Below are 57,671 nucleotides of genomic sequence, written 5' to 3' on the forward strand. Positions count from 1 at the left end.
GTGACCAAAAGGCAAACACCATATGTGGAAACCTTTAAATTTGCAGCATAAAAATTTGCACAAACCTTAGAATACAGACAGGCTTGCCACGAAATTGCACATTTGTTTCCAAACAATAACTCAAGAGCTTGCCCTGAGGTGGCTTACTTTAAACTTCTGTTCATCTAGGGTACATTCTGAAATGTTGAACGATTAAAATGAATATCCTAGTCTTAGAAAAATATCGGGTAGAAAATAATAGGGATCTGCACTTAGATAAGGCTCTTCAAGATTGGCCGCTACTCCTGCTCCCAATCCCAACTCAAAACTGAAATGTTGTCCATAAACACGCCGCATTCCGGCATTGAAAGTAACACCTGCTGAAGAAACAACGTCTATAGTATCTTCGCTTGAAATGGAAAATAAATCGGGAAGCAATGCAAACTTCAGACTTAAAAAATCTGCAGAATTCCCGGCTATCGACTTTCCTTTGCGCACTCTTCTATTTAAATTGCGGTACCAACGCGGCTCGATGCGCAGCACCGGAAGGAGTGCGTAATCAAAAGTATCGCCTGCTCCCCAAAAACCACCGTCAAAGCCAAGTTCAGAACGCAAAGCAACTGACGAAGTTAATCGCGATTCATTGTGAGCCCATATTCCGAGTAAACCCGTTTGAACTCCCCAAACCGATTTTTCTACAGCGATCTGAGTAGGTTCTTGAGCCTGAAGATTTGCAGTAAACACTACAAACAGAAAAAATACTACTTTATACATATTTATTATTTTCAGCAATATATACAATTATTCTAAAGAATTTCTTCCATAAAAAAAGCCCATTGAAAAATGGGCTTTTTGATAACGTATTAGACCGTCTCTATTTTGCGAAATAGATGTAAATACCTACCACAATTAAACAGATCACAAGCCCTACTTGATTTACATATTTGTACGGTTCTATCGAAACTTTTTTGGTGTACTCCAGTACGAAAGGCTCTTTTCTTGGAGCAATTTTTCCTATGATCAACATAATAATGATATTGGTCACAAATAGAATGGCCATCACGTGTAAATAATGTGGATAATTCTCTTCTCCAAAATAAGGCTTCATCACAAACTGACTGATGATGTATAGAATAGAACCTGACACGATTCCTATTTTTGCGGCAATCGCCGGTACGCGTTTTGTAAAATACCCTACCACGATAATGGTAAAAATCGGAATACTATAAATACCATTGATCTCTTGCAAATAACTGAATAAACTTCCTGCATTTGCAATCAAAGGAGCGATGAACATCGCTGCAAGTGCCAGGCAAACCCCAAAGATCTTCCCATATTTTACAACCACGCTTTCTGATGCTTCTTTATTGATATGTTGCTTGTAAATATCAATACCGAACAAGGTTACAGAACTATTCAACACACTGTTAAACGAACTCAAAATTGCTCCAAACAATACCGCTGCAAAGAAGCCCATTAAAGGTTTTGGCAACACTGCACGCACCAATTCTGGATACGCTAGATCACTGCTGTCAAGTCCGCCTTCAAAATAATAATACGCGATCATTCCCGGCAATACGAGAATAATAGGACCTAAAATCTTCAAGAACGCAGCAAGCAAAAGTCCTTTTTGACCTTCAGCTAAACTTTTTGCTCCCAATCCTCTTTGAATAATTTGCTGATTAGTTCCCCAATAGAAAAGTTGCACAAGCATCATTCCTGTAAAAATAGTTGCAAAAGGCACTTCTTGGCCAGGCTCTCCGGTAGAATCAAAACGCTCAGGATTTGCATCTACTAATGTACTTAAACCCTCTAGAACGCTTCCGTCACCAATAGCCATCAAACCAAAAACAGGAATCATGACACCTCCAATAATCAAACCTACGGCATTAATACTGTCTGAAACTGCAACTGCTTTCAATCCGCCAAAAACCGCATAAATAGAACCGATGATCCCGATTCCCCAAATACAAATAACCAGCGCTGTGGTATCAGAAACGCCCAGCAAAGTAGGTACGTCAAACATTCCGCTTATGGCAACAGATCCTGAATATAAAATCACCGGAAGCAACACCACCACATAGCCGGTTAAAAACAAGCCGGAGGTTATGGTCTTGGTTGTGGTATCAAAACGTTCTGCCAAAAATTGAGGTACGGTAGTAATTCCTCCTTTTAAATATCGCGGCAATAAGAAAATCGCAGTCACTACAATAGATAAAGCTGCAAGCGTCTCCCACGCCATAACTGAAAGTCCATCTTTATAAGCACTACCGTTAAGTCCCACGATTTGCTCGGTAGAAAGGTTGGTGAGTAATAGTGAACCTGCAATTACACCTGCGGTTAAACTTCGCCCTCCTAAAAAATACCCATCTGAAGTTGACTCATCAGACTTTCGCACAGCCAACCATGAGATGACTGCTACTAAAATTGTAAATGCTAAAAAGGAAATTAATGCCATAAAATAATCTTTAGATTAGCTACACCGTTGTAGTTGCTGTAGCTACAACGTTTTTCAAAAAAGGCAAAGGTAGCTTTTTCAAATTGCCCGCTTTTATTTTTATGTTTTAAAAATGTCAAAATCCTACAAAAATGCGTCAATTTTCATTCACAACAAGAATTTATGACGTGAATTTTAGATTTAGATTTTCAGCCCAGAGAATGCTCCCCAGAAAATGCGGTAAGGAGAAGCTTCAGCTATAAAATATTATCGCTTCAAAATGAATCAATTAATTCATTCTTCAAGTCCATCGCATAACAATTCTGAAAAATACTTATAATATTTATTAAACGTAAAATTTACATTTAATATTATTTGTATCTTTGACATTCAATAACAGCAACAAGCTAAATCACCTACGGTATTTTGGAAAATCTAATAGCTACACAGTCGCCCGAGCACACCGCACAATTAGGAGCTTTTCGTGCAGAAGTAATCATCAACTCTCCGGGGAGGGTAAACTTGATTGGTGAACACACCGATTATAATAATGGTTTTGTGATGCCCACCGCGATCGACAAAACGATCCAGTTTCATTTAAAAAAGAATGGAACCACATCTCAATGTCGTATAAACAGTCTTAATTACAACACCAGCTATACCTACGACCTCCACAAGGCAACCACAGATGATGCCGAGTGGACGCACTATATCATTGGTGTGACCGAAGAGATTAAAAAGTTGGGCAAAACACTCGCCGGCTTTGACTGCATGATGTACAGCAATCTGCCTATGGGAGCCGGGATTAGTTCTTCGGCTGCTTTAGAATGCGGTCTGGCAAAAGGTCTTAATGAATTGTTTGATCTTGGTCTAACCGATTTGGAGATCATCAAATTATCGCAAATGGCAGAGCATAATTATGTAGGAACCAAGTGCGGTATTATGGACCAGTTTGCTTCGGTGATGAGTAAAGAAAATCACGTGATTCAATTAGACTGCGAGAGCTTAGATTACAAATTGCTTCCGTTTGCGATAGAGCCTTATAAATTATTATTGCTTAATACTAATGTTTCTCACAGTTTATCTACAAGCGAATACAATGTACGCAGAGCGGAATGTGAAGCGGGCGTTAGCTTACTACAAAAATGGTATCCTGAGATTTCTTCGCTGCGTGATGTAACTTTAGAGCAATTGCAAAAACATCAGGACGCATTTGAACCTGTCGTTTTTAAGCGTTGTGAGTATGTCCTAGAAGAAAATCAGCGTGTTGAAGCAGCTGCCAAAGCTTTAAAGGAAGAAAATCTGGAAGAATTTGGTAAGCTTATGTACGGTTCGCACGAAGGACTTCAGCATAAATATGAAGTAAGCTGTAAAGAGTTAGATTTTCTTACCGATTTTTCTAAAAACCACGATGCCGTTTTAGGCTGTCGTATGATGGGTGGCGGTTTTGGTGGCTGTACGATAAACCTAATTCACGAAGACGAAATTCTAACGTATATTGAAGCAGCCGAAAAAGCTTATCGCAAAGAATTTAATATTAAGCTTACCGCATTTACTGCAATGCCGGCAAATGGCGGAAAACGTATTCAATAAATAAACAAGCCTCACTATGGTAGATTTTAATGATAATTCACACAGACGTTATAATATTTTAACCGGAGAATGGATTTTGGTCTCTCCACACAGAACCAAACGTCCTTGGCAAGGAAAAGAAGAAGATGTCACTGTTGAAGAGCGCCCCTCATATGATCCTAAATGTTATTTATGCCCGGGTAACGAGCGCGCCGGAGGTCATCAAAATGAGGATTATAAAGAGCCTTGGTCATTTGTTAATGATTTTGCAGCCCTAAAAAATGATGTCCCTCAGGCAAAATTTAAGTCGGGTTTATTGAAAGCAGAATCGGAAAGTGGAATTTGCAAAGTGGTTTGTTTCTCGCCAGATCATTCCCTCACCTTACCGGTAATGGAAACCGAAAATATTGACAAAGTGATTGCACTTTGGCAAAAAGAATATCGTGAATTGGGCAAAAAAACCGATATCAACCACGTGCAGATTTTTGAAAATAAAGGAGCCGTGATGGGGTGTAGTAATCCGCATCCACACGGGCAGATCTGGGCACAACGCACCATCCCGCAAGAAGTAGCAAAGAAAAACAAACAACTTCGAGAATATTGGGGCAATAACGGCGTTAGTCTTCTAGCTGAATATTTAAAGGAAGAATTACAACTTAAAGAACGTATCGTTGTAGAAACAGAACATTTTGTAGCTTTAGTTCCGTACTGGGCGGTATGGCCTTATGAAGTGATGATTGTTCCTAAAAAACAGCATAAAACGATTTTAAGCCTTTCTGAAGAAGAGCGTAAAGATTATGCAAAGATCATTAAAGCGGTGACTATTAAATACGACAATCTGTTTAAGACTTCATTCCCGTATAGTTCAGGAATTCACCAGGCGCCTACAGATGGGCAAGATTGGGACTGCTGGCATTTTCATATGTCCTTCTACCCTCCATTACTGCGCTCGGCAACGGTTAAAAAGTTTATGGTAGGTTATGAAATGTTTGCAACTCCACAAAGAGACATTACTGCAGAGATGGCTGCCGAAACTTTACGTAATTTAGCAGACACACATTACACTAAAGAGTAACATGCCAACTAAAACTACATTAAAAGGAATTGCTGAACATTTGAAATTGTCGATTTCGACCGTTTCAAAAGCACTTGCTGATAGCCCTGAGATTAGTGAATCAACAAAACTCTTGGTCAAAACAGCTGCAAGACAACTTAAATACCGTCCTAATGCAATGGCACGCGGTCTTAAAAGCAGCCGAACCAACACGCTAGGCGTTGTGATTCCGAATATCATGCATAACTTTTTTGCAAAAGTTATTGTGGGTATGGAAGAAGAAGCCACCAAAAACGGCTATAGTTTGGTCACCTGTATTTCTAACGAATCTCTAGAAAAGGAAAAGCAAAGTCTCAATATGCTTAGCGATGTTTCGGTAGATGCGATTATCATAAGTCTCACTTCAGAAACACAAGAAACCAACGAAATAGAACATCTTAATGATATTTTGCATTATGATATTCCGATGGTAATGTTTGATCGCGCCAATACAGATGTTGCCTGCGATAGTGTAGTGATCAATGATTTTTCTGGAGCGTTTGAAGCTGCCAGCTATCTGTTTAATACCGGCTGTAAAAACGTAGGCTTTCTTTCTACTTTAAGCAACACTTCGGTGGGAAATAAAAGACTCGCGGGATATCAAGCCGCCGTTTCTAAAGAAGAAGGTGCGGTTCCTAAAGTTTTATATACCAAACTAGCAACGCTGGAACAAGATTTAGGAACTTTTCTTGACAAGAATGAAATAGATGCTTTGATCACGACAGATGAATCGAGCGCGATCTATGCAATGAATACGATTCGTACCAAAGGGCTGGAAGTTCCTAATGATGTAAGTGTGATAGGATTTACTGATGGAACGCTGGCGCGCAATTATTTCCCTTCGGTTACCACTGTAAAACAACAAGCGGAAATCATGGGAAAAAAAGCGATTGAAATCGCGATACGAAACATCAATGCTAAAGAAAAGCAAGCTCCCCAACAAGAAGTTATAGAAACCGAATTGGTCATCAGAAACAGTACGCGCAAGCTGTAAATTTTCAGTTTTCACAAATAAAAAAAGCCCAAAATCAGATTGATTTGGGCTTTTTCAGTTTTTCAAACCGGTCATTCAATTATTTAATGCCGCGTACTTTTTTCTCCCATTTCCAGGCAGAATCCAGTGCATCAGCAAGTGTTAATTCTGATTTCCAACCAAGTTCGTTATTGGCATGTTCTGTGTCTGCATAAGCTGCAACCACATCGCCTTCTCTTCGATCTACGATTTTATAAGGTAATTTGACTCCTGAAACTCTTTCAAAAGTCTCAATAACTTCAAGAACAGAACTTCCTGTTCCGGTTCCTAAATTAAAGACTTCGTAATTGGTTTTATTCTCATGTTCTACCAAGCGGGTCAATGCTTTTACGTGAGCTTTAGCCAAGTCAACCACGTGAATGTAATCGCGTACACACGTACCGTCTTCGGTAGGATAATCATTTCCAAACACACTAAGCTCGTCACGCAATCCTGCAGCAGTTTGCGTTATAAATGGCACTAAATTCTGCGGAACGCCTAGCGGCAACTCGCCTATCTCTACACTTTCATGTGCGCCTATAGGATTAAAATAGCGCAATGCAATGGCATTGAAATTCTCGTAAACCTTGGCCGTATCTCTAATGATCTCTTCACCGATTTGCTTGGTGTTTCCGTAAGGTGATTCTGCTGGTTTTACGGGTGCATTTTCAGTAATAGGAAGTTCATCGGCTTGGCCATAAACCGTACATGACGAACTAAAAATAAAGTTAGCTGAAGCTTTTTCTGTGAGTTCTTTCAACAAATAAACTAACGAGCTTAGATTGTTTTCATAATACAGCAACGGCTTATGAACACTCTCTCCAACTGCTTTAGAAGCAGCAAAATGAATCGCTCCGCTTACGTCTGCATATTTTTTAAAAAAAGCTGAAACGGCATTGCGATCTCTTAGATCCAGTTTTTCAAATTCTGGCTTCTTGCCGGTGATGGCTTCAATACCATCTAAAACCTCTACAGAAGCATTAGACAGATCATCAATTACAACGACCTCATATCCTGCATTCTGTAATTCAACAACGGTGTGCGAACCTATAAATCCGAGTCCGCCGGTTACTAGTATTTTCAAAATTCTGCTACTTTATTTTCAACAGAAAGCTTTTCTAAAGCCTCGTCGATGTTAAAATCCTTAAGTGAGTCAATGATCATATCGGGCCCAAAAGCATAGGTACCTATATCTTTCTGCTTAGATACTCCAGAAAGGGTTAAGATCGTTTTATATCCCATTTGGATAGAGCCTAAAATATCGGTATCCATCGTATCTCCAATAACGATGGTTTGATCTGTAGTCAAACCTAACTTTTTACGTGCAGCACGCATCATCACCGGGCTCGGTTTTCCTACCGAAAAAGCTTTACGACCGGTGGCTTCCTCGATCATTTTCACGATCGCTTTGATTCCTAGGTTAGACCAACCGATTTTCTTTGGCGATGGATCTAAATTGGTAGCGATCAATTTAGCGCCACCAAGAATCATGTCTACCGCATTATTAGCCATTTCTAAAGTGAAATTTCGGCCTTCTCCTACAACCACATAATCAGGATCTTGGGTCACCAAGCTGTATCCATTTTCATGTAAACTACTTAAAAGTCCTCCTTCACCCAGAACATAAGCTGTTCCATTAGGCTTTGTAAAGCCTAAAAACCAAGCCGTTGCCATCGCGCTGGTGTACACATTATCTTCTTTAATGTGAATTCCCATGGGGCGTAATTTATTTACGACATCAATAGGACTACGCTGGCTGTTATTGGTCATAAACAAGAACGGAATTTCCCGATCCTGTAATGTTTTTATAAATGTATCTGCTCCCGGAATCAAGTCATTACCGCTGTAAATGACTCCGTCCATATCTATTAAAAATCCTTTATCCATTGGGCTATTTATTTAAGCGTAAAAATAACGTTTAATTATTAAGAGGTAGAAAGCTTAAGCAGAAAATTAGCTAAGAATCTCAGATTCATAAAAATGCGTCGCATCGTAAATCAATTCGTCAAGCTTCTTGTTTTCAAAAGCCACTCGTGCTTCATCCCAATCTAAGTAATTGACAAAATCCTGAACTGCAATATGACGGTATTGAGCTACGGTCTCGATGTTAAAATACAGTCGGCCGGTACGACGCACAAAGAAATCTGCAAGACTGTTAGTCATTTCATAATTTACACTGTACCACAATTCGGCGCGCAATAGCCGATCATTTACATCTGCATCTCTAAAGTAATTGATCTTGTTTTTAATGATATCGGTTTGCTTTCCGTAAGTTGAAACGAGATACCAAGCTTTAAACGCTGCATTCTCAATTTGAAGAAAATCTAATTCCTGCTCCAGATACTTTTGGTAATCTTCAACCTCTTGAGTATTACGCATCGCGTGGGAAGTCAATGCGATGTGTTGCGTTCGCGACTCATCGTAGGTTTTGCCAAACTTCTCTTTAAGTCGCTTACTTACGGTTTCATTAACGCGTTGCGCCATTTTACGGTATCCGGTAAGCTTTCCTCCGGCAATAGAGATCAGACCACTTTTACTGATGAAGGTCTCATCCTTTCGCGATAATTCTGAAGGATCTTTCTCATCCTCGTGAATCAATGGACGCAGCCCTGCCCAGCTCGACTCGATGTCTTCTTCGGTCAAATTTATATCTGGAAAAGTCCCGTTTACGGCATTGAGCAAGTACTTAGTATCGGCTTTAGTTGCCACTACGCGATCTAAGCTCCCGGAGTAATTGGTATCTGTGGTTCCCACATAAGTCACTCTTCCCCGCGGAATTGCAAAGATCATTCGGCCGTCTGGTACGTCAAAATAGAGCGATTGATGTACGGGTAATTTTTCTTTCGGAAAGACCAAATGCACACCTTTTGTCAAATGCAAATGCTTGTTATTCATCGACTGGTCTTTCTTCCGTAGCTTATCAACCCAGGGTCCTGTCGCAGAAACAAAAGTTCTTCCTTCTACTTCAAAGGTTTTTCCTGTGTTGTGATCCTTGCAGTTTACTGCGGTGATCTTGCCTTTGTAGTTGTAGACAAAATCTTCCATCTCACAATAATTGAGACAAATTGCACCAAAGCCGGCTGCTTTTTTCATCAGCTCTACCGTAAGTCGCGCATCATCTGTACGGTATTCTGCGTAAAAACCTCCTCCCAATAACGTGCTTTCATCAAGTATGGGTTCGCGCTCAAGAGTTTCTTCTTTGGTCAACATACGTCGCTTATCATCATCGTCTACATTAGCTAGCAAGTCATAAACTTTAAGTCCGATAGAAGTCAAGAACTTACCATATTGCCCACCTTCAATAAGCGGCAGTAGCATTTTCTCCGGTACGACAAGATGCGGCGCCAACTTGTGTACGATGGCGCGCTCAGTCCCTGATTCTTTAACCAGACCGATTTCCATCTGTTTTAAATAACGCAGACCGCCATGTACCAATTTGGTACTTTTATTACTGGTTCCTGAGGCAAAATCATTTTTCTCGATCAGGCAAACGCTCATACCACGGGTCGCTGCGTCAAGCGCGATCCCGGCTCCGGTAACTCCGCCACCAATAATGACCAGGTCAAATTTTTTCTTCTTCGCCTTTTTGATATAGCGTTTACGGTCTATGATACTGAAACGCAATTGTTTCTTTTCTTTCTCTACCGCCTCTGCATACCCCGAACGTGTACGCATCACCGCAAGCTCCCAACCTTGTTGTTTATGATTGCGCTCACGCACGCCCATCTTTGGTTCAAAAACCTGATCTGCAGTGCGTAAACCGGCAATATCCTTTTGGGTCCAAATACCCACTTTGATACCCGCTAATAAGGCTGCACCCCAGGCGGTAACTTCTAACATTTCTGGGCGGTCAACCTGCGCATCTAAAAGATCTGCCTGAAACTGCATCAGGTAATCATTAGCACAAGCACCACCGTCAACCTTCAAGGTTTTTATTTGCTTGCCGCTGTCTTCTTCCATCGCTTTGATCAAGTCGGTTACTTGATATGCAAGCGCTTCCACAGTAGCTTTCACGAGTTCTTTACGACCCGTAGAAAAGGTTAAACCTTGAATACTTCCTTTGGCGTTTCCGTCCCAATAAGGCGCTCCAAGACCGTTGAATGCAGGAACAAAAAACAGGTCTTCAAGCGGCGGAATACTTTGACAAATTGCATTGGTTTCTTCGGCATTCTCAATAATTCCTACCTGATCCCGCAACCATTGAATAGAAGCTCCTCCTACAAAAACACTTCCTTCTAAAGCATATTTTGGCGTTTTGTCTTCAAGCGTACAGCACAGGGTTGTAATGAGTCCGTTTTTAGAAAAGGAAGGTTTCTTTCCGGTATTGAGCAGCATAAAACAACCTGTTCCATATGTGTTTTTTGCCATTCCTGATTTATAGCCGCCTTGACCAAAAAGCGCCGCCTGTTGATCTCCCGCAACTCCATAAATTGGAAATTTTGAATCTTGATAGGTTATCGTTCCAAAATCTGAAGATGATGGCTGCACCTGAGGTAACATGGTTTTTGGGATCGCTAATTCTTCAAGCAACTCTTCATCCCAAGTCAAATCTTTAATGTTATACAACATCGTTCGGCAAGCGTTGGTGTGGTCGGTGACGTGTTTGCCTGTGAACTTGTAGATCAACCAACTGTCTACCGTTCCAAAGAGCAAATCGCCGGCTTCGGCCTTCTCACGTGCACCTTCAACATTATCGAGAATCCACTTTATTTTGGTTGCCGAAAAATAACTGTCGATTACAAGTCCGGTATTTTTCAGAATATATCTTGAAAGTCCGCGCTCCCGTAACCCTTCACAAATGGCTTCGGTACGCTTATCTAACCAGCAAATCGCATTGTATACCGGTTCTCCCGTTTTTTTATCCCAAACAATTGTGGTCTCACGTTGATTGGTAATCCCAATTCCTTTTATAGCTTCTAACGGAACGTTTGCCTTTGTGATTACCGCTTCAAAAACTTCTTTCTGATCTTGAAAGATCATCTCAGGATCGTGCTCTACCCAACCTGATTTCGGGTAATATTGTTTCAATTCCTTTTGCGAAATAGCAACAACCTTACCGTGCTCATCAAATAAAATGGCCCGAGTACTGGTTGTGCCCTGATCAAAAGCGATGATGTGTGAAGTATCCATTTATAAAAATTTATACGTGATGGTATGCTTATACTGTTCTCCAGGTTTTAAAACCGTTGACGGAAAATTGGGATGATTGGGCGTATCCGGGAAAAACTGCGGTTCTAAACACAAAGCCGGCGAAGGACCTTGAATCGTTCCTGTCTTATTTTCAATTTTTTCAATTCCGTTGGCGCTGTAAAACTGTATTCCCGGTTGGGTGCAATACAATTCTAATTTAGGTGTGCCCGAAGGCGCCGCGAGTACGGCAGCCGGCACTTCTTTACTGTATTTTTCTAAAACATAATTGTGATCGAAACCGCCTTCAAGTTGTTCAAGTGGCTGTTCTAAAATACTGAGTTCGCGCAAGTCAAACGGCGTATTCTCAACCGGTTTTACACTTCCGTCAGGAACGTTTTGCTCTGTTTTTGGTAAAATTCCTTCTCCATTGATCAACAGTTGATGCTTTGCAATTCCTTCTCCGCTTGACGGATTCAGATTGAAATATTCATGACGGGTTAGATTCACAACAGTTTCTTTGTCAGTTGTGGCTTCTAAGCGCATTTCAAGCGCATTTTCTCCAGTCAGTTTAACAAACATTTTAGTCTCCAAATTCCCGGGATAACCTTCTTCACCATCTTTACTCAAATAGGAAAAAACCACCTCATCTTCTAGTTCAGCAACCTCCCAAAGCTTTTTCCCAAAACCTTCAAAACCGCCGTGAAGATGATTTGTTCCTTCGTTGGCACTCAAAGCGACTTTTTTCCCGTCGAGGCTCACGGTAGCATTAGCGATTCGGTTTGCGCTTCGACCTACTAATTGTCCCATAAAAATCTGATCTTCTTCATAGGAATGCAAATCGTTATACCCCAAAACCACATCAGTAAAACCGTCGCCATCAGGAACAATTAATCGTTGTAAAATCGCGCCATAGGTGATAAAATGCGCTTCCATTCCAGACGTATTTTTCAGTTTTACGCTTAAAACCGGGCGTCCATCTTCTGTTGTATCAAAGGGTTCTATTGTAATCAAAGGAAAGTTGTTTTTAAAGCTAAATATATAAAATACTAAAGGGAAACTGCGCTTATTTAAACAGGTCTTTTTGAAGCAGACTATAATTCACGAGCTTCACATTTTTATAAAAATCAAACCAAAAAAAGGCTTTCTTCGTAAGTTTTACCAGAAATAAGGATCAGCCTTTTTAAAACTATTTCATGAAATTCAAATTGCTCGTTGTGCTTTTAATTCCGTTTATAGGTTTTTGTCAGAAAAAATCTATCGACAAGTTGCTGGACACCTATAATACCCGCAGCATACCATACATTTCTGTACAGCAGCTCAAAATGAACACTGAAGCTTTTGCTATTTTAGACACGCGAAAAAAGGAAGAATTTGACGTAAGCCATCTTCCCGGAGCCGTTTGGGTGGGAGAAAAAACTGAAGATGCATTCTTAGACTCTTTAATGAATTCAAAAAAACCGGTAGTGGTCTATTGCTCGGTGGGAATTCGCAGCGAAGATTTTGGCGAAAAACTTGCGCGTAAAACCGGCAAAACCGTGAATAACCTCTACGGCGGAATTTTTGCCTGGAAAGATGCAGGCTTTAAAATCGTGGATGCTAAAGGCAAAACCACTCAAAAAGTACATACCTTTTCAAAAAATTGGGAAGATTATTTAAGGACGGGAATCCCGGTTCATTAAATTTGACTTTTATCAATTAACAACATTCAATGGGTCTATTAAGCAAAAAAGACACCGATTCTGAAAAAGATTTCGAGACAGAATTTCATTTCCCTACCTCAGATAAAGCCCTTTTGATCTTTACCCGTAATCCCGAATTAGGTAAAGTAAAAACCCGACTTGCCGGCGGTGTAGGCGATGCTGCTGCGCTTGAGATCTATAAATTTTTGCTTCAGCATACGGTTAGCATCACCCAAAATTTAAGCCTAGATAAACAGGTTTTTTATTCTGAAAAAATACGTGCTTCAGATTATTGGGATGAAAACACGTTTAGCAAAAAACTCCAGCACGGTGATGATCTGGGAGCTCGAATGCAAAAAGCATTTTCAACTGCTTTTGCCAGCGGTTATAAAAAAGCGATCATCATTGGCAGCGATATGTATGACCTTTCTCAAAAAGATCTAGAAGAAGCATTTTCAGCGCTTGATGATCACGATTTTGTGGTTGGTCCGGCTGAAGACGGCGGGTATTATTTACTCGGAATGACCTTCCTAAAGCCAGAACTTTTCAGCAATAAAACTTGGGGGACCGAAACCGTTCTTAAAGACACGCTTGCCGATTTAAGTTCAGAATCTGTTAAATTGCTAGAAACCCGTAATGATGTAGACTATTACGAAGACATAAAAGGTATCGAGGCCTTCAAGCCTTTTTTACCAGAACATTTGAAATAAAAAATCCATGAAAAAATTTATTGAAGAATCTGCGCAGTTTTTAAAAGAGCGCGGTTTTGAAGCTCCCGAAATCGGTATCATTTTAGGCACCGGTCTTGGCCAATTTGTAGACAAAGTTGAGATCATCAGCTCGGTGAGTTACAACCACATTCCCAACTTCCCAACCGCCACGGTTGAATTCCATACCGGGAAATTGATCTACGGAACCTTAGGCGGAAAAAAAGTGATCGTGATGCAAGGACGTTTTCATATTTATGAAGGCTACACCCTGCGCGATGTGAGCTACCCGGTGCGTGTTATGAACGAACTCGGCATAAAAAAACTACTCATCAGCAATGCAGCCGGAGCGATCAACCTCAACTTTAAAAAAGGCGAGATTATGCTTATTGAAGACCATATCAACCTTCAAGGAAGTTCTCCTCTAGCTTTTAAAGGGGTTGAGCAATTAGGTTCGCGTTTTACTGATATGAGCGCGCCATACGATGCTGAAATGCGTGGTATTTTAAAAGATATCGCAAAGACAGAAGGAATTACGCTGCACGAAGGTGTTTATGCATCTGTAGTTGGCCCACAACTAGAAACCCGTGCTGAATATAGATTTCTTAAAATCATTGGCTCTGACACGGTTGGGATGAGTACCGTTCCTGAAGTGATTGTCGCCAATCACCTCGATTTACCGGTTGCTGCCGTTTCGGTAATTACCGATGAGTGCGACCCAGAAAATCTAGCGCCTGTAGACATTCAGGATATTATGGCTGCCGCCGGAAAAGCAGAACCTGATATGGTTACACTTTTTACGCAGCTTATTGAAAAACTTTAGGGTTTTTCCGCATTAAAAAAACCACAACACTATTATCTCCGTAACTACTCATGTAGTTATGCTTTTTATAACTCAAAACAAAAAACAAATGGCTAATAACAATTATTACGACCCGGCAGACCTGAGAAAATTTGGTAAGATCACCGAATGGAGCGAGGAACTGGGCACAAAATTCTTTGATTACTACGGAAAAGTTTTTGAAGAAGGTGCGCTTACCGCACGAGAAAAAGCCCTTATTGCGCTTGCCGTTGCGCACACCGAGCAGTGCCCGTATTGCATCGATGCATATACCAAAGACACCCTGCAACGCGGCGTGACCAAAGAACAAATGATGGAAGCCATTCACGTAGGTGCTGCAATCAAGAGTGGTGCTACCCTCGTACACGGTACAATGATGATGAATAAAGTGAATAAGCTAGAAATGTAGCACTTAGACCGTATTTGTTTAAACTTAATCCTATCTTAGACGCTATTGAAAAAGAAAAATAAACGCTTTTATGCCTGTTACTGAAACAAAAAAATCCCTACATAAACGTCACGACGATCTTGCTCAAGCCAATAAACAGCTTGAGATTTTATCCGGTGGAATTTTTGCCGATGGCGAACTTCCTACGTTTGCCGAGAAGATCAAAGAGACCAATCAATTTCCTTTACGACCTAAAAAACTGGAGATCCTTCAGATCAATGTGGGATATATGTGTAATCAGGTGTGTGAGCATTGTCACGTAGATGCCGGTCCAGATCGAAAAGAAATAATGACTTGGGAAACGATGGAGCAGTGTCTCGAAGTGATCAAAAACACCGGCGCACATACGCTTGATCTTACCGGTGGCGCTCCTGAGATGAACCCTAATTTCAGACGTTTTGTAGAAGAAGCGAGTAAAGCAGGGATTAAAGATTTTATCGTGCGCAGTAACTTGACGATCATTCGCGCCAATAAGAAATACCACGATCTGCCGGAGTTTTTCAAAAAACACAATGTGCACGTAGTGAGCTCGATGCCGCACTGGACGCGTGGTAAAACCGATAAGCAACGTGGTGAAGGTGTTTTTGACAAGTCGATCAAAGCCTTACAGGAATTAAATGCGGTTGGCTACGGAATGCCGGACAGTGACTTGCGCTTGGACCTCGTGTACAATCCTAACGGTGCTTACCTTCCTTCTGATCAAGCAGGAATGGAAAAGGATTTCAAAAAAGCCCTGATGGAAGATTTCGGTATTCAGTTTCATAATCTGTTTGCGATCACCAATCTTCCTATCGCACGTTTTTTGGACTACTTGATAGCTTCAGAAAACTACGAGGATTATATGTACCAACTTGTTGAGGCTTATAACCCGGCTGCGGTGGCGAATGTGATGTGTACTAATACGATCTCGATTAGTTGGGACGGCTGGTTGTACGATTGTGATTTCAATCAAATGCTGGATTTAAAAGTAAATTCAAAAGTGAAGCATATTTCAGAATATAATGAGGATGTGCTTAACGATCGTAACATTATCATTTCTCAGCATTGCTACGGCTGTACTGCCGGCGCAGGAAGTAGCTGTCAGGGAACTGTAGCTTAATTCAACATAAAATAACCAAAAGCACGCGTTGCATTTACCGCTTTATTGAATACTAAAACCGCCATATTAATTTTTGCCCGCTCTGCGGAAGAAGACGCGCGACACAAGTCGATGCATAATGGCGTGCAACTCTTTAAAGCGCTTAATCGGCAGACTTTAAAAACGGTAAAACAAAGCGGACTCCCCTTCTTTACTTATTCTGAAAAGAATCAAAAAGGCTCCACGTTTGCTGAACGCTATACACAAGCCTTTACAGAAATTTATGATCTGGGATATGACAATGTCATCAGTATTGGGAATGACAGTCCGCATTTAACTAAGCAGCATTTACTTACCGCCGCAAGCGAATTGCAAAACTGCCCAATGGTCATTGGTCCTTCCGTTGACGGTGGGTTTTATTTAATGGGACTGAACAAAGCGTATTTTAATGCACAAGCGCTTTTGGAACTTCCTTGGCAAACTTCAAAACTCACACAAATCATTCTTAGAAAAGTGCGTGAGCAGAAGATTCAGGCTAGAACCCTTGAGGTGCTGCACGACTTAGATTCAGCTTCAGATATTGCGCCGCTTTTAGATCGCGGGCAACTTCCATATTCAATCAAAAAACTGCTTTTACGCATAAATTTTAGAGGGACTCAACCAATCACCAACCAAAAGTTCTTCTTCGATGCCTTTCAGTATCAAAACTACTTCAACAAGGGTTCTCCGGTTAGTTTAAGTATTTAGGACAACACCATTTGTCTCGCGGTATTCTGTACAATCAAGCCGCTTTCCTTTACTAATCAGAAACAAAAAAAATGAAACACCTTTATTTTGGGCTAATGCTCTTGCTGTGTGCAGTTGCCAATAGCCAAACTACCATTTCGGGTACGGTAACCACTGCAAGCGACGGGACGACCGTGCCGTTTGTAAATGTCATTGCCGTAAATACCGATGCTGCTACGATAACCGATGAAAACGGAATGTTTTCTCTAGATGTTCCTGCTGCAGCCAACGAACTACGCTTTTCAGCAATTGGCTTCATCACCCAAACCTCATCAATCAACGGGCGAACTACCATCAATATCATTTTACAAGAATCTACTACAGACCTCGATGAAGTAGTCATCACGGCGCTCGGTCTCGAGCGTGAGACTAAAGAATTGGGCTATGTAGTGCAAACCATCGAGGCAGAAGAAGTTTCTGCGGTAAAAGCGCCTAACTTCCTCGACAATCTTGCAGGAAAATTAGCCGGTGTCACCGTTTCACAAGGTGCTACCGGCGTGGGTTCTTCTTCAAAGATCACCATTCGCGGTGAGGCTTCCTTTTCAAATAACAATCCGCTTTTTATCGTTGACGGGACGCCCATCAATAACAACACGGTTTTTAATGAAAGTAACGAAGCGGCAGCCGGTTTTCAAGAGATCGATTTTGGTAACGGCGCGATGGAAGTCAACCCAGACGATATTGCTTCGGTAAGTGTACTTAAAGGGCCAAGTGCCGCAGCACTTTACGGCACGCGTGCATCAAATGGTGTTATTATTATCGAAACCAAAAACGGAAGCCAAAGCAAAGGTTTAGGCATCAGCATAAACACTTCGGTTTTTGTAGATACGCCTTTTAAACTTCCTGAATTTCAAAATCAATACGGGCAGGGAAATTCCGGTCAGTTTGAATTTGTTGACGGTTTAGGCGGCGGGGTCAACGACCTTATCTCCTATTCTTGGGGACCTCGTTTAGATCAAGGCACCTTGATCGCACAATTTGATTCACCCGTAACTTTACCTGACGGAACGGTCGTTCGTGGCGGAGACACTTCGCTTTATAACGGGATCGACATCACACCAACCGCCTTCAATTCGCATCCCGATAACCTGAAAGATTTTTACGAGACCGGTGTGACTACGATCAATAATGTGGCGATAGGCAGCGGTTTTGACAAAGGAAACTATCGCATTTCGTTTACCGATTTACGCAGTGAATCGATCATTCCCGGAGTAAATCTGGACCGTCAAACGGTTGCTACCAAACTGAATTTTAAACCGACTGACAAAACCACGTTTAATGCTTCTATCAGTTATGTGAATTCCGGGAGCGACAACCGCCCTTCTAACGGCTACGGAAGTGAGAACGTCAATTATGCGCTTGTGGCGTGGGGACCGCGCTCGCTAGACATTAACAGTTTGCGTCAATATTGGCAACCGGGGTTAGAAGGTGTGCAGCACTACTCCTTCAACTATACGTATTTTGACAATCCGTTTTTTACGATGTATGAAAACCGGAATTCCTTCAACCGGGACCGGGTTTTTGGAAATATTTCTATCAAACAGCAAATCGCCGAAAACCTCAGCCTTTCGTTGCGTTCCGGAATGGATTATTCTTCAGAAACGCGCCAGCTGCGTCGTGCTTTCAGCGCTAACCGTTTTAAAAATGGAGGCTATGCCGAGCACGATGTGTTTTATCGCGAGATCAACACCGATTTCTTACTGAATTACAACAACATCTTTGGCGACTTTTCTCTTGATATTTCGCTGGGCGGAAACCGTCTGGATCAAAAAGCCAGTACCAAACAGTCACAAACGGTGAATCTTGCGCAACCGGGAATTTTCAATCTGAATAACGCCGCTTCGCCAATTGATGTATTTCAATTTGAATCAAATAAGCGCATCAATTCCCTTTACGGAATTGCAAAACTGGGTTACCGCGACTTTTTATTTTTAGACCTTACCGGCCGTAACGACTGGTCAAGTGCCCTTGCCACACCGTTTTCGGTAGATGGGACTTCGTTCTTTTATCCTTCGGCTTCGGCGAGTTTTATTCTTTCTGAAGTGGCCGAATTACCCAAAGCTTTTTCTTATGCGCAACTTCGCGCGAGTGTAGCTCAAGTGGGTAATGATACGCAGCCTTATCAAACCAGCGGTGCGTTTATTTCGCAAACCGCTTACAATGGGCAACCCACCTTCAGCAATCAAAATTTTATACCGAACGCTAATCTGAGACCTGAGCAAACCACGTCTTACGAAGTAGGTGCAGACATCCGATTTCTTAAAGATCGGATTCGATTGGATGCGACGTATTACAATGCGTTGACTAAAGATCAGATCATTTCGCTACCCATCGCGATCTCCTCGGGATACAATCAGCAAGTGGTGAATGGCGGTGAAGTGCGTACGCAAGGAGTTGAACTTATCGCTGATCTCACACCGATTTTAACCGCTAATTTTAAATGGAATACTACGTTCAATTTTAGTAGTAATACGTCGAGAGTAGAGAGTTTACCGCAATCTGACGGAAGGCTAACTTTAGCATACAGCCGAATTTACGACAGTGCCAATCAGACAGTTTGGTTTCAGGTAGAAGAAGGCGGGAAAATTGGCGATATCTACGGAACCGGCTATCAAAAAACCGAAGACGGACAATTTATCCTAACTCCATCCGGAAGCTATATCGCAGATAATAACCTCAAAAAAATAGGAAACTACACCCCTGACTTTATGCTAGGTTGGAACAACAGCTTCAGCTATAAAAACTGGAGTTTGAGTTTCTTGTTTGACTGGCGACAAGGCGGCGAACTAGTTTCACGTACGCGCGCTTTGGGAACTGTGGGTGGACAACTTGCAGAAACAGCCAATCGCCCGGAAGAGGGTATTGTCCCGCAAGGTGTAGTCAATACAGGCACAACAGAAAATCCGCAGTATGTACAAAATACCACAGCGGTTTCTGCAGAAACCTATTACCGCCAATTTTACGATCGCAACCACGAAGAAAACAATATTTATGACGCTTCGTATCTCAAGCTTCGTCAGTTTTCAGTGGGATATACCTTTAATCTAAAGGATGGCTTTTTAGGCTTAAGTAATGGGATGGACATCGACTTGGCACTTGTAGGGCGTAACCTCTTTGCCATTTCAGAAATACCACATTTTGATCCGGAACAACTTGCAGTGCAAGGCAGCGGCTTTGTAAGCGGTGTTGAAGATATGAGCTACGCCACCACACGCAGTATTGGTTTAAAAGCAGGCTTTAATTTCTAAGGCTTGAAGCCTATCAAAACTAGTTAGAAGATGAAAAACACGATATATACAATTCTAATCTTGAGTCTGGGCTTCTTTACGGCCTGTACCACAGATTTTGAAGAAAAAAACACCAACCCGAATGCACCGGTAAGCGTGCAACCGGGATTGCTTTTACGCCAGGTTATTTATGATTTTGGCGAGCAAATGAGCTATGAAGGTTTTGCCGCAGGCGACCTTCTTTCACAGCATCGCACGGCTTTAGACTTTAACCTCTTTGACCGTCACGCATTAAAATCGCCGCAATTGGGTGGAAATCCCTGGCCTATTTTTTACACCAATCTAAGGGACAACGAACTCTTACTGAAACAGGCTCAGGAAGTCGAGACCTTTAAAGTTTATGAAGGTCCGGCATTGATTCTCAAAGCCTATATGGCACAAGGCCTTACCGATTTGTTTGGCGATGTTCCGTATTTTGAAGCATTTAATGGAATTGATGGAACCGTCACCGCACCTTATGATGCTCAAGAAGACATCTATTTAGCAGAAGGCGGAATTCTGGACAACCTAGATCAGGGGATTGCCGCGATAAATGCCTACTCCGGCGCTGTGGCTCTAGAAGGCGATCTGTTTTTTAACGGAGACCTTAGCAAATGGATAAAGTTTGCAAACTCTTTAAAGCTAAAAGCTTTGACGCGTATTTCAAGTCAGGAAGATGTAGCGGCCGCTATCGCTTCGATTTATGCCGAAGGAAATTTTATCACTACTAATGCAGATAATGCCGTTTTCGATTTCACTTCAAGTGCTCCTAATAGTTTCCGCTTTGCGCAATTGCGTGCGGGAGATTTCAACAATTTTATGCTTTCTGAAACTATGGAGGATATTTTGACCGATCTTGATGATGATCGTATTTCGGTATTTTTCCGTCCTTTTGCCAATTCGACTTCCGGTGAATTTAACGGACTCATCAACGGAATTGATGCCTCACAAACTTCGATCGAACCTGCTAATTATTCCTTGGCCGGAACGCTTTTCCGTGAAAACACAGCGCAATTGGACGCTAATTTTATGACCGCTTGGGAAACGCATTTTATCCTTGCGGAAGCTGCAGAAAAAGGTTTTATAAGCGCAGATGCCGAAACCTTATACAATCAAGGCGTTCAGTTGGCTTTTGATTATTGGTTGACCGATCTTCCGGCAGAGTATTTGACTGGCCCGGCTTCCTACACTGCACCCGGCACCACTCCCTTACAACAGATCATCACGCAAAAATGGATCGCTAACCTCATTAACGGCTATGAAGGTTGGATCGAATGGCGCCGCACCGGCTTCCCGCAATTTAGACCGGTAGCAGCAAGTTTGAATGATGGGATCATTCCTGTGCGTATGCCGTACCCGGCAGAAGAGCAAGCTTTGAATGCAGATAATTATCAGGCAGCGGCAGCAGCCACAAACGACAACAGTTTAAACAGTCCCGTTTGGTGGGATAATTAAAATTACCAATTTGGATATAGCATTCTGGCAATGGATCTTGATCATCGCGTCTAGTGTGACGCTCTTTTTCCTTTCGCCTTTGGCAAAAACAACCGATGATTTTTTTAAGGCGACGCATCGCAAGAAGGCGCCCAATGCCTTTATGCTTACCGGCAGCTTGATCATTTCCTGGATCTTTGCCAAGAGTATTACCAATGCGGCCAACCTAGGATTGGAATTTGGTATTGTGGGTGGTGTCGCCTACGCAGCATATTACCTCTCATTTGTAATGGCAGGGATTCTTATTTATTCGCTACGTACGCGCGGTGGTTTTACCAGTTTGCATCAGTTTCTTACCTCGCGCTTCGGTAAAAATGCAATGCGTGTGTTTTCGGTTTTGATCGCAATACGTCTGTTTAATGAGGTATGGAGCAATACGATGGTGATCGGTAGTTATTTTGGCGATATTGGCAGCACTGCATATTACGCTTCGATTATTGTTTTTACGCTGTTGACGCTTGCGTATTCGCTAAAAGGTGGCTTGAGCAGTTCGATCTTTACCGATGTTTTGCAAATGGGACTTTTTGGGATTTTGCTGTTTGTAATTTTAGGAAGTATTTATTCCTCTACAGATTTCACGGTATCAGACACATTACAATCTGGAGTTTGGGATTTTGATACCGGTTTAAATTTACTCTTTGCGGCGCTTATTCAAAGTTTGAGTTACCCGTTTCACGATCCCGTTTTGACAGACCGTGGCTTTTTAAGTTCGCCAAAAGTCACTTTGCGAAGTTTTCTTTGGGCAGGTATTTTAGGAGCGATCTGTATTGTGCTTTTCAGCGTTATTGGGGTTTATGCTAAAGCGATGGGAATGCAAGGCCAGGCGGCTGTTGAAGTAGGAAAAGCATTTGGTAGCGTAATCTTACTGATCATCAATTTTATTATGATCACTTCAGCAGCTTCGACTTTAGACTCTACGTTTTCATCTTTTTCCAAGTTGGCAGCAGTGGATTTAAAACTAGGTGAAAGCATCAGCTTTGGTCGTTTGGCAATGTGCGTACTTGTGGTTCTGGGAACGATTCCTATCTTTTTAGATGCTGAAATTTTATCGGCAACAACCATTTCAGGAACGATGGTTATTGGCCTTACGCCTATATTTTTATTTTGGAAACTTCCCGCTCCCAAACTCAGTTTTTATCTGAGTGTTTTTTGCGGGATCGGTTTTGGGTTTTTACTGGTTTTCAATCTCATTCCCGATTGGTGCGTTCTAACGGAAGGCCGCTATGCCGAGCTTTTATGGGTAAACATTTGGGCGGCGGGATGTTGTTTAATTTTATATATGATACCGGCATGGATAAAACTGTGGTAGATTTGGGCAACCTTAACGGAAAGCTGCTTTTGTTTGGCGGGGTGTACAGCAATCTTCAAGCCTTGGAAGCGCTGAAGCATATTGCCGAAGCGCAACATATTGCACCCGAAAATTGCTTGTGCACAGGGGATATTGTGGGGTATTGCGCACAACCCGAAGAAGTCGTGCAACTCTTTAAAATTTGGAGAGCGCGAAGTATTTTAGGCAATGTGGAGATCCAATTGCGGGATGGTGCAGAAGATTGCGGCTGTGATTTTAGAAAAGGTTCGCGCTGTGATGGGTTTAGTCAAATGTGGTTTCCGTACGCACAAAGTAAACTCAGTAAAAGTTCGTTAGATTTTATTGCCACTCTACCTGACCATATACAATTCCGCTTTGCGGATAAAAAGTTCGTGATGGTTCACGGCGACTATTTTAATGTTTCCGAATTTGTATACAAGTCTACCAACTGGTCGCTTAAACAGAAAAACTTTGATGCAACGGGTGCCGATGCGATCATCGCTGGTCATTGCGGTTTACCCTTTAATCACAGTAAGAATGACAGGCTCTGGCTCAATCCCGGTGTGATCGGAATGCCGGCAAATGATGGCAGTCCGCACGTGTGGTATGCGATTTTAGAAGAGCAGGATGAGCAACTTAAGTTTACGCATCACACGATGGATTACAATTACAAATTGGCCAACCAACATATGCAAACCGACTTTCTACCGCAGGAATATGCCCGAACCCTGATCACCGGAATATGGGACAACACCGAAATTCTGCCGGCATACGAAAGCGGGTTGCAAGGTTTTGGCATTCAACTTTAAAAGGTATTAATCTAAAAGAACGAAATTATGAGCTATTTGGAAACCACCAAAAATGTATATCGTGACGCTGCTCTCACTCCAGATGTTGGACTTTGTTGTACCACAAATCCCATTTGGGAATTACCGGGATTGAAAATTCCTAAGATTATGCAAGAGATGAATTATGGCTGCGGAAGCACTGTAAATGCGCGTGATCTTACTAACGATCCGCGGGTACTTTATGTGGGCGTAGGTGGTGGTATGGAGCTTTTACAGTTCGCTTACTTCTCGCGCCAAAAAAGCGGCGTGGTAGGTGTTGACGTGGTTGATGAGATGCTCGAAGCTTCACGTAAAAACTTTGAGGAAGCTGAAGAGTTGAATCCTTGGTTCAAGAGTGAGTTTGTAGATCTTAAAAAGGGGGACGCGCTTCACTTACCTGTGGAAGACAACAGCATCGATGTAGCAGCTCAAAATTGTCTCTTCAATATTTTTAAAGCCGAAGAATTGAAAAAAGCGATTGAAGAAATGTACCGTGTACTGAAACCTCACGGCAGACTCGTAATGAGCGATCCTACTTGTGAGCAGGAAATGAATGAAACGCTACGCAACGACGAGCGCCTACGTGCATTATGCCTAAGCGGAAGTTTACCAATAAAAGAATATGTAAAAGCCTTGACCGACGCCGGTTTTGGCACTATCGAAATCCGTGCGCGCAAACCGTATCGCATTCTTGATCCTAAAAACTACCCGACAGACGAACTCATCTACATCGAATCGATTGAGGTTGCTGCGATTAAAGATCCTATGCCCGAGGATGGCCCGTGTATCTTCACCGGAAAAGCCGCCATCTACTACGGCGCTGAGGATTATTTTGATGATAAAAAAGGCCACGTTTTATTGAAAAACCAACCGCTTGCGGTTTGTGACAAAACGGCCGGTGCCCTTGCTGCTTTAGGCCGTGAAGATATTTTTATCAGCGAAAGCACCTTTCATTATGACGGTGGTGGATGCTGCTAACCGCCGGCTTGTAGCCGTAGGCAACAATTAAAAAAAGCCCCACGATGCGGGGCTTTGTTATTCTATTTATTTCTAGTTTTTAAATACTGTAATAGCTTTTTATCATCTTGACGGTTATCCCAAAAGGCCAAAATAACAATTTGGTCAGAATAGACTTTATAAAAAATGCTGTACTGATTTAGAGATGCAACCCGAATATCCTTATAATTAGTTGCCTTAAAAAGATTGGGGTTTTTAGCAATTTGTTTTGTCGTTTTTGAAACGAAACTAACCAACTTCTTAGAATACGTATTAGATTTATTTCGGTGAACCCAATATTCAAGTATTCCTACAAATTGCATATCTGCCGTACGCGTCCATACTACATTGCGTCCAGCCATTTTAAATTTCTTTGATTCAATTCCTCTTGAGAAATTAAAGCTCCTGTTGCAACGTCTTGCTCTGCCAGATCAAGCAATTCCTTTTGCGCTTCAGATAATTCAAGTATATCTGATTCGGCTTTGCCTGATGCGATTAAACGATCTAAAGCGACTAAAAATTCTTTATCTTTTATCGCTTGTATTTTCTCAATCAGTCCGTTTCTTAAAGTTTCAACAGTTGCCATCTCTATTCATTTTAGTTCTAATTTCCGAAAAAATATGCTTAAACACTAATCTAGCATTTGAAAAACCCACTTTATAAACCGACTGTGGCGCTGCCACTACTTCCCATTATATCCAAAGCGACGCAACTCGCGCTCGCTGCTGCGCCAGTCTTTATTGACTTTTACATAGAGTTCTAAATGCACTTGTTTGCCAAAGAAAATCTCGAGGTCCTTTCGGGCTTCTACGCCGATGCGTTTAAGCGCCGCACCTTTATGACCGATGATGATTCCCTTTTGGCTATCGCGCTCCACCATAATGATGCTGCGCATTCTAATGATATTTTCTTCTTCAAAAAACTCTTCGGTATCGATCTCTACAGAATATGGAACTTCTTTTTTATAGTGCATCAAGATCTTCTCGCGAATGATCTCGTTTACAAAAAAGCGCTCGGGTTTATCGGTCAACGCATCTTTTGGGTAAAACGGTGGCGACACTGGCAAGGCATCCAAAATACGATCAAATACCTGACTTACCCCAAAATTTTCCAATGCCGAAATAGCAAAAATCTCAGCATTAGGCACTTTTTCTTGCCAATGCGTGCGGCTGGCTTCAAGCAGCTCTTCATTTCCTTTATCGATCTTGTTGATGAGCAGCAACACCGGAATATCGGTATTGCGAATTTTATTGAAGAAGTCTTCGTCTTTTAACTCTTTTTCGCCCATTTCAACCATATAGATCAACACATCGGCATCCTCAAAAGCCGACTTTACAAAATCCATCATCGATGCTTGCAGCTCGTATGCGGGTTTTATAATTCCCGGAGTATCGCTAAAAATCGCCTGAAAATCATCACCATTTACGATACCTAAAATGCGGTGGCGCGTGGTTTGCGCTTTTGAAGTAATGATCGAAAGGCGCTCGCCCACGATCGCGTTCATCAAGGTAGATTTACCCACATTAGGGTTTCCGATGATGTTTACAAAACCAGCTTTATGCGCTTTATTTTCGGCTTCAGATTGCAATGGATTATTATTTTGAGCTTCCAAGATTGAGGTGTTTTTGAGGTTTTAAGCTGCAAAGATACGGTTTAAAATCAGCGTTTGAGATTTTGTGAGGAAGGGAAAATATGAGTATCCCGTAATCAGAGATTCAAGATTTTGAAATGGATGAAATTTGTGAGATTTCCGCCTTCGCGGAAATAACTAAAGCGCTTCGCGCTACTCAAATATTAATCGACCGGTATAAGTCTCCTCAACCTCAACAATAGGCGGACGATTGACTGAAATTAAATCTCCCGTGCTTAAAACACTCCCGCGCAAAGACTGAATGGGATTTACGATCACTTTATTGGTTCCGCGGTGATAGACATTGGCATTTTGAATGGCAAAATTTTCACCTTCAAAACGAATATCGCCTTCAAGAAATTCAATATTGGCTGTTTCGGCTGCGCCGGAAATAAAGAAATTGCTGAGTCCGTTTGCGGTGATGTTGAGCGTATTCACATCAAGTTCCAACCTAAAATCGCCGTCTTTATGGTAAAAATCTTCTTCCTCAACATCTTCGCTGGTCAGGGTTAAGGAATCAAAAGACAACACGCCATCGCTTTGTACTTCATATCCCGAAGCATTACGGATTTCGGTCAACTCTGGAGTCGTTACATAAACTTTGCTGATGTTGTAGTCGCGCACGAGATTGCAGCCGTTGTCGTTAAACAGGGTAAGAACACCATCGGTAACGCTTACTTCGATATCATTGACCAGATTTTCACCGGTGGCAAGTACTACTTTTTGCGTCTCTCCCTGTTTTACAATAAGCTGCAAACGCTCTTCAACAATGATCTTAGAAAATGCTTCTACCGGGATTTCTTGCTCGATGCGTTCCCCTTCTGCCTGAAAACAATTGAGTCCCTTTTCTGAGTTACAGGAGAGAAAAAAGATAAGGCTAAAAGATAGAATAAGGTAATTTTTCACAGCGCTTGATTAAGAATGCTAAAAGTAAGCAACTGCTTTAATTATTGTTATTGTAATTACTATTAATATCACTAGAACTTAAAAGTATCTCGACAGCGCTCAATGTGACAGAACATATTATTCCTCTTCTCCCTCAGCCATAAAGATCTCTTCATTAAGCTTATCTCGACGTTCTTGAGCAAGCCTTAAGACAGGATCATATTTAGCATACTCACCCTTCTCGTATTTTTTAATAAAGTCCTCGTAGAGTTTGAGCACTGCGCGGCGATCTTCATAATAATTGTCTGCGATAATGGCTTTGGTATATTCTGCGTTTTTATTTTCGGGTTTTTCTTCTAAAGACCGGTTGACGTACTTCATGGCGTTTTTCCAGTCTTTCTTCATCTCATACGTACGCGCCAAAGTATAATACTCTTCATCAAGCGGAAGATCTTTGTATAAAACGGCAAACAACCCGTGCGTTTCAGCCGATTTTAGATCGGCAGTATGATTGTACAATTTTGCAAGTGTCGCGTGGAGATACCAGTCTTCTGGAGAAAACTTTAAAGCTCCCAAATACTGCTCAACAGACTTCTCATATTTGCGCTTTTTATAATACAAATTACCCAGTTTTTCTCTAATGAATTGCGTGTCTTGCCCAAGCGCGAGTAATTTCTCAAACCACTCGATGCCTTCTTCATTCCATCCTTTGTAATAATAACTTTGCGCAAGTGTGCTGATGATCTCTACATTGGTAGGATAACTTTCTAGAGCTTTAAACGCCAGTCTTTCAACTACGGGATAATCCTTCCGTTTAAGATACGAGGTAGCAACTTGAGCGAGTGCTTTTTGATGGGTACTGTCTAATGCCACAGCTTTTTCATAGTCTTCTAAAGGTTTATGCATTTTTGCTATTTTCTGCTTCAGAATACTATCAGACTCTTTTCCTGAAATCTCTCTAGGTCGGTTTTCATTAGCGCGGCCGCGCTGGTAATAAAAGTCTGGATTGGTATCATAAACTGAAATTAACGCTGAAAAAACACTATCTGCTTCTTTAAACTGACGCTTGGTGATGAGCAATTTCCCATACTCATTCATCGCGATAACTTCATCTGTACCTGTTGCTGCCAATTTATAATTGGTGAGCGCATCGTCAAGTGTACCTTTAGCTTGATGGGCACGCGCTAACTTTAAATAGACCTGCTCATTTTTATTAGCAATTTGCTCATAGTGCGCAATGGCCTTGCTGTAGTTACCCACGGCATATAAACTATCTCCAATGGCCAAAGCCGAAACCTCTTGTGCTTCGGCCCGGCTGGCTAGTACTAAAAATAAAAGTAAATAAAAACTACGCATGGAGCTGTTTTGGGGTTTTAGAATCTACTTCGTCTGAAAAATAATAGGTAATGAATACAGTACATTTACTGACTCTCCACGCTGTTTACCCGGAGTCATATTGGGCAAAGTACTTACTACACGTATAGCCTCCTCTTCTAATTTAGGATGAGGTCCTCGAGAAGCTACATCGGTAACTCGACCATTTTTATCAATTTTAAAGCGCACATAAATCCTGTTGATGCCCTTAAGTCCTAATTCTTTACCCAATTTGGTATTAAAACTTGTATTTACGTGTCGAGCAACTTGTTCAGACATGCATTTTTTACGTTCCTCATTGGTCTGCAGACTTTCACACCCCGGAAAAGAAGGTACTTCTTCCACAACTGCATAAGGAACATCATTAATTACTTTTTGACTTTGAGTTTCTACTACTTCTATAACCTCTATGCCTTCTCCCACAGGAACCTCATTTAGCGCAACATTATTAGGTTTTGGTGGGGCTGGTGGCGGAGGTGGTAAAGCCTTTTGATTTGCCTTCTTAAAAAGATTACTTACAAGTTCACGTTCTTCTGTACTTATCTCTTCTTTAGCATCTAAAGTTGCTTCCAGATCTGCTACTTGCTCTTCAAGGCTAAGTGCTGCTTTATTTTCGGCAAGGCCGTTGTCATCGGTACATCCTACGTAGGTTAGAATACCGGCGATGACGGGTATCAAGACTAAATATTTGAGTCCGGCTCTTTGTTTACTTTGTTTTTGTAACATAACGATTCGTTTTTTGATTAATGAATGATTGAAAAATGTATTGATGAATGAAATATGTTGCGTACCAAAAGCAGTATTTAATAACTGATTGTAATAGGCTTTCATTTCGGTTTTACGCATTGCCTGAGCATCTGCGATAAATTCGTGTATTTCAGCTAGTTTATTTTGATAGATATACACTAGCGGATTGAACCAAAAGACTACGCGCATCAGCTCAAACAGCATCAGGTCAAGACCGTGCCAGTGTTTGAGATGCACCTCTTCGTGCGCCATAATGTGCGCTTTAGCCTCAGCATTGATATTTTCGCCAATAAAAATGGTTCCCATAAACGTAAAAGCGGCATCGCTATTGGGTATGGTGATCATCTTAGGCGTCGTATCATTTTTACGCTTAAATCTGAAGTAGCGCTGAATCTCCTGATATTTTCTAAACAGCATTCCCGTGCTAAAAAACACTCCGGCTGCGTAAAGTAAAAGATAGATACTCCAGTCTGTTTCTTGTGGCACCGGTGCAGCTGCAACTTCACTTGCTTCGGCAGTTACCACCACTTCTGGTAAAAAGAATATGTTTTCGCGCAGCGGAATTTGATTCTGAAACAATTCAAACTGCATAAAGGGCAATAAAAAGGCCAATAGCGCTGTACTTATCAAATAAATTCTATTGATATTGAAGAAGGTTTCTTTGCGAAACCAAAGCTGGTAAACGGCTAAAAACAATGCCTGAAAAACAATAACTTCGAGTATATATCTTACCATAACTAGTCGTCTTTATTAATTTCTTTTAAAATAGATTCGAGTTCGCTCGCGCTCATTTCTTTCTTTTTCACAAAGAAGGAAACCATGCTTTTGAAGCTTCCGTTGAAATAATCGTTGACCATTTTAGACATTGAGGCGCTACTGTACTCTGACTTTTTCACTAACGGAAAATAAATATGACCTCTACCCTGCTTCTTAAATCCTACAAACTCTTTAGTTTCCAGAATACGTACTATGGTTGAGACTGTATTATACGCCGGTTTTGGCTCGGGCATCACCTCTAGCATTGCTGCTACATTGGCTTCACCAAGATCCCACAGGATCTGCATTACTTCTTCTTCGGCTTTGGTTAACTGTTTCATAATTTATACTGTTTAGGGAATTAGTTTTGTGTGTTGAACATTTCAAATATAACTAATTAATTAGTTAAACTAACAAATTAGTTAATTAATTTTCATAAAAAATCCTGTAGACCAGTATTTACAAGACCTACAGGATGCTATTTTTCTTGACTTACCAAGGCATTACGCCGAAACACCAATACTTACGACATAACCTTCCCAGTTACGCACATTAAATACCGTACCATCTTCAAAAATGAGGTACTGCCCTTTTATTCCTTTTAAAACACCCTGATACTCCGGAGTCTTTTCAAGGTTTAAACTTTTCAGTTTTTTAGGGTATTGCAACACCGGGAATTCAATATTGGTTTCCTGATTGCTGGCGATGTAGTACTCTAGTGCCTCCTCTGGAATGTATTGTTTTAAAGCGTCACGCTGCTCAACAAGATTCTCATCTTCGATCTCATTCTTGAGCATTTTGCGCCAGTTGGTCTTATCCGCAATATGATCTTTAAGAGCGACTTCGGTGATTCCTGCTAAATACCGGTTGGGAACCTCAACGATCTCAATCGCTTCGTGCGCGCCTTGATCTATCCAACGCGTAGGCACTTGGGTTTTGCGCGTTACGCCCACTTTTACATTACTGCTGTTTGCGAGATATACAATATGCGGCTGTAATTGCACTTTTTTTTCATACTCAAGATCGCGATCTTCCTGATCCAGGTGCGCCTTACTCAGCTCAGGTTTCATAATCCAGTCGGCTGCTTGCGGCACTTTATAAAAGTCTTCATAGCAATAACCTTGGCGATATATTTTCTTATTAAGACCACATGCGAGGCACTGATATTTTAAAAATTCGATGCGTATTTCTTTATCCAAAAGCTGGTTTACGTGAATAAAATCATCTTCAAAAACCAAATAATATTGCACCGGATTTTGGAGTTCGGTTTGCATTTTGGTGAGTACGCCTTGGTATTGCATAAAAGTGAAGGATGTTGAATTAATTCGATTTAAAAAAAGTATTTTTAGGCGTGATTTTTTATCAATCCTAATAAACTAGAGCTCAAATATACTAACAAAATGCCGATACCCTTAGTCAATTCTATCGCCAGCTGGTTTCTCAAAAAGCGTATTCACCAGATGGAATTGTTTCTAAAATATCCTCACGAAGTTCAGAATGAATTGTTGCTGAAGTTAGTACATAAAGCAAAAAACACAGAGATCGGTAAAAAATACGGGTTTAAGGATATTCGTTCCTATAACGATTTTGCGCAACAAGTCCCGATCACCAATTATGAAGCTTCGCATGAAATGATCGAGCGCGCTCGTCGTGGTGAAAGCAATATCTTTTGGCCTTCGCCGGTTAAATTGTTTGCGCAGAGCAGCGGTACCACCAATGCAAAAAGCAAGTATATTCCTGTAAGTCCGGAAGCGCTAGAAGATTGTCACTATGCTGCAAGTAAAGACTTGCTTTGCGTGTACCTCAACAACAACCCAGACTCTCAATTATTTACGGGAAAAAGTTTGCGCCTGGGTGGAAGCAAAAAACTGTATGAAAGTAATGGCACCTCGTATGGTGATCTTTCGGCAATATTGATTGACAATATGCCGTTTTGGGCAGAATTCAGCAGTACGCCCGGTAATGAAGTTTCACTTATGAGTGATTGGGAAGTTAAGATGCAAGCCATCGTACAGGAGACCATTCAGGAAAAAGTGACGAGTCTTGCAGGCGTACCCTCATGGATGCTGGTGCTTATCAATAATATTTTAGAATCTACCGGTAAAGAAAGTCTTTTTGAGGTTTGGCCCAATCTGGAGGTTTACTTTCACGGCGGGGTGAGCTTTGAACCTTACAGAGATCAATACCGCAAAGTATTACCGCGTCACGACTTTAAATATTATGAGATTTATAATGCATCTGAAGGCTTTTTTGCGCTTCAGGATAAAAATGAGAGAAGCGACCTTTTATTGATGCTGGATTATGGGATTTTCTACGAATTCATCCCGATGAATTGTTACGGAGAGCCCGACCAGAAGATCATTCCGCTTAGCCAAGTTGAAAAAGGAAAGAACTATGCGATTGTAATTACCACAAACAGTGGTTTGTGGCGTTACCGCGTGGGCGACACGGTACGGTTTACCTCTATCGATCCCTATCGCGTACGCGTAAGTGGTCGCACCAAACATCACATTAATGCTTTTGGCGAAGAATTAATTATCGAAAATGCCGAAGAAGCCCTTAAGAAAGCTACAGCACTTACAAACTCTGAAATTGTAGATTATACGGCGGCTCCCATTTTTATGGACGGAAAAGAAAAAGGCGCTCACGAATGGTTTATTGAGTTTAAAGTGGCTCCTAAGAATCCGGAACAATTCAACCATATATTTGATAAGGCTTTGCAAGAGATCAATAGCGATTATGAAGCTAAACGTAAAAACAACATGACATTAAATCCCCCTACAATTCATTATGCAAGAACCAATCTTTTCTACGATTGGCTAAAATCAAAAAATAAGCTTGGTGGTCAGCACAAAGTGCCTCGACTTAGCAATTCTCGCGAACTTGTTGAAGAGTTACGTGTTTTAAACACAGCTTTTGCTTAAGTCTTCTTCTTTCAAAATTTCACTTTAACGAATTTTCATTCCGCTTTAACTAAAATATTGGCATATGCGCCCAGTCTCCCTTAAATTGGATGCAACAAATCACAACTCAAATTACTCACGCTTTTCGAAGCTTATAGCTTTGACACTGATAGTAACGCTGAAAACAGTGTTACTATCGGGACAAAGCAAACTAAGTCAACAAGACTTAGCATTTTCAAGAGTGCCCTCACCCATTTTATTTGCAAACAGGTATATGTCTAGTGCAGACAATACCTATGCTGTTACAGAATTGAGCTTTAATACAGCAGCTGATGAATATGCTACCTGTATGTATCAAAAAAGCCTTGTGGTAGTCTCTAACCGAAAATTGAACAGACGTACCATTTTAGGGCAAAGTGACTATAAACTTCTGGGCTTTACGCAACAAAAATCGACCTGGAGTGTTCCTTATCTTTTGCCCGGGGTTTTTACCGGTAAGACCAATCACGGCGGAATCACATTTAACAAAAACGGAACTCAAGTATTTTTTACCAAAACACTTTCTACCCCAAATACCTACGCGCTATTTACTGCTCATAAAAGCACCAGTTATAACCATTTATGGCGCGATGAAAAACAAATTATAGTAGCCGCCTCAGGATTTTCTATTGAAAACCCTTGGCTAAGTACCGATGGAAAGCTTCTGTACTTCTCCAGTAACATGCCGGGTGGTTTTGGCGGATATGATCTATATGCGGTTCAGGTTTTCAAAAATGGAGTGATTGGGAAACCTTATAATTTAGGCGCACAAATCAACTCGAGCGCTAATGAGAACTTCCCGAGTTTGAATCCTGACAACACCCAACTTTATTTTGCTTCAGACCGCAAAGAATCTATAGGTGGTTATGATATTTTTTATGCGTTTACCGATACCAAATCCTACAGCGCACCTAAAAATATGGGCACGACTATAAATTCTTCTTCTAATGAGATACGATTCATTCCCACAAGCTCGACTTCGGGCTACTTCAGCTCTAATAAAAATTCGTTAAGCAGAACAATGAACGTTTATGCTTACGAAAAAGTAGCAGCAGCTGCAGAATTTTCAACTAGTTCACAGCAAGACTAAAAGGCTTAGTAAAAAATAACTTTTTGATTTTAAGGTTAGTTTTGGATATTGAAATTTTTAGCGACAAAAAAAGGCCCGGAAAATTCCGAGCCTGTCCTTTTCTATTTCGAACCCATTAAGAAACTGCTTTCAGCTTTTTAATGGTTGATTTCTCTAATTTAAACTCTGCGTATTCTTTATCTACCTTAAAACTGTTCAAATCTGAACTTGGCAGATCAAACATCGCATCGGTAAAAATCGCTTCACATAAAGAACGTAATCCACGAGCACCCAGTTTATATTCAATTGCTTTATTTACGATATAATCTAAAGCCGGACCTGTGATCTCAAATTCAATATCATCCATCTCAAAGAGCTTCTCATATTGTTTGATGATCGCATTTTTAGGTTCAGTAAGAATTGCTCTTAAGGTTTTAGCATCTAAAGGATCCATATGCGTAAGTACCGGTAAACGCCCAATGATTTCCGGAATCAATCCAAAATCTTTCAAGTCTTTAGGAATGATGTATTTTAAAAGATTCTCACGATCTATTACATCTTCACTCATACTTGCACTAAAGCCTACCGCTTGCATATTTAAACGCTTGCTGATCACACGTTCAATACCATCAAACGCACCACCGGCTACAAACAAAATATGCTCGGTATTCACCTCGATAAACTTCTGGTCAGGGTGCTTACGACCACCTTTAGGTGGTACATTAACCGTTGTTCCTTCAAGAAGCTTCAATAAAGCCTGCTGAACACCTTCTCCGCTCACATCACGTGTTATGGAAGGATTATCACTTTTGCGTGCGATTTTATCAATCTCATCGATAAATACGATTCCGCGTTGCGCTTTTTCAAGATTATAATCTGCAGCTTGTAATAGCCGCGTTAAAATACTCTCTACATCTTCACCTACATAACCTGCTTCAGTAAGCACTGTTGCGTCTACGATCGCTAATGGCACATTGAGCATACGTGCAATAGTTTTTGCCATCAGGGTTTTACCCGTACCGGTTTGCCCAACCATTACAATGTTACTCTTTTGTATCTCTATATCATCTTCAGTTTCTGGCTGTAATAAACGTTTATAATGGTTATAAACCGCCACGGCCATAACTTTTTTGGTATAGTCCTGACCAATGATATACTCGTCTAAAAAGTCTTTAATCTCTTTAGGTTTTTTTAAAGTGAGATCACCATCTAGTCCATTCTTATCAGACTCTTTTGCCTCTTCAAGCACGATCCCGTGGGCTTGCTCAATGCAGCGGTCACAAATATGTGCGTCCAAACCTGCAATAAGCAAGTTGGTTTCAGGCTTTTTTCTGCCACAAAATGAACATTCTAATTCTTCTTTCGCCATAATTCAATCTTTTGGGTATTCAACAACTTAAAAAAGTTGGTTTACTTAATCTCTCGCGAGGATCTCGTCTATCATTCCATATTCTAAAGCTTTATCAGCTTTCATCCAGTAATCGCGATCACTATCTTCATACACCTTATCATAGGTTTGACCAGAATGCTTCGCAATAATATTGTAAAGCTCTTCTTTTAAGGTAAGAATTTCTTTAGCTGTAATTTCAATATCGCTTGCTTGTCCTTGTGCTCCACCCATAGGCTGATGAATCATCACACGAGAGTGTGTTAATCCACTGCGTTTTCCTTTAGCTCCGGCGCACAATAAAACCGCTCCCATAGAAGCCGCCATACCTGTACAAATCGTCGCAACATCTGGCTTAATAAATTGCATGGTATCATAAATCCCTAAACCGGCATAAACACTACCACCCGGTGAATTGATATAGATCTGAATATCTTTAGAAGCGTCTGCACTTTCTAAAAACAACAGCTGTGCCTGTACAATATTTGCAACCTGGTCGTTAATCCCGGTTCCTAGAAAGATAATGCGATCCATCATCAAACGTGAAAAAACGTCCATAGCAACAGCATTCATTTGACGTTCTTCGATAATATTTGGAGTAAGACCTACAGGATACATGCTGCTTACGATTTTATCATAGTACATGCTATTTATACCCTGATCTTTGATCGCGTATTTTTTAAATTCGTCTGCGTAGTTCATAGTATTTTTTTCAAGTTCTTGAAGTGCTAAGCACTCCAAAATAAAAGTTCATTAAAAAAGGTGTATTAAACACCTTACTAATTTTTAAGTAAAAAGGCGTTTCAACATACCGTTAAAACGCCTTAAAGATACTATATAAATTAGAGAATTACTAGTTGTAAACTTCTTTGACAAACTCGTCAAAAGTCACTTCTTTCTCTTTTAATTTTACATTCTCTTTAAAGAAATCAAGCAATTTTTTATTCATCAACTGCTCAGATAATCTTTTAACTTCGTCTTGATTGCTCAAAATACGTGCTGCAATACCTTCAAGCTCTTCGTCTTTAGGATCGTTTTGGCCAAACTGCGCCATCTGTGCTTTGATCATTTCTTTTGCATAAGCTTTGATCTCTTCAAAAGTGATTTGTAGCTCGTTATCTGCGATGATCTTACCTTCGATCAACTGGTAACGTAAGCCTTTTTCAGAACGCTCGTACTCTTCAACAGCCTCTTCAAAAGTCAGCTCCTTCTCTCCACTTCTCTGAATCCATTTCTTTAAGAATTCAGCAGGAAGATCAAATTCTGTATTCTCGATCAATCTTTCGGTTACATCATTAAGCAACTGCTGATCGCTTTGTTGCTTGAATTGATTTTCACCTTCTTCTTTAATTTTTTCTTTAAGCTCAGTTACCGATGTGATCACACCAGGACCATAAAGTTTATCAAAAAGCTCCTGATCTAGATCTGCAGGCTCTCTGCGGTTTACTTCTTCAATAGTAAAAGAAACTTCAAGATTTTTCTCTTTTGCTTCTTCTTCTGAAAGACCAAGGAATGAACGGTAGTCACCGGCTTCTTCAAAAAGACCTTTTGTTGAAACGGTAACGGTGTCACCCACTTTTGCTCCAACAAATGCTGAAGTATTTGCTTTACCTTTAAGCTTAGCTACTTCAAACATAGTTTTCTTTTCAAACTCAGCCTCTTCATTTACAAAACTACCAGAAACCTCATCATCTTTCTCAACCTCTTGCTTGCTGGTGATTTTTCCGTATTGTTTTTGAATCGTAGTGATTTGATTGTCTACCATTTTATCGTCAACAACAATCGTATAGCTTGTGATCGCTTTTTTAGGCTGAAGATCTACTTCAAACTTAGGCGCAAGACCTAATTCAAATTCAAAGGTATAATCACCTGCATCCCAATTAAGATCTTCTTGGTCTTTAGGTAACGGATTACCTAAAACATCAAGCTTCTCCTCGGTAAGATATTTTTGCAAACTGTCTTGCAAAAGCTTGTTAACCTCATCTACCAAAACGGCCTTACCATACTGCTTTTGCACAAGCCCCATTGGTACGTGACCTTTTCTAAAACCAGGAATGTTTGCAGACTTTCTATAATCTTTAAGTACTTTTTGTACTTTCTCATTATAGTCGTCTTTTGCAATATCTACCTTAAGTACTGCATTTAAATCATCAATATTCTCGCGTGTAATATTCATCTTCTAGTGATATTTTCCTATAAAATTTGGAGTGCAAAAGTACATCTTTTTTATATCTACGCAAAGTTTATAAGCGTTTGGTATTCAGCAAGCTTCTAATCCTCTTTTATTAGCGCAAAAAGCATAGACTGAAACAGCGATAGCAACAAACTAAAAATCAATGCCCACCAGATGCCATCAACTGCAAAACCACCTACAAAATAGTCTGCGATAAGTATGATGATCGCATTGATAAAAAGCAGAAAAATCCCAAATGTTATTATGGTAATAGGTAGCGTGAATATGATCAAGATAGGTTTTACAATAAGCCTTAATAGCGCAAGAACAATAGCCACAATAAAAGCGGTGAAGAACGAAGTCACTGCTACTCCGGGCAGCAAATACCCTAGAATGATCACAGCCAGCGCAGTAAGTAAAAGTTTTATAAGCGTTTTCATAGATTTATATTTAGTATAAAAAGAAGTTGAAAGCTAAAAGCATTGCTGTTCCCTCACGAGTAAAAATAAAAAAATCGCCACCGGAAACCGATGGCGATTTATATAAAGTAAACTTAATGTTTTACCTAGTTACTGATGTTTACCGTACCATAACTACCAATATTCACGGTAGGAATGGTTGAACCGTACATTTCATTAATTGCAGCAATTGCTTGATTTGCTAAATAGGCATATCCTCTTGGCGTAGGATGCACCCCGTCTAAAGAAAAAGCACCACCGGTTGCAAAAGTCGAAGTCAAGGTTCCCGCATCGTAAGAAATTCCACTTGAAGCCAGTTGATTCAAAATCGCACGTGCATCAACAAAAGCCAAACCGTTTGCTTGAGCCACAGCTTGAATGGTCGCGTTGTATGAAGTTTGTGCTGCAACTACTGCAGCCTGCTCTTCAGGAATTAAAACATCTGCATCACCTAAAGGCACTCCAACTCCTATCACAGAACTTGGATTACTAGGATCTGCAAGGGTACCTAAAGTACTAGACGCAGTCAAAACGATTAAATCTTCAGGAGTTGCTTGTCTAATATTTGGTAGCGTTCCACCGGCAGGATTTGGCAATGTGGTTAGGTTTTCATCTTCAATAACCACAGCATTTTGTCCTTCTTGAAAGTTGATTGTACGTGCATCACGCTCTTCCGGAGTAATGACGCCTAAAGCAGCATACTGCGCAAGACCTCCATTGTATTGTGCATAAGCTTGGTTTACTCCTGCAGCTGTTGCAGCATCTAAAGGAATTGCGTTATAAGGTACAGTAGTGAAAAATGGAATTGAAGTCACATCTGGAATATTAAAAACCACTCCACCAGAAGCAGAAGCCGCTAACGCCTGAACTTCCTGACTGTAAACACTTGCAAAAACGTTAGGATCTGTAATATCATTAGGACCATAGCTAGACGGATCTAAATTTCCTGTACGATCTACTCCTGTTCCACCACTTGTCGCATAGCTTAAGATATCATTATTCCCAATCCAAAGTGAGAAAAATGACGGACTTTGTGCCGCTGCGTCACCGATGATGGTTGCGTCTGCAGCTGATGCAAAACGCACAAAATAAGGATTAGAAGCTCCGGTCAAAACTCCGCCGATATTTCCGTAACCCGGTGCTACCAAATGAAAACTCTTTGCTCCGGGAACCCCCATATTATTGAAAGAACCCTCAAGACCATTGGCAATATCTGTAGTCGCTGTACCTTGAAGACGCACAGGTCCAGGGTTTCCATCAGCATCTACAGCTAACACAAAACGGTTGGGCTGAATCTGCGTTCCGTTTGCTAAAAGTCCACCTGTATTATCATCAACAAGCGGCTGTGTAAATTCGCCTCCACCTGCTAAGGCAAACTGCCCTGCAAGAATGTTAGGTAAACTATTTTGCTGCCCTGTGACATAGAGTGCACCATCAGCATAACCCGCAGTCAAGGAATTTCCTACAGCCACATAATTTGAAAGATCTGCAGAACCACTGGAGTAAACTCCGCCATCTTCAATAGGATTGTCTAATTCTGCCTCACAAGCTGTTAAAAGCACGGCTGACAAAGCCATATATTTAATATAATTTTTCATCGTCTAGCTTTTTTAAAGTTTATAAGTGAGTCCTATTCCCGGTACAAATGCACTTGATTTGTATGTTCCACCAAAAGAAGAACCATCATCTACATAATCATAGGATTCATTAACCTCTTTAAATCGAACATATAAGAACGAAGCATCTATCGCGAAACTATTTGAAATAGCATACGAAAGTCCTGCTGAAAAACCGTTACTATCGTTACGCGGAGTTTCTGGCGCAAAATATCCTGATTGTACCGGAGACTCGTCAAAGTAATATCCCGCACGCAGCATAAATTTCTCACTCGCAGCGTAACCAAAACCAAATTTATAAATTGAAGAATCTTGGTAATTACGCGGGTTAATAGACTCTGAACCATCTGCAAATACAATATCAAGATCTTCATAAACACTCCAGAAAGTACGTGTATAATCAAAGTTTACGACCCATTTATCTTTACTATAGGAACCACCCACGGTAAGTTCTGCAGGAAGCGGAAGTGACGCATTAAAGCCTTGAGTACCGTTAGAAGGTATTCCTGTTCCACCTACAACTATTGGCTGCCCACTGTCATTTGGGAAATTGGCAAAAGTTGCCGTACCGTCTTCTGACTCTAAAATGATCTCTGAACGATAGTTTGCACCAAACGTTAGATTGTCGCTTGCTCTAAACATCGCGCTCACCGAATATCCCCAGTTGGTAACACCACTATCATCGATAGTAACATTAGAACGGTTTCCTTCTAGATCTGTAAGGAATCGATTTGCGTTTCGGTTAAAGTTTACATTACCGGTCACAAAGATCGGCCCACCACCTACGCTGAATTTATCACTGATCTTAAACGACACCAACGGCTGAATAAAAACTGCAGCCAGTTCAATGTTATTCACGAGATGCGAACCTGCCCAGTCTGTAGGCCATTCTACCGTACTACCATAAGGCGTATAAACAGCAAGACCCAGGCTCAAATTTTCATTTAATGTGTAAGACCCATATAAGTAAAAGGGCGTTCCCATTGGGCTATCGGTATTGGCAAATTGACCTGTGCTTTCATTTTGCCAAGCGACACTAGAAAAAACGCCAAAACCACCGGCTGAGGCATTTATCTTGTTTTCTAAATACACTAAACCAGCAGGGTTAAAAAACGCTAATTCTGCGCTATTTACATAAGCCACACCGGTATGCCCCATCGCGAGGGCGCGTTGTCCTTGCAGTCCAACTCTATAACCTCCCGCAAACGTTATCGCTGAGGCTAATAAGAATAAAGACGTTACTAAAACTCTCTTCATACTTTAAAAGGGTAAAATTATAATTTAATAATTGAGGTGAATTTTTTTAAGAATACATCAAAAATAAGGCATTTTTATTGTGCATGCATAATAAATTCTACAAACAATGTTATAAAAATTTATTGAGTTGCAATACGATTTACGCCGATTTTATGATTCAAAGCCTACTAATTCGTTTAAGTATAGCGCTTCGTTATCATAATCGAAGAATTCTTTTAAACCAATCACCAATTTTAAGCGGCGAATATAACTTTAAACCGCAAAACCAAGTGGTTTATCGTAGAAAATTCATCACCTCAGCAAAAAAATCTTTGGGATTCTCAGCGTGCAACCAGTGACCGGCATTAGCAATTCCCTTTATTTTTGCATTTGGAAAGTGAGCTTCGATCAAAGCTGTATCCTCTTTGGTGATATAATCAGACTTCAATCCGTTTAAGAAAAGGGTTTGCCCTTCATAAACCGTTTGTGTAGGTAAAGCTTCGCCTATTGCCTCAACTTGATCTGTAAGCACGGGCAAATTCACGCGCAAGGCCAAGGTTTTATCTTTTTGCCAATACAGGTTTTTCAATAAAAATTGACGCGTTCCCCAATCCTTAATGTACTGCTCTAAAAACGCATCTGCCTCACCTCGTGATTTTCTTGCCGCTTCATTTTCAGAAAGCGCATTTAAACCTTCCAGAATTTTCTGATGATGTGGTGCGTAATATTTGGGAGCAATATCGGCAACAATGAGTTTGTCTAGTAATTCAGGATAACGCATTGCAAATAGCATGGCGGTTTTACCTCCCATCGAATGCCCTAAAAGAATGATCTTTTCCAGATTATGCGCCGCGCAATACTCCTTCAAATCTTCTGCTAAAACTTCGTAATTAAACGTATCGCTATGGAAGCTTCGCCCGTGATTGCGTTGGTCTACCAAATGTATCTCATAGCCTTCTTCGGCAAATTGATTGGCTAAGGTTTTCCAATTGTCTCCCATTCCTAAAAAGCCGTGCAAAATCACAAATGCCTTTCCTGAACCGGTAATACTGCTGTGTAACGTCATAAATTAAGATAAGGCTTCTAAATACGATTGAATGGTTTTCTCCAGGCCGTCATACAAGGCTTCTGCGATTAGCGCGTGACCTATAGAAACTTCTAACAACCCGGGAATACTATCAGCAAAAAACTTGATATTTTCTAGAGATAAGTCGTGTCCTGCATTAAGACCAAGGTCCAGGTCCTGCGCCAGTAAAGCAGCATCTACATAGGGTTTTACCGCATTAGGATGTCCCTCTTTAAAACCTTCGGCAAAAGCTTCGGTATACAATTCGATACGATCTGTACCTGTTTCCTTAGCTCCTTCGATCATTTCGGCAACCGGATCTACAAAGATTGAAGTGCGAATTCCGTGGGATTTAAATTCGGCTATGACCTCTTTTAAAAACAGTCTGTTCTTAATAGTATCCCATCCTGCATTTGAAGTAATTGCATCTACCGAATCTGGCACTAAAGTCACCTGATCTGGCTGCACCTCCAGCACGAGGTTGATGAACTTTTCTACAGGATTCCCTTCAATATTCAATTCGGTTTTAACCACACCTTTCAAGTCACGGGCATCTTGATAACGTATGTGTCGCTCATCTGGGCGCGGGTGAATCGTAATCCCTTGCGCACCAAACGATTCAATATCTTTTACTGTCTTAATTAAATCTGGAACATTACCGCCTCGAGCATTACGCAATGTTGCGATCTTATTAACATTTACACTTAATTTTGTCATCTCAATAATTGTAACTTTGCCTGCAAAAATACGAAGTAACACGGGCTAGCCCGCTACTTTTTTAATTAAATTGCATTAAAGAGGCTATGAAAATCACTGATTACATCATAAAAGACATCGACCCGCTCGACGAGCAATTACTGCTGGGAGACGCACAAGAGCTCTTTACGCAAACCACATATTCACACGTACCCATCTTGCGCGAAGATGTTTACGTAGGCTGTCTTAATGAAAATGACGTACACTGCCTGGATGCCAAAGAGGTCATCGCAGACAACAATCATATGTTTGAGGTATTTTTTGTGCGCACAGACACCAATTGGCTCAATGTTTTAGAAGCTTTTGCTCAGAACAACGCTAACTTGATGCCGGTTTTAGATGAAGACACGGCAGCTTATTTAGGATATTATGAGCTTGCTGATGTGATGACCTATTTTAACAGCACACCCTTTTTGAGTGAAAGCGGAAGCATTATTGTTATTGAACACGGCATTTATGATTACAGCTTTAGTGAGATCAGTCAGATTGTAGAATCTAATGACGGGAAAGTACTTGGGGCATTCATCTCTCAGATTAAGAATGAAGTGGCTCAAATTTCTATAAAAATAGGTTCAGACACGAGCTTCAACACCATACTTCAAGCATTTAGAAGATATGGCTATGTTGTGGTTTCTCAACATCAGGAAGACGCCTTCATAAAAGATTTGCGCGAGCGCTCGCAGTATTTAGACAAATACCTCAACATATAACTATGAAAGTAGGCATCTACGGTCAATTTTATCACAAAAATTCAGGACACTACGTTCAGCAATTGCTTGATCTACTCAATCAAAAAGACGTTGAGGTTATCATCGAAGAAAACTTTCTTAAACTCATTCACGATAATGAGGATATCAATAAGACCTATTCCCATTTTAGCACGTTTGAAGAGCTAGACAATACCTATGATTTATTTTTCAGTATTGGTGGGGACGGAACCATTTTACAAACCGTAACCTACGTACGTGATCTGGATATTCCCATCGTTGGAATAAACACAGGGCGTCTGGGCTTTTTAGCTACTGTGAACAAGGACAAACTGGTAAGCTCTGTAGAAGAAATTCTTAAGAACAATTACAGCATTACCGAACGCTCCCTCATAAGCATTAAAACTTCTGAAGGAGAGGAAACGTTTGGCGGACTCAATTTTGCTTTGAACGAAGTGACCGTCAGCCGAAAAAACTCTACTTCAATGATTTCGGTAGACACTGCACTTAATGGCGAGCGGCTTACCAATTACTGGGCAGACGGATTGATCATCTCTACCCCCACAGGTTCAACAGGATATTCTTTAAGTTGTGGCGGACCGGTTATTATGCCAAAAACCTCAAGCTTTATTTTAACACCCATTGCACCGCACAACCTTAATGCGCGACCTATTGTAGTTCCTGATTCAACTGAAATAAAACTCACTGTAAGTGGTCGTGAGGAAGATCATTTGGTTTCCTTAGATTCTAGAATCGCAACCCTACCGGTAGAAACCGAAATCACACTCACCAAAGCACCTTTCAATATTAAATTGGTTTTATTAGAAGAAGACACCTTTTTAACCACACTACGCAAAAAACTACTGTGGGGCGAAGACAAACGTAACTAGGCAATAAATCTGCAGCAATCTTGTTTATTCTGAAGATGCTTCATTCTTAATAATGAGCACCTAAACAATAATGTTATATTTGCAAACTTTTAGAAGCCTATGAAGTTTTTTTCTGTTTTTATGCTACTCCTATTTAGTGCAGCCACAGGCATAAGCCAGACTTATGAAGTAGGTGTCTATGCAGGCGGAAGCAATTTTATAGGTGATGTAGGAAATTCTAGCTATATCGCACCCAACGCTTTGGTTTTTGGCGGAATCGCAAAATGGAATCGCAGCCCACGGCACGCCTTTAGAGCGAGCATTCTCTATGCCAATCTAGATGCCTCAGACCTAGACAGTGACGATAGCAGAAGACAACAACGCGGCTACTCCTTCACAGGCTCATTAATTGAAGGGTCGGTGGGTATTGAATACAACTTTTGGGATTTTGACATGCATCAAAGTTTTGATAAGCCACACACCCCCTATTTATATACAGGATTTACTTACTTTTACCACGATTCTTTTGCCCTTGATCCGGCTGAAGATGCTCTAGTGCGTACAGACTCAGAGTGGGATATGTCCATCCCGATGGTTATTGGGTATAAAGTTTATGTAGGTAGCAGCATTGTGCTTGCTTTAGAACTTGGAGCACGTTATACATTTACCGATAATCTAGATGGAAATTACCCCGGGACCGAGGAATACAATTTTGCCAGTTTTGGTAATATCAATAATAAAGACTGGTATATGTTTTCAGGAATCACTGTAACTTATACCTTTGGCAGACAACCGTGCTATTGCGGTTTTTAATGAAGAATAATGGATTTTTTAGACGAAATAGATCAACATAAGCTCCCTAAGCATATTGCCGTTATTATGGACGGCAACGGTCGTTGGGCTAAAAACCAAGGACTTCTGCGTGTAAAAGGCCATAAAAAAGGCACAAAAGCCGTGCGCGAGACCATTGAAGCTTGCGCAGAGTTAGGTGTTCCTTTTGTGACGCTCTATGCCTTTTCTACAGAAAACTGGAACCGTCCTAAACTAGAGGTAGACACCCTAATGAACCTTTTGGTCTCTTCCTTAAAAAAAGAAATAAAAACACTTCAAGACAATAATATATCCTTATCGGCAATTGGCAGTCTTCAAAGCCTTCCTGAGAAAGCACAACGCGAACTCAAAGAGGTTATGGAAAAGACCAAGAACAATTCGCGCCTTCGACTCACCCTAGCCTTAAGCTACGGAGCACGAGAAGAGCTCGTAAAAACTATACAGGATATCAGTCTTAAAGTTAAAAAAAACTTAATTTCGCCACATTTAATAAATGAATCAGTCATTAAGGAGCATTTGTATACTCATGATATGCCTGATGTAGATTTACTTATTCGCACCAGCGGAGAGCAGCGAATAAGTAATTTTTTATTATGGCAAATCGCCTATGCAGAGTTATATTTCACTCCTGTATTATGGCCAGATTTTACAAGAAAACATCTGTACGAAGCAATTTATAATTATCAGAAAAGAGAACGACGATTTGGAAAGACGAGCGAGCAAATTAATTAAGCAGATGCCTAAATCAGCAGGCCTGTTCTTGGCCTTTTTATTAAACTGCCTAACTTTTACTACCGCAATTGCCCAAGATGATTTACCGGTTTCAAACGGTAAGCAATATACTATAGGTGAGATATCTGTAGTAGGTGCAAAACAGTATAATGAACAAACGGTTATCGCCTTTACACGTTTAAGAAGCGGAGAGCGCGTGTATTTACCGGGAGACCGCATTAGTAACGTAATCAAGCGTCTATGGGATCTTGATCTCTTTAGCGACATTAACCTTTATGCTACAATTAATGGTGATGTGGTTGACCTTAAATTTGAAATTGAGGAAGTACCTGAGTTAAACAAGGTAACCATCAATGGAATCAAAGAGAAGAAAGCTAAGGATATCATCAAAGATAACGACCTTAAAAAAGGCACTAAGGTAACCGAAAACCTGATCACTAAAACCAAGTTCTACATTGAGAACAAATACAAAGAGCAAGGTTATCTAAATTCGAAAGTAAGCATTATCACCAGACCAACTTCTGATACCACAGAGAATTCTAAAGTTGACATGCTGGTTAATGTAAACCTCAGTGATCGTGTTAAGATCGAAGATATTGAATTCATTGGCAACGAGCAGCTTTCTGACGGAAAACTGCGCAAAGCGATGAAAAATACCAAACGTAAAAACCTTATACGCTTCTGGAAACGCTCTAAGTATATCGCTGAAGATTTTGCTGAAGACAAAGTTTCTATCGTAGATAAATACAAAGAGCGTGGTTTTAGAGATGCGCGTATTGTCTCTGACACCTTACTTCATACCGGCGATGATTTAATCACCTTAAAACTAAGCGTTGAAGAGGGTGATAAGTACTATATAGGAGATATTGATTTCTTAGGAAACACAGTATACTCAGATCGTGAACTAGCACGTCAGTTAGGTCTTGAAAAAGGAGACGTGTACAACGGAGTTTTATTGAAAGAACGTATTTCTGCTGATGGAGATCCTAACGCAGAAGACCTTTCTAACCTATACAAAAACAGCGGTTACTTATTCTCTTCTATAAATCCGGTAGAAACCAATGTTGAAAATGATACTATCGATTTTGAAATACGCATTACCGAAGGTAAACTGGCCTATTTTGACCGTATCACGATCACAGGTAACGACAAGACTAAAGACCGTGTTATTTATAGAAACTTACGTACAAGACCGGGCCAACGCTACAGTCAAGCAGCCGTCTTACAAACAACGCGTGAATTAGGACAAACAGGATTTTTTGATCCAGAACAACTTAACCCACAATTCCTAAATGCAAATCCGTATGATGGTACAATTGACATCAACTATGCATTAGTTGAACAAGGTGCCAGCCAGATCGAACTACAAGGTGGTTACGGTGGTGGTGGCTTTGTAGGAACACTCGGGCTTTCGTTCAACAACTTTTCTATTCAGAATTTATTTAACAAGGATGCTTATCAACCGCTACCTATGGGTGATGGTCAAAAGTTTAGCTTAAGAGCACAAGCAAGTACGTTTTATCAAACCTATAGTGCTTCACTTACAGAGCCTTGGTTAGGCGGTAAAAAGCCTGTGCAATTACAAATGAGCTTCTCTCATAGTGTTCAGTATTTATACAACTATGGAACGCGTGGTGCAGATGTTGATCGAGATCGCCGCTTCTTAATTACCGGTGGGTCGCTAGGATTAGCTAAACGTCTTGAGGTACCAGATAACTATTTTACGATCTCACACGCCATAAGCTTTCAGCATTTTGATTTGAAGAATTACAACGTAGGTCTATTTACCTTTGGTAATGGTTCTTCAGAAAACTTAGCCTATACCATTGGTATTTCACGTAATGAAGGTGACGTTAACCCTATTTTCCCGAGAACCGGTTCAAAATTCAGCCTTACTGCTAAGCTAACTCCGCCATATTCTTTATGGAATGGCACCGATTACAAAGAATTAGCAGACGATCGTGCAGCAGCTGTAGAAAACGGAAACAATGATCGCATCGCAGAAATCGATCAAGAGCGCTTCAACTGGTTAGAGTATTACAAAGTTAAGTTTGAAGGACAATGGTTTACTTCACTTGTAGGTAAATTGGTATTAAGCTCTAAAGTTAATTTTGGTTTCTTGGGCGCTTATAATAACGATCGTGGTATTCCTCCATTTGACAGGTTCTTCTTAGGTGGTGATGGTCTAGGAGGTTATGCTTTAGATGGTCGTGAGGTTATTCGATTAAGAGGTTATCCTAACCAATCGGTTGTTCCTTTAGATCGTGATGAAGCAAGTACTTTAAACGGAAACACAGGTGCAACGATTTTTAATAAATTTGAATTTGAGTTGAGATATCCTATCACCTTAAAACCATCAGCATCTATTTATGCATTGATGTTTGCCGAGGCAGGATCATCATTTGACAATTTTAGAGATTATAATCCGTTCTTAATGAACAGATCAGCCGGAGCCGGTGTACGTATCTATATGCCAGCATTTGGTTTATTAGGTATCGACTTTGGTTACGGGTTTGATCCTATTCCTGGTACCGTTGGAGGTCCTAACGGCTGGGAAACACACTTTATAATTGGACAACAATTTTAATTTGGCACGATATTTTCTAATATCCTAATGCGTATGAAAACCAACGTTATTTTTCTTAGTATCGCCCTCTTGATTTTTGGGCTTACCGCAGAAGCACAACGTAGTATTCGTATAGGGTATGTAGATATGAATTATATCTTAGAAAATGTTCCCGAATATCAAGAAGCGCAAGCTCAGTTAGACAACCGCGTGGCGCAATGGAAAAACGAGATAGAGAAAAGGAACAAAGAGATCGCACAGATGAGAAAAACTCTAGATAATGAGCGCGTGCTGCTCACTCAAGAGTTGATAGAAGAGCGAGAAGATGAGATAAAGTTTGTTGAAAATGAAGTTTTAGAATATCAACAAAAGCGTTTTGGACCTAATGGAGATTTGATGAAGCAGCGCAGCATTTTAGTTGAGCCTATTCAAGATCAGGTATTTAATGCGGTTCAAGAGATTGCAGAAGCAAGACAATATGACTTTGTGTTAGACAAATCTTCAGACCTTGTAATGCTTTATGCTAATAAAAGACACGATATTAGCGATCAGATTTTATTGAGCATTAAGCGTTCTGCAAAACGTACACAAGTAAATTCTAGAGCTGATAAAGAAGAATTGAAAAGAGATGAAGCCTTAACTTTAGATCAAGTTAACGAGCGTGAAGAACGCGAGGCAGAGGCTCAAGCACAACAAAGCGAGCGTGAACGTATCATCGCAGAGCGTAAAGCAACTCGGGATTCGATTCAAGCAGCGCGTAAAGCAGAATATGAAGCACGCAGACAAAAGCTTTTAGAAGATCGTCAACGCAGAAGAGATTCGATCTTAGAGGCTAGAAAAAAAGTAAAAGATTCTATAAATTAAACCTTGCCAACAGGTCATAATTGGCAGCAGTAAAACTTAAATAATTATAACACTTAATATTACTAAAATGAAACACGTTAAAACCCTAGTTGTAGCCTTAGCTTTAATATTAGGAACAACAGGATTTGTTCAGGCTCAAGATTCTAAAGTAGCACATATTGCCACTCAAGAATTGTTAACTTCTATGCCAGAATATAAGCAGGCTCAAGCTGATTTAGAGAAACTACAAAACTCTTATGATGCTGAGATGAACACTATGGCAAATGAGCTTAAAAAGACTATGGAGCGTTATGGTAATGAGGCTCAAAGTCAAACTGACGAAACAAATCTTCAACGCCAGGCTGAAGTAGAGCAAACTCGTAATAAAATTATGGAGTATCGTCAAAATGCGCTTAGAGACTTACAAAAGAAAGAATCTGAAGCATTACAGCCTATTGTAGAAAAAGCACGTACAGCGATTCAAAAAGTTGCTAGAGCAAAAGGATATAAATATGTTCTTGACAGCACTACCGGTACTGGTCTTATTTTAGCTGACGGTTACGATCTAATGGCTGACGTTAAAAAAGAATTAGGCATCTAATCCTTTAAATGTCTCACAAATTTTTAAAAGCCCTTCTGTTGATTCAGAAGGGCTTTTTATATTTGAGCCATGCAAAACAAACGACCTATTGGTGTATTTGATAGCGGTGTTGGTGGCACTTCGATCTGGAAAGAAATCGTAGCGAAACTTCCTTATGAAGACAGCATCTATCTCGCAGACATTAAGAATGCACCCTACGGTGAACGTTCTAAGGAGGAGATCATCGCGCTTTCAGTAAAAAACACTGAATATCTTATAGATCAAGGTTGTAAAATCATTGTCGTAGCCTGTAACACTGCTACTACAAACGCTATCGATGTGCTACGTGCCAATTATGACATCCCGTTTATTGGGATTGAACCTGCAATAAAACCTGCAGCTTTAGCCTCAAAAACAAAAGCCATTGGCATACTTGCTACAAAAGGAACATTAAGCAGTGCTTTATTTGCCCGTACTTCTAGTTTATATACTAGCGAACTCAACGTTGTAGAAGTCATAGGAAAAGGCCTCGTTGAGCTTATAGAAGCCGGAAAACTACATACTGAAAAACTCTTCAATCTATTGAAGAGCTATATAGAACCGATGCTTGCACAAAATATAGACTATCTTGTTTTGGGCTGTAGCCATTACCCGTATCTTATTCCGGTCTTAAAAAAAATACTTCCAGAACACATTCAAATCATTGACAGCGGCCAGGCTGTAGCAAAGCAAACCGAACGCGTTTTAGGAGCAAACCAACTTTTGAGCCAGGTTGACCAATTTGGTAAGCACAAGCTTTACAGCAATGCATCTATTGAAATTTTAGAAGCACTTACTAAAGAGCTTCAAGTGGAGAAAGAAGTAAAATATCTAGCTTTTTAAGTTTATTGATTCACCGCCGGACAGTTGCATTCGTAAGGTTCGCGACGCACACCAAAATCATAACCTAACGTGATTTGATGGAAACCATTTGCGAGAACAATATCGTTGCGCTGATAGGTATAGGTATAGCCAACTAAAAACCGCTTATAAGTCACCCCTAAAAATGGCGTGATGTATTGTGATTTTTGACTTTCAACACTTCCATCGCTATTGAGGTACTGGGCACCGTCCAGATTTCTACGGTAGGAAAGACCTCCCCAGAGTTTACCCCAATCAAACTTACGATACACTTTTCCGTTAATATCTATGGATACTTCTTGGGTTTCATCAGTCGCTTGAAACATCACAGAAGGTTCGTAACTCCAAGGGCTATTCAGTTTACTAAAAACATATCCGGCAGAAGCCAGATACCTACGCTGGTTTGTAGATTCGAGCGCCGTAAACATGGCTCTACTGCGCGGTAAAACATTTTTAACGGTAGCATGTGCCCAAAAATCAAGAAAGTAATACGACATCCCAATATCTACATTAAAGTAATTATCGGTTTGACTGCCACCACTAATGATGGGATCAAAATCGGTAAGATCAAAACTACTCTCGTCTAAGGTATTTTGCATCACTCCAACACTTACTCCAAAAGAAAGCTGATTGAGGTCAACATAGTTACGTGACAAAAGCAAATGATAAGCAAAAGTACCGTATACTCCGCGCTGAGAAAAATTTCCATTTTCATCAGAAAAAAGCTGCATTCCTAAACCTACCTTCTCGCCTACACGCCCGTTAATTGCAGCGGTATAAAGATTAGGCGCATCTTCAACATCAAACCATTGTTGACGCCCTGTAAGTCGTATTTGATTAGCATTTGCAGCACCTGCCATAGAGGGGTGAAGCAAATAAAGATTTTCTGTTAGATAATCCCAATAAACCGGCACGCCTTCTTGCGCTTTACCGTAAAAACCACACAATAAGCAGATTAAGAATAGAACTTTTTTCAAAATAACCCTGGGCTGTTTAATGCTTAAATTTTATTTGTGTTAACCCTGTAAATCTAAATAAATAATATAAGGAGATAGCATGATACACGACTAAAAAAAGAGTCACGACTTATAAATTAGCTAAATTTGCACAAAATTAAATCATGAGCACTTTTAATATAACCATAGAACCTACATCAAATCCTGCGATAAAAAAATTTCAGGCAAATTCATTTCTTGTTGATCACAACAGTTATGAATTTAAAAATATTGATGAGGCGAAAAATTCGCCACTGGCGCAACAACTTTTTTACCTTCCCTTCGTAAAAACGGTTTATATCTCACAAAATTTTATTGCGATTGAAAAATTCAATATCGTAGAATGGATCGATATTCAAGATGAGCTTTCTGCTCAAATTGAAAACTTTTTAAATGACAACGGGGTTGTTATTATTGAAGATGCAACTTCAGTGAAAAAGGTTCCTGTAACGGTTTATGCCGAAAGCACACCCAATCCTGCGGTTTTAAAGTTTGTAACCAATAAGAAAATCGTTACTGAAACTTTAGAATTTAAAAACATTGACGAGGCTAAAAATGCACCACTTGCGCTTGCACTGTTTCATTTTCCTTTTGTAAAAGAAGTGTTTATGGATTCTAACTACGTGAGTGTTCAAAAATATGATGTTGCTGAATGGGACGACGTTTTTCAGGAAGTGCGTGAGTTTATCAAAACCTATATTGAAGAAGGAAAAGAGATCATTTCTGAAAACTTCAAAAAAACACCACAAGCCGTTGAAGAGCAAAAGGAAGTAGAATTTGAAGCGATGGACGACACGTCAAAAGAAATCGCAAACATTATTGAAGAATATGTAAAGCCTGCTGTAGCCAGTGATGGTGGTAATATTCTTTTTAAACATTATGATCCCGAATCAAAAAATGTGAAAGTTATTTTGCAAGGCGCCTGCAGCGGATGCCCTTCTTCAACTTTTACCCTAAAGAACGGAATCGAGAATATGCTTAAAGAAATGCTACGCGGAAAAATCAACAGTGTAGAGGCCATAAACGGTTAACACATTAACAACAAATTGATTTTTAAAACCGTCTAAATTATCGTATCTTCAAATTTCGACTTAGAAATTAACTAAACTAATAATTATGGCAGTTTTAAAAGTAATCGAAGTATTGGCGAGCTCAAACAAAAGCTGGGAGCAAGCCACGGCAAATGCTGTAAAAGAAGCTTCAAAAACAATAAAGAATATTCGATCGGTTTATGTAAATGAGCAAAGTGCTGTAGTTACAGGCGATACCGTTTCAGAATTTAGAGTGAATGTAAAAATCACTTTTGAAGTAAAATAATTGGCACTCATATAGCCTTTGAAAATCCCGCAGTAGCGGGATTTTTTATTTCACACTAATATCGAATAATTATTAAAAATAGATTTCGCATCCCAAGTATTAAGGCTTTAACAATTAACGATATTTAAACATTCGGTTTTTTTATTTACGCTCATTATCTGTGACCTTTGCATAAACTAAAAGATTTTATATGGATTTTGACATTACCCAATGGGAAGACTACGCCAATAAATTTGGTACAAAAATTATAGATTTTATACCAAGTCTGATAGGTGCTATTTTAACACTACTTATCGGTTTTTACATCATTAAACTTATCAACCGTCTGGTAAAGAAGTTTTTTGACAAAAAGGATTATGATGTAACCCTTGAGAAATTCATTGCAGATTTAATCAATTGGACTTTAAAAATACTACTCTTTGTTTTGGTTGTCACACAACTTGGTGTTGAGTCTGCATCGCTCGTTGCTGTAATTGGTGCCGCAGGTTTAGCTATTGGTCTGGCACTTCAAGGTTCTTTATCAAACTTTGCAGGAGGTGTTTTAATTCTTTTATTGCGTCCGTTTAAAGTAGGCGATTGGATCTCTGCTCAAGGTGTTGACGGTTCTGTAAAGGAAATCTCGATTTTTAATACGCGTCTCATCACCTTCGGAAATCAGGAAGCTGTAATCCCTAATGGAAAACTTTCTAACGATAATATCATCAACTACTCTTCATTAGGCGTAAGAAGAAACGCGCAAACCTGGGGAATCTCTTATGATAGTGATATCAAATTGGCTAAAGATATTTTACTAGAACTCGTAAATGAACAAGAGACTGTACTTCACGATCCACACCCAGAACCGATGATCGTTGTTACAGAACTTGCAGATAGTTCTGTAAATATGTCGTTACGTTTCTGGGCAACTAATGATGATTACTGGGCATTACACTGGTATATTCTTGAAGAAGGTAAAAGACGTCTTGAAGATAAAGGTATTGTTATCCCATTTCCACAACGCGATGTACACGTGTTTAATGAAAGTGGAGCTACTTTTTCTGGGAAATAAGGCGTTACTTTTTAGACTTTGTCACCACGAAGTCTTTCAAATAAAAAGGTTCAAAATAAGCGACATCTTCGGTGTCGCTTATTTTATATTTAGCCTCAGCCAAAAATGCCATTTCGCGAGCTGAAGGCAAAGCTTCAGTATTAAAATGCGCGTGTTTGTGTTTTAGAATAGGTTGTAGCTTTTCGGCGCCATTTCCTATGAATAAGCAGTTCCCGTCAGCTAATTGTTCTTTAAAAGAATCTTCTTCTATAATTTGCGCTTCAATACCGCGTTTCTCTTCAAATTCTGAATTAAAAATCGCGCTATAGACTTCCATTCTACGCGCATCAAGCACCGGGATGATCGTTTTGATATCAGTTATCTCTGCCTGCATAGCGAGAGCCTCAAGTGTGTTTGTAGCAATAAGCGGAATATCTAACGCAAAGCATAGTCCTTTTGCACTACTCACGCCAATGCGCAAACCCGTATATGATCCCGGACCTTTGCTCACTGCAACCGCATCTAGATCATTTTTGGACAGTTTTGCTTCTTTTAAAACTGAATCAATATAGTCGTGTAAGCGTTCTGCGTGACTATAATTAAGTCCCATATCTTCTTTGAGCGCCAGAACTTCCCCATCACGGGAAAGCGCTACGGAACAATTGGTAGTTGTAGTTTCTAAGCAAAGTATTAAGGCCATAATCTAGTCTTCTTCTGAAGGACCAAATTTAGCATCTTTTTGCACCTCTACCATATCACCGTCTTTAAGTATTTTAGTCACGGTATTGTAAGGACCTGTAATCACCTCATCTCCTACTTCTAGACCTTCTGAGACTACGATATTTGAATCGTCTTGAATTCCTGTTTTAATACGCTTTAAAGCAGCTTTATCACCGCTTTTAACAAACACAGCCTCATATTGCGTTTCTCCAAAACCTACTGATGCGGTGTCATTTTTTATAACAATTGCGCTAATAGGTACCGAAATCGCCTCATTTGCTCTGTTGGTGATAATATCAACAGTTGCAGTCATTCCCGGTCTGAATGGTGAATAGGCTTCAGGCTTACCTTCGGTTAGATCTTTATACGACTCTTCAAGAATGCGCACTTTCACTTTAAAGTTGGTCACCTGATCTGCCGTAAGATTACTTTCCGCAGAATTTGCTATTTCGGTTACTTCCCCTCTAAAACGTTTCTTAAGATAAGCGTCTACTTCAACACGTGTAGAATCGCCGATGTTGATCTTCACAATGTCATTCTCATTAACATCAACCTCAACTTCCATATTTCCAAGATCGGCCACACGCATCATTTCGGTACCGGCCATTTGTTGTGTTCCCACAACACGCTCACCTAACTCTACATCTAGCTTAGAAATGGTGCCGCTAATTGGCGCATAAATACTTGTTCTCGATAGATTATCGCGGGACTGATTTACATTTGCCGCTGCACTTTGTACATTGTAATAAGCAGATTTTACATTGGCTTGAGCGATCTCATAGTCAGAGATAGACTGATCCCACTCAGATCGTGAAATCACTCCTTTTTCAAAGAGTTTTTGATTACGCTCATAATTGGCCTTTGCCACTTTAAGAGCCGCTTCTGACTGCGCCTGATTTGCCTTTACATTTTGCAACGATGCTTGTGCCTGTGTGAGCGCAGACTGAATTAAATCTGGATTGATACGAACTAAAAGATCCCCTTTTTCAACTTGCTGGCCTTCAACAACAGGTAATTCTATGATCTCTCCTGAAACTTCAGAAGAAATCTTAACCTCTGTTTCCGGTTGAATTTTTCCGGTGGCGGCTACCGTTTCAACAACAGTTGCCAGAGCGATCTCTTGTGTCTCTACAGGTTTAAACTCACCTGTTTTACCAAACCAACCGGCTTTCTTTCCACCAATTAACGCAGCGATAAGTACTACTGCTGCAACAAGAATAATTATAAGGGTCTTTCTATTCATCTTTTTATTATTAAAAAGAAATTACTCGTTATGCTCTAGAATTTTAAATCTTCTACAGGAACTCCAAAGTATAACTCGAGTACTTTCAGCTTAAATATATAATCATATTTTGCGCGGTTTAAATCAATTTGCGCATTGTCGTAACGTTGTTTTGCCTGACTGAAATTAAAGGCATTGATTAAACCCACTTCATAGCGGTCTTGAGAATAAGAGAATGCCAGCTCTTGCGATTCTACAGCAGTTTGTGCAGCCTCATACGCTTTAAGCGCTCCTTGAGCATCTAAATACGCCTGATACACATTTGACTCTAGATCTAATTGTGCTTGCTCCAAATTTATTGCAGCACGGTCTGCCGCGATCTTACTGCGACGAATGTTATTTTTAGTCTGAAATCCATTAAGGATAGGAACATTTAAACGCAGGCCGTAAGAGATACCATCGTTAAGGTATAACTGCTCTTGAAATGTGTTTGTAATATCTTGCTCTGAATAACGCGTGCTGTACCCAAAAAATGCTGAAATTGTAGGCCAACTCGCTCCTTTTGCAATTTCAACATCTTTTTCTGCCAAGGCTAAATTGTTCTCTGCGATTTTCACCTCGTAGCGCTCCTCTTTAGCCGCATCAGTGATTTCTGCAGGCGATTTAAGCAACACCTCTTCTCCATAGATCTGGTAGTCACCATCTGCAATATCAAAATTCTTATAATCTCTTATGAGCAGAGTTTGTGCTAAGCTGATCAAAGAAATCTGAACCGCATTTTCTGCTGCTACAATATTTTGAACTTCGTTAGCATTTTGTGCCTGCACTTCGAGCAAATCTCCTCGTGGAGCCACACCACCTTCAACAAGATCTTTGGTTTGTTGAAGCTGTTGCTGCGTCACTTCATTCTGAGATTGTAACACATTTAAATTCTCTTTGTTTAAGATAACCTGAAGATATCCGTTAGCCACGTTAAGAGCGATATCGTCTTCTAATTTTTCATAGCCATATTGCGCCGAAAGTGCTGTAAGCTTTGCACGTTGCAATTGCTTAAAATTACGCAAGCCGTCAAAAAGATTATAGGAAGTATTGATCCCTCCACTAGCAGACAAGAACTGAGTAGTTGTCGCTAAGTTACTTGTAGGGTCAAAGTTAAGACCGGTGTTTTCTGATATCGATGCATTGGCATTAAGCGTAGGTAAAAAATTTCCTTCGGCGTCAGATTTATCTAAAGCCGCAGCTGCAACATCCAATTGCGCCTGGCGCACTTGAATATTTTCATCTAACGCGCGCTGGATACATTCTTGCAGCGTCCATTTTTTCTGAGCAAAACCAGAGGCTGCCGAAAAAACTAAAATAAAAAAGAGTATTGCGTTTCTCATGATTTAAATTCTGTATGATATGTAGTACTTAACAATAAAGTGTTACACAATAGGTTTTATTATTTCTTAAAAAGTTTGTGCAGGCTTTACTGCATTCCAGACTTTGATCTTTTCATTTTCTGAAATTCCGTCTAGGATTTCTACATAAATACCATCGCTTACACCAAGCTTTACGGCTCTTCTCTCAAACTCCTGGTCTCCCGTTTCTACCTCAACAAAAGGTTCTTGCGT

At 40.4% G+C, this 57,671-nt stretch carries 54 protein-coding genes (1 of these 54 running past the window's edge); 27 read left to right on the top strand and 27 right to left on the bottom strand.

The features are described 5' to 3' along the window. Window positions 1-192 precede the first annotated feature (192 nt). Window positions 193-753, bottom strand: coding sequence for a hypothetical protein (locus WA338_RS03435; RefSeq protein ID WP_009781543.1), 561 nt, complete (start codon window positions 751-753; stop codon window positions 193-195). Window positions 754-853: 100 nt separating this feature from the next. Further along, on the bottom strand, window positions 854-2,437 hold the full coding sequence (locus WA338_RS03440; protein WP_009781544.1) for a solute:sodium symporter family transporter: 1,584 nt from the start codon (window positions 2,435-2,437) through the stop codon (window positions 854-856). A 405-nt stretch (window positions 2,438-2,842) separates the two neighbouring features. Between WA338_RS03440 and galK the strand changes: the two genes are divergently transcribed. From galK to WA338_RS03455, 3 genes are read left to right on the top strand one after another with little or no spacing between them, the layout of a single operon-like run. Further along, window positions 2,843-4,009 (top strand): galactokinase, encoded by a 1,167-nt coding sequence (gene galK, locus WA338_RS03445; protein WP_336092084.1) that lies wholly within the window; start codon window positions 2,843-2,845, stop codon window positions 4,007-4,009. A gap of 16 nt (window positions 4,010-4,025) precedes the next feature. Continuing rightward, complete coding sequence (locus WA338_RS03450; RefSeq protein ID WP_336092086.1) at window positions 4,026-5,063, top strand: UDP-glucose--hexose-1-phosphate uridylyltransferase; 1,038 nt, start codon at window positions 4,026-4,028, stop codon at window positions 5,061-5,063. Between the two features lies 1 nt (window position 5,064). Beyond that, complete coding sequence (locus WA338_RS03455; protein WP_009781548.1) at window positions 5,065-6,075, top strand: LacI family DNA-binding transcriptional regulator; 1,011 nt, start codon at window positions 5,065-5,067, stop codon at window positions 6,073-6,075. 79 nt (window positions 6,076-6,154) lie between these two features. Here the strand turns inward: WA338_RS03455 and galE are convergent, their stop codons facing one another. From galE to WA338_RS03475, 4 genes are all read right to left on the bottom strand, one after another. Then, window positions 6,155-7,177 carry a UDP-glucose 4-epimerase GalE gene (gene galE, locus WA338_RS03460; protein WP_272986302.1) on the bottom strand — a complete coding sequence of 341 codons (1,023 nt, stop codon included), beginning with the start codon at window positions 7,175-7,177 and terminating at the stop codon, window positions 6,155-6,157. Further along, window positions 7,174-7,980, bottom strand: a complete 807-nt coding sequence (locus tag WA338_RS03465) for an HAD-IIA family hydrolase (RefSeq protein WP_009781550.1) — start codon at window positions 7,978-7,980, stop codon at window positions 7,174-7,176. The genes galE and WA338_RS03465 overlap by 4 nt, the downstream gene beginning before the upstream one ends. Window positions 7,981-8,046: 66 nt before the next feature. Beyond that, window positions 8,047-11,223, bottom strand: a complete 3,177-nt coding sequence (gene glpK, locus WA338_RS03470) for a glycerol kinase GlpK (protein WP_272986305.1) — start codon at window positions 11,221-11,223, stop codon at window positions 8,047-8,049. After that, entirely contained in the window at window positions 11,224-12,234 is a 1,011-nt protein-coding gene (locus WA338_RS03475) for an aldose epimerase family protein (protein WP_272986307.1), read from the bottom strand. Between the two features lie 182 nt (window positions 12,235-12,416). Between WA338_RS03475 and WA338_RS03480 the strand changes: the two genes are divergently transcribed. The 11 genes from WA338_RS03480 to arsM all read left to right on the top strand — a co-directional run bounded on the left by WA338_RS03480 (window position 12,417) and on the right by arsM (window position 24,636). Beyond that, window positions 12,417-12,902: a rhodanese-like domain-containing protein gene (locus WA338_RS03480; protein ID WP_009781553.1), complete on the top strand. Its 486-nt coding sequence runs from the start codon at window positions 12,417-12,419 to the stop codon at window positions 12,900-12,902. 29 nt (window positions 12,903-12,931) lie between these two features. Beyond that, a complete protein-coding gene (locus WA338_RS03485) occupies window positions 12,932-13,612 on the top strand; it encodes a TIGR04282 family arsenosugar biosynthesis glycosyltransferase (protein WP_009781554.1) in 681 nt (226 codons plus the stop codon). Window positions 13,613-13,619: 7 nt separating this feature from the next. Then, the gene (locus WA338_RS03490) at window positions 13,620-14,432 is read left to right on the top strand and encodes a purine-nucleoside phosphorylase (protein ID WP_273016790.1); all 813 of its coding nucleotides are present in this window, start codon (window positions 13,620-13,622) and stop codon (window positions 14,430-14,432) included. 88 nt (window positions 14,433-14,520) lie between these two features. Beyond that, a complete protein-coding gene (locus WA338_RS03495) occupies window positions 14,521-14,859 on the top strand; it encodes an arsenosugar biosynthesis-associated peroxidase-like protein (protein WP_040532960.1) in 339 nt (112 codons plus the stop codon). A gap of 70 nt (window positions 14,860-14,929) precedes the next feature. Further along, window positions 14,930-15,997 carry an arsenosugar biosynthesis radical SAM (seleno)protein ArsS gene (arsS, locus tag WA338_RS03500; RefSeq protein WP_273016789.1) on the top strand — a complete coding sequence of 356 codons (1,068 nt, stop codon included), beginning with the start codon at window positions 14,930-14,932 and terminating at the stop codon, window positions 15,995-15,997. A 45-nt stretch (window positions 15,998-16,042) separates the two neighbouring features. After that, window positions 16,043-16,723 carry a TIGR04282 family arsenosugar biosynthesis glycosyltransferase gene (locus tag WA338_RS03505; RefSeq protein ID WP_273016788.1) on the top strand — a complete coding sequence of 227 codons (681 nt, stop codon included), beginning with the start codon at window positions 16,043-16,045 and terminating at the stop codon, window positions 16,721-16,723. A gap of 71 nt (window positions 16,724-16,794) precedes the next feature. Further along, window positions 16,795-20,010, top strand: a complete 3,216-nt coding sequence (locus tag WA338_RS03510; protein WP_272986316.1) for a SusC/RagA family TonB-linked outer membrane protein — start codon at window positions 16,795-16,797, stop codon at window positions 20,008-20,010. Between the two features lie 30 nt (window positions 20,011-20,040). Next, window positions 20,041-21,483 (top strand): SusD/RagB family nutrient-binding outer membrane lipoprotein, encoded by a 1,443-nt coding sequence (locus WA338_RS03515; RefSeq protein WP_272986318.1) that lies wholly within the window; start codon window positions 20,041-20,043, stop codon window positions 21,481-21,483. A 10-nt stretch (window positions 21,484-21,493) separates the two neighbouring features. Next, window positions 21,494-22,831, top strand: coding sequence for a sodium:solute symporter (locus tag WA338_RS03520; RefSeq protein ID WP_336092094.1), 1,338 nt, complete (start codon window positions 21,494-21,496; stop codon window positions 22,829-22,831). Continuing rightward, entirely contained in the window at window positions 22,813-23,640 is an 828-nt protein-coding gene (locus tag WA338_RS03525) for a metallophosphoesterase family protein (protein WP_336092096.1), read from the top strand. The genes WA338_RS03520 and WA338_RS03525 overlap by 19 nt, the downstream gene beginning before the upstream one ends. 27 nt (window positions 23,641-23,667) lie before the next feature. Continuing rightward, complete coding sequence (gene arsM / locus WA338_RS03530) at window positions 23,668-24,636, top strand: arsenosugar biosynthesis arsenite methyltransferase ArsM (RefSeq protein WP_336092098.1); 969 nt, start codon at window positions 23,668-23,670, stop codon at window positions 24,634-24,636. Window positions 24,637-24,698: 62 nt separating this feature from the next. Here arsM and WA338_RS03535 read toward each other — a convergent pair whose 3' ends face one another. From WA338_RS03535 to WA338_RS03570, 8 genes are all read right to left on the bottom strand, one after another. Beyond that, window positions 24,699-25,016, bottom strand: a complete 318-nt coding sequence (locus WA338_RS03535; RefSeq protein ID WP_336092099.1) for a type II toxin-antitoxin system RelE/ParE family toxin — start codon at window positions 25,014-25,016, stop codon at window positions 24,699-24,701. Then, on the bottom strand, window positions 24,998-25,240 hold the full coding sequence (locus tag WA338_RS03540) for a hypothetical protein (RefSeq protein WP_336092100.1): 243 nt from the start codon (window positions 25,238-25,240) through the stop codon (window positions 24,998-25,000). Before WA338_RS03540 ends, WA338_RS03535 begins: the two co-directional genes overlap by 19 nt. A 96-nt stretch (window positions 25,241-25,336) precedes the next feature. Further along, window positions 25,337-26,266, bottom strand: coding sequence for a GTPase Era (gene era, locus WA338_RS03545; protein ID WP_336092101.1), 930 nt, complete (start codon window positions 26,264-26,266; stop codon window positions 25,337-25,339). Window positions 26,267-26,437: 171 nt separating this feature from the next. Then, a complete protein-coding gene (locus tag WA338_RS03550; RefSeq protein WP_336092103.1) occupies window positions 26,438-27,190 on the bottom strand; it encodes a head GIN domain-containing protein in 753 nt (250 codons plus the stop codon). A gap of 117 nt (window positions 27,191-27,307) precedes the next feature. Beyond that, window positions 27,308-28,525, bottom strand: a complete 1,218-nt coding sequence (locus tag WA338_RS03555) for a tetratricopeptide repeat protein (RefSeq protein ID WP_336092105.1) — start codon at window positions 28,523-28,525, stop codon at window positions 27,308-27,310. A 24-nt stretch (window positions 28,526-28,549) separates the two neighbouring features. Beyond that, the gene (locus tag WA338_RS03560; protein WP_336092107.1) at window positions 28,550-30,025 is read right to left on the bottom strand and encodes a M56 family metallopeptidase; all 1,476 of its coding nucleotides are present in this window, start codon (window positions 30,023-30,025) and stop codon (window positions 28,550-28,552) included. 2 nt (window positions 30,026-30,027) lie between these two features. Next, a complete protein-coding gene (locus tag WA338_RS03565; RefSeq protein ID WP_009781570.1) occupies window positions 30,028-30,387 on the bottom strand; it encodes a BlaI/MecI/CopY family transcriptional regulator in 360 nt (119 codons plus the stop codon). Window positions 30,388-30,549: 162 nt separating this feature from the next. Further along, window positions 30,550-31,347: a DUF2797 domain-containing protein gene (locus tag WA338_RS03570; protein ID WP_272986330.1), complete on the bottom strand. Its 798-nt coding sequence runs from the start codon at window positions 31,345-31,347 to the stop codon at window positions 30,550-30,552. Window positions 31,348-31,446: 99 nt separating this feature from the next. Between WA338_RS03570 and WA338_RS03575 the strand changes: the two genes are divergently transcribed. Together WA338_RS03575 and WA338_RS03580 are read left to right on the top strand one after the other, a co-directional pair. Next, window positions 31,447-32,970: a GH3 auxin-responsive promoter family protein gene (locus WA338_RS03575; protein WP_336092110.1), complete on the top strand. Its 1,524-nt coding sequence runs from the start codon at window positions 31,447-31,449 to the stop codon at window positions 32,968-32,970. Window positions 32,971-33,223: 253 nt separating this feature from the next. Next, window positions 33,224-34,078: a PD40 domain-containing protein gene (locus WA338_RS03580; RefSeq protein WP_009781573.1), complete on the top strand. Its 855-nt coding sequence runs from the start codon at window positions 33,224-33,226 to the stop codon at window positions 34,076-34,078. Between the two features lie 115 nt (window positions 34,079-34,193). On the opposite strand, the gene clpX is transcribed toward WA338_RS03580, so the two are convergent. The 8 genes from clpX to WA338_RS03620 form a co-directional block, all read right to left on the bottom strand. Continuing rightward, window positions 34,194-35,426: an ATP-dependent Clp protease ATP-binding subunit ClpX gene (gene clpX / locus WA338_RS03585; RefSeq protein ID WP_009781574.1), complete on the bottom strand. Its 1,233-nt coding sequence runs from the start codon at window positions 35,424-35,426 to the stop codon at window positions 34,194-34,196. A gap of 45 nt (window positions 35,427-35,471) precedes the next feature. Continuing rightward, window positions 35,472-36,146, bottom strand: a complete 675-nt coding sequence (gene clpP, locus WA338_RS03590; protein ID WP_040532964.1) for an ATP-dependent Clp endopeptidase proteolytic subunit ClpP — start codon at window positions 36,144-36,146, stop codon at window positions 35,472-35,474. Window positions 36,147-36,297: 151 nt separating this feature from the next. Beyond that, window positions 36,298-37,620: a trigger factor gene (gene tig, locus WA338_RS03595; protein WP_273016787.1), complete on the bottom strand. Its 1,323-nt coding sequence runs from the start codon at window positions 37,618-37,620 to the stop codon at window positions 36,298-36,300. Window positions 37,621-37,715: 95 nt separating this feature from the next. After that, window positions 37,716-38,057: a phage holin family protein gene (locus WA338_RS03600; RefSeq protein WP_009781577.1), complete on the bottom strand. Its 342-nt coding sequence runs from the start codon at window positions 38,055-38,057 to the stop codon at window positions 37,716-37,718. A 125-nt stretch (window positions 38,058-38,182) separates the two neighbouring features. Continuing rightward, window positions 38,183-39,673, bottom strand: a complete 1,491-nt coding sequence (locus WA338_RS03605; RefSeq protein WP_009781578.1) for a hypothetical protein — start codon at window positions 39,671-39,673, stop codon at window positions 38,183-38,185. A gap of 12 nt (window positions 39,674-39,685) precedes the next feature. Beyond that, window positions 39,686-40,948 carry an OmpP1/FadL family transporter gene (locus WA338_RS03610; RefSeq protein ID WP_009781579.1) on the bottom strand — a complete coding sequence of 421 codons (1,263 nt, stop codon included), beginning with the start codon at window positions 40,946-40,948 and terminating at the stop codon, window positions 39,686-39,688. A 274-nt stretch (window positions 40,949-41,222) separates the two neighbouring features. Further along, a complete protein-coding gene (locus WA338_RS03615; protein ID WP_009781580.1) occupies window positions 41,223-41,993 on the bottom strand; it encodes an alpha/beta fold hydrolase in 771 nt (256 codons plus the stop codon). A 3-nt stretch (window positions 41,994-41,996) separates the two neighbouring features. After that, window positions 41,997-42,710, bottom strand: coding sequence for a pyridoxine 5'-phosphate synthase (locus WA338_RS03620; RefSeq protein WP_040533756.1), 714 nt, complete (start codon window positions 42,708-42,710; stop codon window positions 41,997-41,999). An 86-nt stretch (window positions 42,711-42,796) separates the two neighbouring features. On the opposite strand from WA338_RS03620, the gene WA338_RS03625 reads away from it, so the two are divergent. The 8 genes from WA338_RS03625 (at window position 42,797) to murI (ending at window position 50,759) form a co-directional block, all read left to right on the top strand. Beyond that, complete coding sequence (locus WA338_RS03625) at window positions 42,797-43,459, top strand: CBS domain-containing protein (RefSeq protein WP_009781582.1); 663 nt, start codon at window positions 42,797-42,799, stop codon at window positions 43,457-43,459. Window positions 43,460-43,461: 2 nt separating this feature from the next. Continuing rightward, complete coding sequence (locus tag WA338_RS03630) at window positions 43,462-44,346, top strand: NAD kinase (protein WP_009781583.1); 885 nt, start codon at window positions 43,462-43,464, stop codon at window positions 44,344-44,346. 99 nt (window positions 44,347-44,445) lie between these two features. Next, window positions 44,446-45,138, top strand: coding sequence for a type IX secretion system protein PorG (gene porG, locus WA338_RS03635; protein WP_009781584.1), 693 nt, complete (start codon window positions 44,446-44,448; stop codon window positions 45,136-45,138). 9 nt (window positions 45,139-45,147) lie between these two features. Beyond that, window positions 45,148-45,888 (top strand): isoprenyl transferase, encoded by a 741-nt coding sequence (locus tag WA338_RS03640; RefSeq protein ID WP_009781585.1) that lies wholly within the window; start codon window positions 45,148-45,150, stop codon window positions 45,886-45,888. 4 nt (window positions 45,889-45,892) lie between these two features. Next, window positions 45,893-48,475: an outer membrane protein assembly factor BamA gene (gene bamA, locus WA338_RS03645; protein WP_009781586.1), complete on the top strand. Its 2,583-nt coding sequence runs from the start codon at window positions 45,893-45,895 to the stop codon at window positions 48,473-48,475. A 33-nt stretch (window positions 48,476-48,508) separates the two neighbouring features. Beyond that, a complete protein-coding gene (locus WA338_RS03650; RefSeq protein ID WP_009781587.1) occupies window positions 48,509-49,318 on the top strand; it encodes an OmpH family outer membrane protein in 810 nt (269 codons plus the stop codon). A gap of 67 nt (window positions 49,319-49,385) precedes the next feature. Next, complete coding sequence (locus WA338_RS03655; RefSeq protein WP_009781588.1) at window positions 49,386-49,898, top strand: OmpH family outer membrane protein; 513 nt, start codon at window positions 49,386-49,388, stop codon at window positions 49,896-49,898. A 69-nt stretch (window positions 49,899-49,967) separates the two neighbouring features. Then, complete coding sequence (murI, locus tag WA338_RS03660; RefSeq protein ID WP_009781589.1) at window positions 49,968-50,759, top strand: glutamate racemase; 792 nt, start codon at window positions 49,968-49,970, stop codon at window positions 50,757-50,759. Window positions 50,760-50,761: 2 nt separating this feature from the next. On the opposite strand, the gene WA338_RS03665 is transcribed toward murI, so the two are convergent. After that, window positions 50,762-51,754 carry a PorP/SprF family type IX secretion system membrane protein gene (locus WA338_RS03665; RefSeq protein ID WP_336092119.1) on the bottom strand — a complete coding sequence of 331 codons (993 nt, stop codon included), beginning with the start codon at window positions 51,752-51,754 and terminating at the stop codon, window positions 50,762-50,764. A gap of 143 nt (window positions 51,755-51,897) precedes the next feature. Between WA338_RS03665 and WA338_RS03670 the strand changes: the two genes are divergently transcribed. The 3 genes from WA338_RS03670 to WA338_RS03680 all read left to right on the top strand — a co-directional run bounded on the left by WA338_RS03670 (window position 51,898) and on the right by WA338_RS03680 (window position 54,137). Then, window positions 51,898-52,803 carry a NifU family protein gene (locus tag WA338_RS03670; RefSeq protein ID WP_009781591.1) on the top strand — a complete coding sequence of 302 codons (906 nt, stop codon included), beginning with the start codon at window positions 51,898-51,900 and terminating at the stop codon, window positions 52,801-52,803. 85 nt (window positions 52,804-52,888) lie between these two features. Then, window positions 52,889-53,089 carry a dodecin family protein gene (locus WA338_RS03675; RefSeq protein ID WP_009781592.1) on the top strand — a complete coding sequence of 67 codons (201 nt, stop codon included), beginning with the start codon at window positions 52,889-52,891 and terminating at the stop codon, window positions 53,087-53,089. A gap of 190 nt (window positions 53,090-53,279) precedes the next feature. Beyond that, the gene (locus WA338_RS03680; protein ID WP_009781593.1) at window positions 53,280-54,137 is read left to right on the top strand and encodes a mechanosensitive ion channel family protein; all 858 of its coding nucleotides are present in this window, start codon (window positions 53,280-53,282) and stop codon (window positions 54,135-54,137) included. A gap of 4 nt (window positions 54,138-54,141) precedes the next feature. Here the strand turns inward: WA338_RS03680 and tsaB are convergent, their stop codons facing one another. The 4 genes from tsaB to WA338_RS03700 all read right to left on the bottom strand — a co-directional run. Then, window positions 54,142-54,816, bottom strand: coding sequence for a tRNA (adenosine(37)-N6)-threonylcarbamoyltransferase complex dimerization subunit type 1 TsaB (gene tsaB, locus WA338_RS03685; RefSeq protein ID WP_009781594.1), 675 nt, complete (start codon window positions 54,814-54,816; stop codon window positions 54,142-54,144). 3 nt (window positions 54,817-54,819) lie between these two features. After that, a complete protein-coding gene (locus WA338_RS03690) occupies window positions 54,820-56,079 on the bottom strand; it encodes an efflux RND transporter periplasmic adaptor subunit (RefSeq protein ID WP_009781595.1) in 1,260 nt (419 codons plus the stop codon). 35 nt (window positions 56,080-56,114) lie between these two features. After that, window positions 56,115-57,440, bottom strand: coding sequence for a TolC family protein (locus WA338_RS03695; protein ID WP_272986346.1), 1,326 nt, complete (start codon window positions 57,438-57,440; stop codon window positions 56,115-56,117). A 66-nt stretch (window positions 57,441-57,506) separates the two neighbouring features. Beyond that, window positions 57,507-57,671 carry the end of an efflux RND transporter periplasmic adaptor subunit gene (locus WA338_RS03700; RefSeq protein ID WP_009781597.1) on the bottom strand. The gene runs 987 nt beyond the window's last position, so only the last 165 of its 1,152 coding nucleotides appear in the window; the start codon falls outside the window, past its right edge — the gene reads right to left on this strand; the stop codon is at window positions 57,507-57,509.

Source organism: Leeuwenhoekiella sp. CH_XMU1409-2 (assembly GCF_037029365.1).
GTDB lineage: Bacteria > Bacteroidota > Bacteroidia > Flavobacteriales > Flavobacteriaceae > Leeuwenhoekiella > Leeuwenhoekiella blandensis.

Coding starts and splice junctions, on each gene's coding strand:
- WA338_RS03450 (WP_336092086.1), top strand. CDS start 4,026: ATGGTAGATTTTAATGATAATTCACACAGACGTTATAATATTTTAACC.
- WA338_RS03620 (WP_040533756.1), bottom strand. CDS start 42,710: ATGACAAAATTAAGTGTAAATGTTAATAAGATCGCAACATTGCGTAAT.
- WA338_RS03560 (WP_336092107.1), bottom strand. CDS start 30,025: ATGGTAAGATATATACTCGAAGTTATTGTTTTTCAGGCATTGTTTTTA.
- WA338_RS03670 (WP_009781591.1), top strand. CDS start 51,898: ATGAGCACTTTTAATATAACCATAGAACCTACATCAAATCCTGCGATA.
- WA338_RS03680 (WP_009781593.1), top strand. CDS start 53,280: ATGGATTTTGACATTACCCAATGGGAAGACTACGCCAATAAATTTGGT.
- arsM (WP_336092098.1), top strand. CDS start 23,668: ATGAGCTATTTGGAAACCACCAAAAATGTATATCGTGACGCTGCTCTC.
- porG (WP_009781584.1), top strand. CDS start 44,446: ATGAAGTTTTTTTCTGTTTTTATGCTACTCCTATTTAGTGCAGCCACA.
- WA338_RS03515 (WP_272986318.1), top strand. CDS start 20,041: ATGAAAAACACGATATATACAATTCTAATCTTGAGTCTGGGCTTCTTT.
- WA338_RS03655 (WP_009781588.1), top strand. CDS start 49,386: ATGAAACACGTTAAAACCCTAGTTGTAGCCTTAGCTTTAATATTAGGA.
- WA338_RS03690 (WP_009781595.1), bottom strand. CDS start 56,079: ATGAATAGAAAGACCCTTATAATTATTCTTGTTGCAGCAGTAGTACTT.
- clpP (WP_040532964.1), bottom strand. CDS start 36,146: ATGAACTACGCAGACGAATTTAAAAAATACGCGATCAAAGATCAGGGT.
- WA338_RS03440 (WP_009781544.1), bottom strand. CDS start 2,437: ATGGCATTAATTTCCTTTTTAGCATTTACAATTTTAGTAGCAGTCATC.
- WA338_RS03570 (WP_272986330.1), bottom strand. CDS start 31,347: ATGCAATACCAAGGCGTACTCACCAAAATGCAAACCGAACTCCAAAAT.
- WA338_RS03435 (WP_009781543.1), bottom strand. CDS start 753: ATGTATAAAGTAGTATTTTTTCTGTTTGTAGTGTTTACTGCAAATCTT.
- murI (WP_009781589.1), top strand. CDS start 49,968: ATGCAAAACAAACGACCTATTGGTGTATTTGATAGCGGTGTTGGTGGC.
- WA338_RS03465 (WP_009781550.1), bottom strand. CDS start 7,980: ATGGATAAAGGATTTTTAATAGATATGGACGGAGTCATTTACAGCGGT.
- WA338_RS03535 (WP_336092099.1), bottom strand. CDS start 25,016: ATGGCTGGACGCAATGTAGTATGGACGCGTACGGCAGATATGCAATTT.
- WA338_RS03600 (WP_009781577.1), bottom strand. CDS start 38,057: ATGAAAACGCTTATAAAACTTTTACTTACTGCGCTGGCTGTGATCATT.
- WA338_RS03555 (WP_336092105.1), bottom strand. CDS start 28,525: ATGCGTAGTTTTTATTTACTTTTATTTTTAGTACTAGCCAGCCGGGCC.
- WA338_RS03510 (WP_272986316.1), top strand. CDS start 16,795: ATGAAACACCTTTATTTTGGGCTAATGCTCTTGCTGTGTGCAGTTGCC.
- WA338_RS03630 (WP_009781583.1), top strand. CDS start 43,462: ATGAAAGTAGGCATCTACGGTCAATTTTATCACAAAAATTCAGGACAC.
- bamA (WP_009781586.1), top strand. CDS start 45,893: ATGCCTAAATCAGCAGGCCTGTTCTTGGCCTTTTTATTAAACTGCCTA.
- WA338_RS03695 (WP_272986346.1), bottom strand. CDS start 57,440: ATGAGAAACGCAATACTCTTTTTTATTTTAGTTTTTTCGGCAGCCTCT.
- WA338_RS03640 (WP_009781585.1), top strand. CDS start 45,148: ATGGATTTTTTAGACGAAATAGATCAACATAAGCTCCCTAAGCATATT.
- WA338_RS03580 (WP_009781573.1), top strand. CDS start 33,224: ATGTCTAGTGCAGACAATACCTATGCTGTTACAGAATTGAGCTTTAAT.
- WA338_RS03650 (WP_009781587.1), top strand. CDS start 48,509: ATGAAAACCAACGTTATTTTTCTTAGTATCGCCCTCTTGATTTTTGGG.
- glpK (WP_272986305.1), bottom strand. CDS start 11,223: ATGGATACTTCACACATCATCGCTTTTGATCAGGGCACAACCAGTACT.
- WA338_RS03540 (WP_336092100.1), bottom strand. CDS start 25,240: ATGGCAACTGTTGAAACTTTAAGAAACGGACTGATTGAGAAAATACAA.
- WA338_RS03625 (WP_009781582.1), top strand. CDS start 42,797: ATGAAAATCACTGATTACATCATAAAAGACATCGACCCGCTCGACGAG.
- tsaB (WP_009781594.1), bottom strand. CDS start 54,816: ATGGCCTTAATACTTTGCTTAGAAACTACAACTACCAATTGTTCCGTA.
- WA338_RS03490 (WP_273016790.1), top strand. CDS start 13,620: ATGAAAAAATTTATTGAAGAATCTGCGCAGTTTTTAAAAGAGCGCGGT.
- WA338_RS03495 (WP_040532960.1), top strand. CDS start 14,521: ATGGCTAATAACAATTATTACGACCCGGCAGACCTGAGAAAATTTGGT.
- WA338_RS03480 (WP_009781553.1), top strand. CDS start 12,417: ATGAAATTCAAATTGCTCGTTGTGCTTTTAATTCCGTTTATAGGTTTT.
- WA338_RS03605 (WP_009781578.1), bottom strand. CDS start 39,673: ATGAAAAATTATATTAAATATATGGCTTTGTCAGCCGTGCTTTTAACA.
- WA338_RS03565 (WP_009781570.1), bottom strand. CDS start 30,387: ATGAAACAGTTAACCAAAGCCGAAGAAGAAGTAATGCAGATCCTGTGG.
- clpX (WP_009781574.1), bottom strand. CDS start 35,426: ATGGCGAAAGAAGAATTAGAATGTTCATTTTGTGGCAGAAAAAAGCCT.
- WA338_RS03485 (WP_009781554.1), top strand. CDS start 12,932: ATGGGTCTATTAAGCAAAAAAGACACCGATTCTGAAAAAGATTTCGAG.
- WA338_RS03615 (WP_009781580.1), bottom strand. CDS start 41,993: ATGACGTTACACAGCAGTATTACCGGTTCAGGAAAGGCATTTGTGATT.
- WA338_RS03455 (WP_009781548.1), top strand. CDS start 5,065: ATGCCAACTAAAACTACATTAAAAGGAATTGCTGAACATTTGAAATTG.
- WA338_RS03610 (WP_009781579.1), bottom strand. CDS start 40,948: ATGAAGAGAGTTTTAGTAACGTCTTTATTCTTATTAGCCTCAGCGATA.
- WA338_RS03675 (WP_009781592.1), top strand. CDS start 52,889: ATGGCAGTTTTAAAAGTAATCGAAGTATTGGCGAGCTCAAACAAAAGC.
- arsS (WP_273016789.1), top strand. CDS start 14,930: ATGCCTGTTACTGAAACAAAAAAATCCCTACATAAACGTCACGACGAT.
- WA338_RS03575 (WP_336092110.1), top strand. CDS start 31,447: ATGCCGATACCCTTAGTCAATTCTATCGCCAGCTGGTTTCTCAAAAAG.
- tig (WP_273016787.1), bottom strand. CDS start 37,620: ATGAATATTACACGCGAGAATATTGATGATTTAAATGCAGTACTTAAG.
- WA338_RS03525 (WP_336092096.1), top strand. CDS start 22,813: ATGGATAAAACTGTGGTAGATTTGGGCAACCTTAACGGAAAGCTGCTT.